This is a genomic window from Brasilonema angustatum, from assembly GCF_059505445.1.
In genome coordinates this window covers 1-50,486 of sequence record NZ_JCACKO010000031.1, presented here as the reverse complement: position 1 = coordinate 50,486, position 50,486 = coordinate 1, and the positions used below count along the sequence as shown (strand labels likewise).

48 protein-coding genes and 3 pseudogenes are annotated in these 50,486 nt (G+C 43.6%); 30 read left to right on the top strand and 21 right to left on the bottom strand.

Features of this window, described 5'->3' with window-relative positions; translation table 11 throughout:
• Positions 1-218: 218 nt before the first annotated feature.
• The 3 genes from AC5JM2_RS07940 to AC5JM2_RS07930 all read left to right on the top strand — a co-directional run bounded on the left by AC5JM2_RS07940 (position 219) and on the right by AC5JM2_RS07930 (position 2,795).
• Positions 219-629 carry an endonuclease domain-containing protein gene (locus AC5JM2_RS07940; RefSeq protein WP_495834351.1) on the top strand — a complete coding sequence of 137 codons (411 nt, stop codon included), beginning with the start codon at positions 219-221 and terminating at the stop codon, positions 627-629.
• A 112-nt stretch (positions 630-741) separates the two neighbouring features.
• Positions 742-1,830, top strand: a complete 1,089-nt coding sequence (gene aroC / locus AC5JM2_RS07935) for a chorismate synthase (protein WP_495834350.1) — start codon at positions 742-744, stop codon at positions 1,828-1,830.
• Between the two features lie 38 nt (positions 1,831-1,868).
• Complete coding sequence (locus tag AC5JM2_RS07930; RefSeq protein WP_495834349.1) at positions 1,869-2,795, top strand: DUF4037 domain-containing protein; 927 nt, start codon at positions 1,869-1,871, stop codon at positions 2,793-2,795.
• A 31-nt stretch (positions 2,796-2,826) separates the two neighbouring features.
• Here AC5JM2_RS07930 and AC5JM2_RS07925 read toward each other — a convergent pair whose 3' ends face one another.
• The gene (locus tag AC5JM2_RS07925; RefSeq protein WP_495834348.1) at positions 2,827-3,231 is read right to left on the bottom strand and encodes a hypothetical protein; all 405 of its coding nucleotides are present in this window, start codon (positions 3,229-3,231) and stop codon (positions 2,827-2,829) included.
• 249 nt (positions 3,232-3,480) lie between these two features.
• Between AC5JM2_RS07925 and AC5JM2_RS07920 the strand changes: the two genes are divergently transcribed.
• The 4 genes from AC5JM2_RS07920 to AC5JM2_RS07905 all read left to right on the top strand — a co-directional run bounded on the left by AC5JM2_RS07920 (position 3,481) and on the right by AC5JM2_RS07905 (position 6,174).
• The gene (locus AC5JM2_RS07920; protein ID WP_495834347.1) at positions 3,481-3,735 is read left to right on the top strand and encodes a SemiSWEET transporter; all 255 of its coding nucleotides are present in this window, start codon (positions 3,481-3,483) and stop codon (positions 3,733-3,735) included.
• A 16-nt stretch (positions 3,736-3,751) separates the two neighbouring features.
• Complete coding sequence (locus AC5JM2_RS07915; protein WP_495834346.1) at positions 3,752-5,398, top strand: B12-binding domain-containing radical SAM protein; 1,647 nt, start codon at positions 3,752-3,754, stop codon at positions 5,396-5,398.
• Positions 5,399-5,587 (top strand): CPXCG motif-containing cysteine-rich protein, encoded by a 189-nt coding sequence (locus tag AC5JM2_RS07910; RefSeq protein WP_495834345.1) that lies wholly within the window; start codon positions 5,399-5,401, stop codon positions 5,585-5,587.
• Positions 5,588-5,715: 128 nt separating this feature from the next.
• Positions 5,716-6,174 carry an SRPBCC family protein gene (locus tag AC5JM2_RS07905; RefSeq protein WP_495834344.1) on the top strand — a complete coding sequence of 153 codons (459 nt, stop codon included), beginning with the start codon at positions 5,716-5,718 and terminating at the stop codon, positions 6,172-6,174.
• A gap of 24 nt (positions 6,175-6,198) precedes the next feature.
• Here the strand turns inward: AC5JM2_RS07905 and AC5JM2_RS07900 are convergent, their stop codons facing one another.
• A complete protein-coding gene (locus AC5JM2_RS07900) occupies positions 6,199-7,017 on the bottom strand; it encodes an SDR family NAD(P)-dependent oxidoreductase (protein ID WP_495834343.1) in 819 nt (272 codons plus the stop codon).
• A 656-nt stretch (positions 7,018-7,673) separates the two neighbouring features.
• On the opposite strand from AC5JM2_RS07900, the gene crtW reads away from it, so the two are divergent.
• Complete coding sequence (gene crtW, locus AC5JM2_RS07895; RefSeq protein ID WP_495834342.1) at positions 7,674-8,450, top strand: beta-carotene ketolase CrtW; 777 nt, start codon at positions 7,674-7,676, stop codon at positions 8,448-8,450.
• A gap of 103 nt (positions 8,451-8,553) precedes the next feature.
• Here crtW and AC5JM2_RS07890 read toward each other — a convergent pair whose 3' ends face one another.
• Both AC5JM2_RS07890 and AC5JM2_RS07885 read right to left on the bottom strand, forming a co-directional pair.
• A complete protein-coding gene (locus AC5JM2_RS07890; protein WP_495834341.1) occupies positions 8,554-9,156 on the bottom strand; it encodes a GNAT family N-acetyltransferase in 603 nt (200 codons plus the stop codon).
• Positions 9,157-9,645: 489 nt separating this feature from the next.
• Positions 9,646-10,281 (bottom strand): hydrolase, encoded by a 636-nt coding sequence (locus AC5JM2_RS07885; protein ID WP_495834340.1) that lies wholly within the window; start codon positions 10,279-10,281, stop codon positions 9,646-9,648.
• Between the two features lie 113 nt (positions 10,282-10,394).
• Here AC5JM2_RS07885 and AC5JM2_RS07880 point away from each other — a divergent pair, with 113 nt between their 5' ends.
• Together AC5JM2_RS07880 and AC5JM2_RS07875 are read left to right on the top strand one after the other, a co-directional pair.
• On the top strand, positions 10,395-10,763 hold the full coding sequence (locus AC5JM2_RS07880; RefSeq protein WP_495834339.1) for a winged helix-turn-helix transcriptional regulator: 369 nt from the start codon (positions 10,395-10,397) through the stop codon (positions 10,761-10,763).
• A 619-nt stretch (positions 10,764-11,382) separates the two neighbouring features.
• Complete coding sequence (locus tag AC5JM2_RS07875) at positions 11,383-12,642, top strand: cytochrome P450 (protein ID WP_495834338.1); 1,260 nt, start codon at positions 11,383-11,385, stop codon at positions 12,640-12,642.
• Positions 12,643-13,096: 454 nt separating this feature from the next.
• Here AC5JM2_RS07875 and AC5JM2_RS07870 read toward each other — a convergent pair whose 3' ends face one another.
• The 5 genes from AC5JM2_RS07870 to AC5JM2_RS07850 all read right to left on the bottom strand — a co-directional run bounded on the left by AC5JM2_RS07870 (position 13,097) and on the right by AC5JM2_RS07850 (position 17,002).
• Positions 13,097-13,414, bottom strand: coding sequence for a hypothetical protein (locus AC5JM2_RS07870; RefSeq protein WP_495834337.1), 318 nt, complete (start codon positions 13,412-13,414; stop codon positions 13,097-13,099).
• A 27-nt stretch (positions 13,415-13,441) separates the two neighbouring features.
• Complete coding sequence (locus tag AC5JM2_RS07865) at positions 13,442-14,125, bottom strand: hypothetical protein (protein ID WP_495834336.1); 684 nt, start codon at positions 14,123-14,125, stop codon at positions 13,442-13,444.
• 4 nt (positions 14,126-14,129) lie between these two features.
• Positions 14,130-14,810 (bottom strand): DUF2834 domain-containing protein, encoded by a 681-nt coding sequence (locus tag AC5JM2_RS07860; RefSeq protein ID WP_495834335.1) that lies wholly within the window; start codon positions 14,808-14,810, stop codon positions 14,130-14,132.
• A 47-nt stretch (positions 14,811-14,857) separates the two neighbouring features.
• Positions 14,858-15,952 carry a heat-inducible transcriptional repressor HrcA gene (hrcA, locus tag AC5JM2_RS07855; RefSeq protein WP_495834334.1) on the bottom strand — a complete coding sequence of 365 codons (1,095 nt, stop codon included), beginning with the start codon at positions 15,950-15,952 and terminating at the stop codon, positions 14,858-14,860.
• A gap of 693 nt (positions 15,953-16,645) precedes the next feature.
• Positions 16,646-17,002 (bottom strand): rhodanese-like domain-containing protein, encoded by a 357-nt coding sequence (locus tag AC5JM2_RS07850; protein WP_495834333.1) that lies wholly within the window; start codon positions 17,000-17,002, stop codon positions 16,646-16,648.
• Between the two features lie 305 nt (positions 17,003-17,307).
• On the opposite strand from AC5JM2_RS07850, the gene AC5JM2_RS07845 reads away from it, so the two are divergent.
• Positions 17,308-18,993: a DUF3352 domain-containing protein gene (locus AC5JM2_RS07845; RefSeq protein WP_495834332.1), complete on the top strand. Its 1,686-nt coding sequence runs from the start codon at positions 17,308-17,310 to the stop codon at positions 18,991-18,993.
• A 376-nt stretch (positions 18,994-19,369) separates the two neighbouring features.
• Positions 19,370-20,161 carry a serine O-acetyltransferase gene (gene cysE / locus AC5JM2_RS07840; protein WP_495834331.1) on the top strand — a complete coding sequence of 264 codons (792 nt, stop codon included), beginning with the start codon at positions 19,370-19,372 and terminating at the stop codon, positions 20,159-20,161.
• A 12-nt stretch (positions 20,162-20,173) separates the two neighbouring features.
• On the opposite strand, the gene AC5JM2_RS07835 is transcribed toward cysE, so the two are convergent.
• The 6 genes from AC5JM2_RS07835 to AC5JM2_RS07810 all read right to left on the bottom strand — a co-directional run bounded on the left by AC5JM2_RS07835 (position 20,174) and on the right by AC5JM2_RS07810 (position 24,747).
• Positions 20,174-20,329 (bottom strand): hypothetical protein, encoded by a 156-nt coding sequence (locus tag AC5JM2_RS07835; protein ID WP_495834330.1) that lies wholly within the window; start codon positions 20,327-20,329, stop codon positions 20,174-20,176.
• Between the two features lie 12 nt (positions 20,330-20,341).
• On the bottom strand, positions 20,342-21,349 hold the full coding sequence (locus AC5JM2_RS07830; RefSeq protein WP_495834329.1) for a PepSY-associated TM helix domain-containing protein: 1,008 nt from the start codon (positions 21,347-21,349) through the stop codon (positions 20,342-20,344).
• Positions 21,350-21,356: 7 nt separating this feature from the next.
• Entirely contained in the window at positions 21,357-21,482 is a 126-nt protein-coding gene (locus AC5JM2_RS07825) for a PepSY domain-containing protein (RefSeq protein ID WP_495834328.1), read from the bottom strand.
• An 89-nt stretch (positions 21,483-21,571) separates the two neighbouring features.
• Positions 21,572-21,808, bottom strand: coding sequence for a hypothetical protein (locus AC5JM2_RS07820; RefSeq protein ID WP_495834327.1), 237 nt, complete (start codon positions 21,806-21,808; stop codon positions 21,572-21,574).
• On the bottom strand, positions 21,768-24,350 hold the full coding sequence (locus AC5JM2_RS07815) for a TonB-dependent siderophore receptor (protein ID WP_495834326.1): 2,583 nt from the start codon (positions 24,348-24,350) through the stop codon (positions 21,768-21,770). Before AC5JM2_RS07815 ends, AC5JM2_RS07820 begins: the two co-directional genes overlap by 41 nt.
• Positions 24,351-24,447: 97 nt before the next feature.
• Positions 24,448-24,747 (bottom strand): hypothetical protein, encoded by a 300-nt coding sequence (locus tag AC5JM2_RS07810; protein WP_495834325.1) that lies wholly within the window; start codon positions 24,745-24,747, stop codon positions 24,448-24,450.
• Here AC5JM2_RS07810 and AC5JM2_RS07805 point away from each other — a divergent pair.
• The 3 genes and pseudogenes from AC5JM2_RS07805 to AC5JM2_RS07795 form a co-directional block, all read left to right on the top strand.
• Positions 24,746-24,853: pseudogene (locus AC5JM2_RS07805) on the top strand (IS630 family transposase); the annotation flags it as partial. The gene AC5JM2_RS07810 and the pseudogene AC5JM2_RS07805 sit on opposite strands and share 2 nt — an antisense overlap.
• On the top strand, positions 24,804-24,929 hold the full coding sequence (locus AC5JM2_RS07800) for a hypothetical protein (RefSeq protein ID WP_495834356.1): 126 nt from the start codon (positions 24,804-24,806) through the stop codon (positions 24,927-24,929). The pseudogene AC5JM2_RS07805 and the gene AC5JM2_RS07800, both read left to right, overlap by 50 nt.
• 43 nt (positions 24,930-24,972) lie before the next feature.
• Positions 24,973-29,637, top strand: coding sequence for an nSTAND1 domain-containing NTPase (locus AC5JM2_RS07795; protein ID WP_495834324.1), 4,665 nt, complete (start codon positions 24,973-24,975; stop codon positions 29,635-29,637).
• A 247-nt stretch (positions 29,638-29,884) separates the two neighbouring features.
• Here the strand turns inward: AC5JM2_RS07795 and AC5JM2_RS07790 are convergent, their stop codons facing one another.
• Entirely contained in the window at positions 29,885-30,478 is a 594-nt protein-coding gene (locus AC5JM2_RS07790; RefSeq protein ID WP_495834323.1) for an Npun_F5749 family FMN-dependent PPOX-type flavoprotein, read from the bottom strand.
• A 220-nt stretch (positions 30,479-30,698) separates the two neighbouring features.
• On the opposite strand from AC5JM2_RS07790, the pseudogene AC5JM2_RS07785 reads away from it, so the two are divergent.
• The 12 genes and pseudogenes from AC5JM2_RS07785 to AC5JM2_RS07730 all read left to right on the top strand — a co-directional run.
• Positions 30,699-31,925, top strand: a pseudogene (locus AC5JM2_RS07785) (glycyl radical enzyme family protein); the annotation flags it as partial.
• Positions 31,926-32,305: 380 nt separating this feature from the next.
• Positions 32,306-33,376 (top strand): annotated as a pseudogene (nrdJ, locus tag AC5JM2_RS07780) (ribonucleoside-triphosphate reductase, adenosylcobalamin-dependent); the annotation flags it as partial.
• A 323-nt stretch (positions 33,377-33,699) separates the two neighbouring features.
• Positions 33,700-33,927, top strand: a complete 228-nt coding sequence (locus tag AC5JM2_RS07775; protein WP_495834322.1) for a ssl0294 family protein — start codon at positions 33,700-33,702, stop codon at positions 33,925-33,927.
• Positions 33,928-34,318: 391 nt separating this feature from the next.
• Positions 34,319-34,594, top strand: coding sequence for an RNA-binding regulator (rbp, locus tag AC5JM2_RS07770; RefSeq protein ID WP_495834321.1), 276 nt, complete (start codon positions 34,319-34,321; stop codon positions 34,592-34,594).
• Positions 34,595-35,172: 578 nt separating this feature from the next.
• Positions 35,173-36,222: a class 1 fructose-bisphosphatase gene (gene fbp / locus AC5JM2_RS07765; RefSeq protein ID WP_495834320.1), complete on the top strand. Its 1,050-nt coding sequence runs from the start codon at positions 35,173-35,175 to the stop codon at positions 36,220-36,222.
• A 157-nt stretch (positions 36,223-36,379) separates the two neighbouring features.
• Complete coding sequence (gene tal / locus AC5JM2_RS07760) at positions 36,380-37,525, top strand: transaldolase (protein ID WP_495834319.1); 1,146 nt, start codon at positions 36,380-36,382, stop codon at positions 37,523-37,525.
• A gap of 454 nt (positions 37,526-37,979) precedes the next feature.
• Positions 37,980-39,509: a glucose-6-phosphate dehydrogenase gene (gene zwf / locus AC5JM2_RS07755; protein WP_495834318.1), complete on the top strand. Its 1,530-nt coding sequence runs from the start codon at positions 37,980-37,982 to the stop codon at positions 39,507-39,509.
• A 93-nt stretch (positions 39,510-39,602) separates the two neighbouring features.
• A complete protein-coding gene (gene opcA, locus AC5JM2_RS07750) occupies positions 39,603-40,982 on the top strand; it encodes a glucose-6-phosphate dehydrogenase assembly protein OpcA (protein ID WP_495834317.1) in 1,380 nt (459 codons plus the stop codon).
• Positions 40,983-41,400: 418 nt separating this feature from the next.
• On the top strand, positions 41,401-42,903 hold the full coding sequence (locus tag AC5JM2_RS07745) for a cobyrinic acid a,c-diamide synthase CobB (RefSeq protein WP_495834316.1): 1,503 nt from the start codon (positions 41,401-41,403) through the stop codon (positions 42,901-42,903).
• Positions 42,904-42,936: 33 nt separating this feature from the next.
• Positions 42,937-43,080 (top strand): hypothetical protein, encoded by a 144-nt coding sequence (locus AC5JM2_RS07740; protein ID WP_495834315.1) that lies wholly within the window; start codon positions 42,937-42,939, stop codon positions 43,078-43,080.
• 60 nt (positions 43,081-43,140) lie between these two features.
• Entirely contained in the window at positions 43,141-44,127 is a 987-nt protein-coding gene (locus AC5JM2_RS07735; RefSeq protein ID WP_495834314.1) for a phosphate ABC transporter substrate-binding protein, read from the top strand.
• Positions 44,128-44,389: 262 nt separating this feature from the next.
• Positions 44,390-44,965, top strand: a complete 576-nt coding sequence (locus AC5JM2_RS07730) for a Uma2 family endonuclease (protein ID WP_495834313.1) — start codon at positions 44,390-44,392, stop codon at positions 44,963-44,965.
• A 46-nt stretch (positions 44,966-45,011) separates the two neighbouring features.
• On the opposite strand, the gene AC5JM2_RS07725 is transcribed toward AC5JM2_RS07730, so the two are convergent.
• From AC5JM2_RS07725 to AC5JM2_RS07710, 4 genes are all read right to left on the bottom strand, one after another.
• The gene (locus AC5JM2_RS07725) at positions 45,012-45,350 is read right to left on the bottom strand and encodes a carbon dioxide-concentrating mechanism protein CcmK (protein ID WP_210616207.1); all 339 of its coding nucleotides are present in this window, start codon (positions 45,348-45,350) and stop codon (positions 45,012-45,014) included.
• A gap of 11 nt (positions 45,351-45,361) precedes the next feature.
• Positions 45,362-46,744 (bottom strand): cytochrome P450, encoded by a 1,383-nt coding sequence (locus AC5JM2_RS07720; RefSeq protein WP_495834312.1) that lies wholly within the window; start codon positions 46,742-46,744, stop codon positions 45,362-45,364.
• Between the two features lie 241 nt (positions 46,745-46,985).
• On the bottom strand, positions 46,986-48,326 hold the full coding sequence (locus AC5JM2_RS07715) for a cytochrome P450 (RefSeq protein WP_495834311.1): 1,341 nt from the start codon (positions 48,324-48,326) through the stop codon (positions 46,986-46,988).
• Positions 48,327-48,359: 33 nt separating this feature from the next.
• Positions 48,360-48,824, bottom strand: a complete 465-nt coding sequence (locus tag AC5JM2_RS07710) for a hypothetical protein (RefSeq protein ID WP_495834310.1) — start codon at positions 48,822-48,824, stop codon at positions 48,360-48,362.
• Positions 48,825-48,908: 84 nt separating this feature from the next.
• Here AC5JM2_RS07710 and petN point away from each other — a divergent pair, with 84 nt between their 5' ends.
• From petN to mazE, 3 genes are all read left to right on the top strand, one after another.
• A complete protein-coding gene (gene petN / locus AC5JM2_RS07705; RefSeq protein WP_048868680.1) occupies positions 48,909-48,998 on the top strand; it encodes a cytochrome b6-f complex subunit PetN in 90 nt (29 codons plus the stop codon).
• A 7-nt stretch (positions 48,999-49,005) separates the two neighbouring features.
• A complete protein-coding gene (locus AC5JM2_RS07700; protein WP_495834309.1) occupies positions 49,006-49,203 on the top strand; it encodes a hypothetical protein in 198 nt (65 codons plus the stop codon).
• Positions 49,204-49,513: 310 nt separating this feature from the next.
• On the top strand, positions 49,514-49,756 hold the full coding sequence (gene mazE / locus AC5JM2_RS07695) for a type II toxin-antitoxin system MazE family antitoxin (protein WP_495834308.1): 243 nt from the start codon (positions 49,514-49,516) through the stop codon (positions 49,754-49,756).
• A 183-nt stretch (positions 49,757-49,939) separates the two neighbouring features.
• Here the strand turns inward: mazE and AC5JM2_RS07690 are convergent.
• The coding region (locus tag AC5JM2_RS07690) for a tetratricopeptide repeat protein (RefSeq protein WP_495834307.1) at positions 49,940-50,486 on the bottom strand (547 nt) is incomplete at its 5' end.

Sequence of the window (50,486 nt, the reverse complement as noted above, 5' to 3'; positions counted from 1 at the left end):
GGGTCGCCGCAGGCGGGGGGATCAAAATAAAGTTGCACCAAAGCGTTATGTACATCATGTGAAGATCCCCCCTAACCCCCCTTAAAAAGGGGGGAATAAAATCAAGTTGTACTGAAGCGTTATTTACAGGTATATAACTGAAAATACTAATCTCCCTCTTTCACCCCCTTTTTAAGGGGGTCGCCGCAGGCGGGGGGATCAAAATCGAGAATGATCTCATGCCACCCTTTAACAACCGAAACCTCAACACCACAGATTTCCATCTGCCTTACAATCCCCAGCTTGTATCGAGAGCAAAAGAATTTCGTCAAAACCCCACTCCGGCTGAGAAAAAGCTTTGGCAAGAGTATCTGCGGACATTCCGATTTCGAGTTTTGCGACAAAGACCTATTGACCGTTTCATCGTTGACTTTTACTGTGCTGCGCTTAAATTGGTGATTGAGATTGATGGGGAGAGTCATTTTACGCCAGAGGGGCGAGTGTGTGACCAGGAAAGAACGGCAGTTCTTGAAGGATATGGGTTGACGGTTTTGAGATTTACTAATGATGTGGTGATGAATGATTTTGAGGGGGTTTGTCAGCGGATTGAGGAGTTGATCCCCCCAACCCCCTTTAAAAAGGGGGGCTAAGTCAGCAAAAAAAGTCAAAGAAATAGGTAAATCACAGTCATCTGGTTTTTCGCTTTGTGATGAGAAAATGCTATACGTAGAATACGGCGCTTGACGATACTTCCTCAATATTATGGGCAACACTTTTGGGCATCTGTTTCGCATCACCACTTTCGGCGAGTCCCACGGCGGCGGTGTGGGAGTTGTGATTGATGGTTGTCCTCCGCAATTAGAAATTTCTGCCGAGGAAATTCAAGTAGAACTAGATAGAAGACGTCCCGGACAAAGTAAGATTACAACGCCTCGCAAGGAAACGGACACTTGCGAAATTCTCTCTGGGGTATTTGAAGGGAAAACCCTGGGAACGCCAATTTCAATTCTGGTACGCAATAAAGACACCCGCTCTCAGGATTATGATGAGATGGCGGTTAAGTATCGCCCCTCTCATGCGGATGCAACATATGACGCCAAATATGGTATCCGCAATTGGCAAGGTGGCGGTAGATCATCGGCGCGGGAGACTATAGGACGAGTTGCGGCGGGTGCGATCGCCAAAAAAATCCTCCGTCAAGTCGCCAATGTCGAAGTTATTGGTTACGTCAAACGTATCAAAGATTTAGAAGGCGCGATCGATTCCAATACTGTCACTTTAGAACAAGTTGAAAGTAACATCGTCCGCTGTCCCGATGCGGAATGCGCAGAACGGATGATTGAATTAATTGAGCAAACTGGCAGACAAGGTAATTCTGTCGGTGGCGTAGTCGAATGCGTCGCGCGAAATGTGCCCAAAGGTTTGGGTGAGCCAGTTTTTGATAAATTGGAAGCGGATATCGCTAAAGGTGTGATGTCTCTGCCAGCCAGCAAAGGCTTTGAAATTGGTTCCGGTTTTGCGGGGACACTACTCACTGGTATTGAGCATAACGACGAGTTTTATGTAGATGAAAATGGAGAAACTCGCACTGTCACCAACCGTTCTGGTGGAATTCAAGGCGGTATTTCCAACGGTGAAAATATCATCTTGCGTGTCGCATTTAAGCCAACGGCAACGATTAGAAAAGAACAGAAGACAGTCAGCAATGAGGGTGAAGAAACGACTCTAGCAGGGAAAGGACGCCATGATCCTTGTGTGTTACCGCGTGCAGTGCCAATGGTTGAAGGGATGGTAGCGTTGGTGCTCTGTGACCATCTATTACGGTATCACGGGCAGTGTAAGGTGTTGTAGGATGATTGATTTATAGGACTGTAGGGTGGACATTGCCTATGTCCAACGCCAGATGCCTCTGTCGGGAAACCGTCATCAAGCACTGGCTCACCTACTTAGTTCGAGGGTACATAGCACCTAAATGCAATTTGCTAGAAATTATGGTCACAAATAATTCTTTAGCTCAAGCGATCGCCTCAGAATTTAGTCAACTACCTCAAGTCATAGCTGTTGCTTTAGCAGGTTCTCAAGCAACTGAAGTTTCCGATGAATTCTCTGATTTCGATTTTTATGTTTACATACAAGAAGACATTCCCATAGACATTCGTTCCGAAATCAGTCAAAAATTTGCTAATCGTAGCGAAATCAATAATCAATTTTGGGAACCAGGGGATGAGTGGATAGAAACCAATTCTGGAAATGGGATTGATATTATGTACCGTTCACCCCAATGGATTGAAGCACAGTTAGATTCTGTACTTGTGAAGCATCAAGGCTCAGTTGGCTATTCCACTTGTTTTTGGTGGAATGTTTTGCATTCAACATGCTTGTATGACCGAAATGATTGGTTTCAACAACTGCAACAGAAAGCTAATCAACCCTATCCCGAACCTTTAAGACGAGCTATCATTGCCAAAAATTATCCGATTTTAAGAAATAATATTTCTTCCTACCTGCATCAGATAGAAGTGGCAATCAATCGTAATGATTTTGTGAGTGTAAACCATCGAATAGCTGCATTAATAGCAAGTTACTTTGATATTATTTTTGCTATCAACTATCTACCATCACCGGGAGAGAAACACTTGATAGAATTTGCCAAACAGCTATGTCAAAAGTTACCTGTAAATATGGAGCAAAATATAAACAGCCTTATTTGCTGTATTGCATATCCATTTAGTGATCAAGGCATTCTTTGCAAAGCTAATAACTTGATTAATCGTCTGGAAGAATTGTTGCGTGCAGAGAATTTAATCGACAATTGAAATTAACAGTTGGAAGAATCAATTTTGATGCTTACCAACCTCTAATTACTGGTTCGCGCAGAATTTCACGAATACCTTTAGCAACGGTCAAGTTTTTGCCTTTGGTCGATTCTGCAAGAATATAAGTATAATCGTTATTAACAGCTTCAAAGTACTTACCTCGGGAATCTCGCCCATTTACACTTAGAGGTAAGCGTACAGTTTGACCAGTCTTTTTATTTACACCGACATAAGTCAGTGGTGAATCACTACCACAGATACTTACCCAATAATTCTTAGTCTCCGCAGCAACAAATACACTATCCTGCTTGCGACAGAAGTTACGCACTTCTTGTGTTGGAGTTGCTTGAACACTTTGCGCAAAAGGAAGTGACAGCGAACATACACCTACTACATATAAAATTAACTGGTTCCAAGAAGGAGGACGAAATAGCATTATTGATGACTATTAATATCTATTGAATTTGTTAGTACTAAGTTCTACAGCACGCGTGAAGCTGATTACGTAAAACTTGATATATTATTCGCTTACCTGCTTTTAGAGCACAGATTGTAAGTTATGCAAAGATAATTGGAGTGTGGGATCATGCTCACCACCACAAGTCGAATATGCGCTTGCACTCGTATCTCCTGCACTTCTTGTGCTGATATCATCTTAAACAAATATTATAAGGGTTGCATCTCCATGAATTGGATTAACATATTAGGATTAGTTGCGGCAACGTTAACTACATTTTCCTTCTTGCCGCAAATGCTGAAAACATGGCGGTCAAAATCAGCAAAAGATGTTTCATTTGTCATGCTTATTTGCTTCAATATGGGGATATTTCTATGGTTAATATATGGAATATTTCTACAAGCTTTACCCATTATTCTTGCTAACGCCGTAACATTGTTTTTTAACCTGATAATTCTATGGTTTAAAATTAAATATAGATAATTTATTGTAAACACCTGTGACATCTTCTTTTTTTACTGCTGAACGCCTCTTATTTACCCCTGCTATTCCTGACACTGACGCTGTTCCCACCATTTTTGCTTTTCCCAACGAGTACACTGTGGGTATTACTAGCCTTGGCTATCAGGTAGTATGGGCAACTTTAGCAATGCGTTCTGATGTACAGGTGAGTCGTTTATTCACCGACACTCATGAACAACTCCCAAGAACGCCGGAATTATTGGGCTTTTCCTTGTCGTGGGAACTCGATTATGTTAATGTTTTGAATCTGATGGAATCTTTAGAAATTCCCATCAGGGCAAATGCCCGAGATAATCATGATCCCATAGTTTTTGGTGGCGGTCCAGTACTCACAGCTAACCCCGAACCTTTCGCAGATTTCTTTGATGTGATTTTGCTGGGAGATGGGGAAACTTTGCTGGGGAATTTTATCGAAGCTTACAAAGAAGTTAGAAAAGCTGATAGACAAACCCAACTCAAAGCATTAGCACAAGTTTCTGGTGTTTATGTTCCTAGTTTGTATGAGGTGGAATATCATGCATTAGATGGCGCAGTAAAATTAATTCAACCAATTTCACCAGAAATTCCTGCAGTGGTGCAAAAGCAAACTTACCGAGGAAATGTCCTTTCAGCATCAACAGTCGTGACAGAAAAAGCGGCTTGGGAAAATATCTTCATGGTGGAAGTGGTGAGAAGTTGTCCAGAAATGTGTCGCTTCTGTTTGGCAAGTTATCTGACATTACCTTTTAGAACAGCGAGTGTTGAGAGTTCACTGATTCCAGCAATTGAAAAAGGGTTATCAGTCACAAATCGGTTAGGATTATTGGGAGCTTCAGTTACTCAACATCCGGAATTTGAAGCTTTACTGGATTATATTAATCAGCCAAAGTACGATGATATACGTCTGAGCATTTCCTCAGTACGAACAAATACAGTTACTGTACAATTGGCGCAGACTTTGGCAAGACGAGATACAAGATCCCTCACCATTGCAGTAGAAAGTGGTTCAGAAAAATTACGACGGATTATCAATAAAAAGTTGCAAAATGATGAAATCATCCAAGCAGCATTGAATGCGAAAGCTGGGGGATTATCTAGTTTGAAACTCTACGGAATGGTGGGAATTCCTGGTGAAGAACCAGAGGATTTGGATGCAACTGTAACGATGATGCGCGATATCAAAAAAGCTGCTCCTGGACTACGGTTAACACTAGGATGCAGTACTTTTGTCCCCAAAGGACATACACCATTTCAGTGGTTTGGGGTGAATCCGCAAGCAGAAAAAAGGTTGCAGTTTTTACAGAAAAAACTCAAGCCTCAAGGAATAGACTTTCGCCCGGAAAGTTATAATTGGTCAATAATTCAGACTTTGTTATCGAGAGGCGATCGCCGACTCTCCTACTTCCTAGAACTAACCCGCAACTTCGGTGATTCTCTAGGTAGTTACAAACGTGCTTTCAAACAACTCAAAGGACAAATCCCCGACTTAGATTTTTACGTTCATACCAATTGGTCAACAGACCAAATCTTACCTTGGAACCACTTGCAAGGTCCGTTACCACAGTCTACACTACTAAAGCACTTGGCTGATGCCACCAGTCATTTCAACTCATCCGAAAGAGAACTACAACCGTTAAACTTATAAATGCAAACAACAGCCGAATACTACTGCGCCTATTGCGGAGAACCCAATACTACCTTTATTGATTTGAGTGCAGGTGGACAGCAATCTTACGTAGAAGATTGTCAAGTTTGTTGTCGTCCCAATCTTCTCTACGTGCGGATTGATGAAGAGACTCTTGATGTAAAAATAGATACTGAATACGAAGAATAAACTTTTCTACTGATTTTAAATTGGAAATTTTTTGGTAAGAAATCGTAAGGGATGCTTAGTCGTTATTAAAAATGTAAGTAACAACTAACAACTACCAATTATTACTTACAGAACTGAAAACCGTTGAAATGCTGCACTTTAAATATTCATCAGTCATTAATGCACCAGTAGAGGTTGTTTGGAAATTCCACGAAAAACCAGATGTTATGCAACTGCTGACTCCACCTTGGCAACCCGTTCAAGTCCTCCGCCGCGAAGGGGGACTTGGAAGGGGTGCTATCACTGAGTTTCGCCTTTATTTGGGACCATTGCCTTTGCGTTGGTTAGCAAGTCACACAGAATACGAAGAATATCACCTGTTTACCGACGAACAAATTTCCGGACCTTTTGATTATTGGAAGCATCGACATTTGTTTGAACCAGAAAATGGTTCAACGAGATTGACTGATGACATTTCCTTTTCTATGCCTGGTGGACAACCGGTGGAATTTGTCAGTGGTTGGCTTGTGCAAGCCCAGTTAGAAGCGATGTTTCGTTACCGACATTTTGTGACGAAGCGTGAATGTGAGTCACTATTAGCACGTTAAGTAAATTCTGTACATTCTCAGCTTTTATTTATCTTTATTTTTCAAAGCAAGGTTTGAAACCCACTGAAGTAAACCTGGAAACAATCGATAAAACGCTTGCGACAAATTTGCCGAACCAACAAATACTTCAGACTTATGGTTTTTAACAGCGTCCCAGATGGCATTTGCCACGTCCTCAGGCTTCTCCACACCTGGAATTTCTAGGACGCTGTTCATCTGATCACGACGGGATTTCGCATCTTGCTCATCTTTACCACGGAAAACAGCCGCTTCCACAAAACGACTCTTGATCACATTGGGGTAAATTCCACAAACGTGAACACCTTTTGGCTTCAATTCTGCGTGCAACGCCTCTGTCAAACCTGTGACGCCAAACTTACTAGTGGAGTACGGCACTGAGTAAGGAATAGGCACTTTACCGCCAATGGAACTTATATTCACAATTGTTCCAGTTCTCCTTTGAAGGAAATGAGGCAAAAGGGCATGAATTGTGTGAATATATCCCCATAAATTAGTATCTATGATTTGGTGCCAATCGCTTAGAGAAAACTTCTCCACTGGTGCTTCTGCGAAAATACCTGCATTGTTAATCAGTACGTCAATGTAGCCGTAATCAGCCAAAGCCTTTTCTACGAGTGTTTCCACCTGCGATGGATCTTTAACATCGCAAGGAACTATAAGTGGTACTGGACGACCAAGGCTTTGCACCTCTTGTGCTACCCTTTCCAATTCGTCAAGTTGACGTGCAGTGAGTACCAGGTCATATCCTTTGCGAGCAAATAGAAGTGCTGTTGCTTTCCCAATACCTTGGGAAGCACCTGTAATGAGTACTGTAGGAGCCATCTTTTCAGTTAAAAACTTTATTTCCTATCTATTAGTTTGAGCAACAAAATTTAATAAACCTTCTGACTAGCGTTAGATTTTCAATTTTGAAATTCTCTTGGTATACCTGACTACTACCTGATGACAAAAAAAATCCTCTATTTGGCAGGCGCATCATACTCTTATTAACCTGATGATTGGTTTTATCGCCTAGCTACTTTGGGATCTTAGCGGTTACAGCGTTGGGCGCGACGTACTCAACCTCATTTACTAGATTTGAAAGAACCTAAAACTCAGCTAAAGATATAAGCCGACACTACAGACACAAGAGCTAACCTCTTGTGCACTCTGGGTTCTGGGTTGTGAATCTTTCTCTAAAATTTTGCTGTATGACACCCATACAGTCAACCTTCAGACGGAAAAAGTTTTCGGTCTGGCAATTGTATGTAATTATTAAAGTAAATTAACATTTCTACATAATGTGAAATGTAAAGCGAATGTTGTTCTTTGGGCAACATCTACTTACGACTGGATAAAATACAGTCCGGGAATTATGGAAACAGTTCCCCACCTTATCTCACCTAGTTGACAAGTAACTGCCTAGGCTTGTGTGAACTGTTAATGTATCTCGTCATGAGCTTATTTTTTTGAATTTTCCTCCAAAACGAAGTACAACCATGATTCAACAATTAGAAAAACCAATCAGTCATCAACAAAAACTTCCCAGTCCATCTACTGCAGGACTTGTCATTGCTATTGTAATAATTGCAACTTGGGTGACCAGCTTGATTTTATTACTTTCTGTTGATATCTCTAACTTTAATATTTTGACTTTATCGCTTGCTATGCTTTGGCAGGCATTTTTATACACAGGATTATTTATTACGACTCATGATGCTATGCATGGGGCAGTTTTTCCTGCAAACAATAAGATTAATCACTTTATTGGCTCACTATGTTTAACACTTTATGGTTTTTTACCTTATCAAAAACTATTAAGAAAACATTGGATGCATCATCATCATCCTGCGAGTGATAAAGACCCCGATTTTCACGATGGCGAACATAAAAATTTATTTGTTTGGTATTTTTATTTCATGAAAAATTACTCAAGTTGGGGGCAAATGCTTATCATAACAATTATCTATAACTTAGCCTATTTCATACTCCATATACCCCGAACAAATCTCACTTTGTTTTGGGCAATACCTGCACTTATCAGTTCAATACAGCTATTTTATTTCGGCACATTTTTGCCCCATCGTGAGCCAAAAGACGGGTATAGTGAACCTCACCGCGCCAAAACTATCTCATATCCTGTTTGGTGGTCATTTCTTACCTGCTATCATTTTGGTTATCACGAAGAACATCACGAGTCTCCTCATGTTCCTTGGTGGCAATTGCCAGATGCTCATATGTTGAAGCGATCGACAACTAATGCACCAAATATGTAAATGATCCTGGGTTACAAACTTTGCATTCTAATACACAATAGACCTTGATCGAACTCCACTTGATCAGCCAAATTTGTCGCACGTTAGCAGTGAGGTTAAAAATCTACTGCAGGTGCGGCAGCGAAATATGCAAAATTTCGCCAATTGTCGAGAATCCAGCGCGAGTGTAGATCCGCCCTTCTTCCTCATGCGCCGCCATCAGAAAAGCCATTGTAACGCCTGCGTCAAAAGCCTCTCGCACTAGCCGAGTCGTCAAGGCTCCTGCTACACCTCGTCGGCGGAAAGGGACACGCACACCAATGCCAGCGATCTCTGTCGTCTGGTTTGCGGGCACAGAACATACTCCAGCCCCCACAGGTTCGCCTGTTGCTGCTACACGAGCGAGTACCGCGATTCCACCTGCAGCTATGCTAGTTTGTAGACGTTTAACGTCTTCGGAACTTGGTGTAGAATCTCCATAGACCTCGTTTTGCACCGTCACAGTAGCGAGCATATCAGCATCCGAAACCGGCACGATTAGTTCTATGCCTAAGGGAACCCGAAGGAATTGCTCTAAACCAGGAGTGCAGATCATAAGCGGCAGGCGTCCTTCAACGGTGAAACCACCTGATGTCAGCGCTTCCTCGACAGCAGGTGCTAGTTTCGCAACATACTCCAAACGTGGCTTTCGTTTACGCCCAAGGTAGGCAGTGATAAGTGCGTTCACGTCGCTGAGGGACGGCGTGGCATCGTTGTCGGGGATGGCATAGTTAAGAAAGGGGTTGGCGTTGTAGCGGTTGAAGGTTCCGAGGAACGGACCTATCTGCTCCGTGTCACGTTGCTGGCTCGCCGCGACGCGCAGGTACGATTGAATGCGAGATTCCATGAATGGATAGCTTGATCTTGCTCAAGAGTGATAGAAATACGCAAGGAACAACAGCCATTTGGCTGTCCAACAAGAGATCACTCCTATGCTACATGATCAATAGAGCGATCGCGTAAGCGCAAGCGCACACCAAGGGCTAACACGTAGCGTGCGCTTTGCGCTTAGGCAGCAGTGCTTTATTACAGCAGTTTTCATATGAATAGACCACAAATCGTAGGGTGGGCATTGCTTAGAAAAGCCGATGTGATAGACATTTGAGATATTAATGAGCAATGCCCACCTTACAGAAAACCGCTGTAATGGTATTACAAGGACTTGTCAGACAATAGCTTATTTTACCGCAGCAATATCGCCTAGGAAGTCGTAGAGTCCCATATGTTCGCCATATGCTTTGTTCATTGCAGGTGTCGTGGGCCGATCTTCGTCGTGCTTTAGTTCCGCTGCAACAGCAACCCAGTTCGTCATAATTGCACCGGCTTGCGTGAGCCTCAGTATAGTCGCCATCTCTGCTTGTGGACTCCAGGTTCCAGATGCATCAATGACAGCGTAAACATCATATCCTGCTTTAAGTGCTGACAGTGCCGGAAACGCTAGACAGACATCGGTTGTGATCGCAGCCATAATCAGCTTTTTGCGTCCGGTTGCTTCTACAGCCGCACGAGATTTAGGATCATTCCAAAGGTTAATCGGTGAGCGATTAAAAATTTCATGATCGGGAAATAGTTCAATGAGATCTGGAATCGTAGGACCATTAGGACCTTTAGCAGAACTGGTGAATAACACAGTCGGCAAATTGAAAACTTTTGCTGTTTTTGCCAAACCAATCACGTTATTCTTTAGAATTTGCTGATCAATACTATGAACACCTAGAAAAAGTCCAGCCTGATGGTCAATCAGCAACATGGCGGTATTATCAGGTGTCAGTGGATCGTAAAATGCGTCGCTGTTACCTGTTATGTTAGTCATTGACAGTTCCTTAAGCGGTTCAAGGCTTAATTATTCAATGAAGTCAACGGTTCCGCAAGTAGGTACACAAAAGTGCCATAGTTACACGCTTGTACGTAAGGTTCATATTGAAAGTGGATCAATATCCTAGCCTTCTCAATTCGCATCCCTACTTGCGACAAACGCTCGACTTAGTAGGTGACAAATGGGTGACCGTGGTGATCTATGTGCTATCTCACGGTACTAAACGCCACAGTGAGCTTCAAAGAGAAATTGGAGACGTTTCGCAGAGGATGCTAACACGTACACTGCGCGATTTGGAGCGAAATGGTCTTGTGCAGCGCAATGTATATCCTGCTGTACCACCAATGGTGGAGTATTCCTTAACGCCTTTGGGAGAAACGCTCATTGAACCACTCAGAGCTTTGTGTCAATGGTCAATGGAGCATTACCATGAAGTAGAAGCAGCTAGAGAAAGTGGAAATAGTGAAATAAGTGAATGATGCTGGTGTTAATTGACTCCTAAGAAACACAGGGAACAGGGAACAGGGAACAGGGAACAGGGAACTCTTAACAGCCAAGAAGGGAGATGGTGTTTCTTTCATATGTTGCTAGCGGTTTCTTGCGCTAGTTAAAGGCTTACATCTTGCACCAGGGAAAATAGATGTCTAAGTTATTACATATTATTTGACTCTGTTCTCGTCACGGGACTGTAAGTCCCAGGCTCATAGCCAAAGTTCATTAAAATGGACTGAAACGGAATATACTTTGGAAGTATATTTAAACACTATTTTTTATAAAGATTAGTGGTTGACTCGTAACGTTGCAAGATATCAGTTAATCAACGGTGGCATATAGTTATGTACCGAGGTCATCAACCTTGGTTCTACCCTTTTTATTGATTATCATTCCTATATAAATTAATTTTTATATTTAGGTCTATTGACAAAATTAACTTGTTTTTAACTTGTTACCAATGGGTAAAGCAGTTAAAATACCTTAAAACTTTCTTTCCCCCTGCCCCCTGCCCCTTAATGATAAGTTTTTAACCGGACATGATATGAGGCTAAAGCGTGACTACCTAAATTTTTTTTAGTTCACTCCGCTATTGAGGTTAAGCAAATGAATTCACAACACTTGAATATGCCAGCAAAAGCAAACCAGCAAACCTATGATCTGTTTGCACCATCAGCTTTGGTCAATTCCTATCCACTCTTCAAACGGATGCGTTCAGAAGACCCCGTTCACTATTGTGAGTCTTTTGGCTACTGGATTTTGACACGCTATAGAGATGTTAAGGCGGCTTTACAGGATGAGCGTTTGAGTTCAGACCGCACAGCGTTGTTTATCAATCAGTTAGAAAATTTGGATGTCAACCTAATCCAGAATTTCCTTCATCTGGTAACAAAAATAATGGTTGAGCAAGATCCACCGGATCACACCAGACTGCGGAAGTTAGCCAATCAGGGATTTACAACTCGTGCTTTGGAAAGCTGGCGTGCCATTATCCACAACACCACCGATCAATTGTTGGATAACGTTCAAAATCACGGCTGCATGAATGTTGTATCCGATTTGTCGGTACCACTACCATTGTTCATTCTTCCTGAGATATTTGGTGTGCCAGAAACCGACAGAGCGAACCTGCTCGAATGGGCATCGGATATAAGCACCTTTTGGGGTGCACCGGGCGGCTCAAATATTGAAATTGAAGAATTTGCACTTCATGCAGACCTCGCTGCCGTACAGTTTTCTGCACTAATCAGGCAACTGGTTGAACAACGGCGTCGGCAACCCGGAACTGACATGATTAGCCTGCTGAGTGTGGCCTACCTTGAGCAGGGATTTAATCTTGAGGAAATCTCATCTCTATGCATTCAGATCTTAGGTGCAGGTCTGTTGACCATCACAGACCAGATTTCCAATGGGGTGAATGCACTGCTGCGTCATCCGGATCAACTGCAAAAACTGAAAAAAAATCCGACTCTGATCAATTCCGCTGTTGAAGAAATGATCCGTTTCGATACCTCCGTTCCTTTTTTCTTTCGGATTGCCAAACAAGACCTGACGATTGGCGGTAAGGACATCACGGCGGGTAGCGTCATCGCACTGGGGCTTGGGGCGGCGAATCATGACCCCGAGAAGTTTGACTCACCGGAGGTTTTCGATATTACGCGATCGCCCAACGAACACCTTGGGTTTGGTTCAGGCATTCACTTTTGTCTGGGATCCGTTTTAGCTCGCATGGAGTTAACTATTTGCTTCACCACATTACTTAGAAGACTACCGAATCTCAGCTTCGATCCGGATAAGCAAGCTATTCCAACAAAACATAAAAGTCTGCTCTTCAAGGGGTTCGATTCGCTACCCGTAAAGTTCTAGCAGAGGCTTAAGTGATACCATTTTGCATTTTGGATCAGTGACTGCGTCTGGTCGTGGCCATGCTGTATGGTCTCCAGCAAGTACGATCCGACCAGCTTTTGGCATTTGTTCTATGTAAAGTTTCATTAATTTATGACGCAGAGGTCTACAATCTTGTAAGGCTGAGTCCCAAGGGGACACGCGCAAGGGACGCGAACATAGAAGCTTGACCATTTTCTACGGAAGACTGGGATAGGGAAAAATCAGCCAAACTGTAAGCATTACGAGTTATTAAAACCGCGTCCAGCAATTCAAATGTTGCGTCCTTAGCTTTACGAAAAGTCTTTAATTTAGCTACAAGTTCCCAGCGCGAAAGGTGAGCGTTGGTGGTTCTTCTCTCATCTTCCGTTGGAGGGTGCCTGCTTCAACCGCAGATAACCCTCTATTTTTTACACCAGTGCATTCTGGCTTGGTTTTAGTACAAAATAACTATTTTTTGGCGATTGCGCGGAGCGCAGACGCCTGCATGCCTATCGCTTGTTTTTAGTCTAAACACCAGTATCTCAGGACAGTACATGAGAAAACCAACAACATTTTCGTTGTTGTAAATTGCCCTTGGCACATAGTGAAGCTCAAATTTTGATTCTGCAATTGAGTCTACATTTGATGCTACTAAACCTTCTTGCTCAGGTGCAAGTTTAAGCCTGATACATTGAATCCAGTTTTCCTTCGTTACTTCTATTAAACTCACACTCATAACTTTATATTTTACTGGCTTTGGAGTGTAGCTCATACCCTAGTATCAGCTACACTCCAAAGCCTATCGCACTCTACTGCTGCCAAAAGATGCTGGTCTTTGTTGCGCAACATTTTCCGGTATCGGTGGACGCAGGCAAAGATACACAAGTGGACCGAACAGAGGAACAAGTGATACTGCCCAAAACACTTGAGGATTATTCCAATGCCGTCTCGCCATATCATCGCCTAAGACGGTTGGGAAGAGTAGGCAAAATAAACAAAATGCCAAACTCATACCATTGATAAAGCGATCGCCCAAAAACTGCTGCCAAAATCCTACCCAATCCCCAAGAATTGCATAAGCAAACAAACCAACAGTGCTTAAACTCAGAGCAATACCAAAAAAGCGAGAATCCAACAGCTTTAAAAAAGCATCCTTGTGTCCAGAAAATTGTTGATTGTCTTCCCTCAAAGCCAAATAAGGTATAAGACCAAGCGTACCTGAAGCAATGGACGCTATTGCAAAAGGATAGAAAGGAATCCACTGCATCCTACCATCAAAGAACAGAACACCACTGTAAATGAACAAGCAGATCCCAACAAGGGAGAACAAACAGAGGAGAACTGGATTTACATCTGCCCAATTTAGAGTAAAGATATTTTTGAGTAACGTCAGAGTTTCCTCTAAATGCAGTGGAGGAGCGAACAACAAAAGGTAGGCGATAAATCCAACCCACAGTAACCAAAGAGCAATTTTTCGACTCATAATCTTAATTTATGGCGCTTTGTTGCTGACTCTGTATTATGTTGTCAGCTGCTTCTTGCAATGGTGGACGTATACATAAATAAATCAACGGACCAAACAGCGGAATTAATCCAATCAACCAGAACAACTGAGGATTCTTGATATCTCGCCGCGCCATATCATCTCCCAACAAGGCTGGAAACAATAAGCAAAGCAGGCAAAAATCTAAACTCATCACATGAATAAAGCGGCTTGTCTGCCACTGCTGAACAAAATTTCCCCAATCTCCTTGTCCTACACCATAAGCAATTAAGATAACTGTGGCGATCGCCAGAGCAATACCTGTTAGGCGAGAATCTAATATCTTGAGAAAAGCATTTTTGCTGCCAGGAAACTCTTGATTTGGTTCCCGTAAGGTTAAGTAAGGTAGTAATGCAAAAGCCCCTACTCCAAACGAAACACTAGCAAAAGGCCAAGCAGGAATATTTTGTGCTCTACCATCAATAAATACCAAGCAGCTGTAAATCATAGGCCAGATGCCCATGATGTTAAAAAGTGCTATAATCAGGGGGTTTATTCCTTGCCACTGACCAGTAGAAAGATCTTTAATCAAATCGAATGTATCAGGTTGATCGGGAGGGGCAAATAAAAAGACATAGACAATAAATCCCAGCCATAGCGCTCCAAAAGTAATTTTTCTAACCATTATTCAAGCTAGTTTTGATTAATTCAGCGATTGTCCTGCTACAAGTCCTACTGGGGATTGAAATAACTGAAAGCTTCTGAAAGGTAATCAGAAGCAGCAGTTACTACTGCGATCGCACCTTCGTAATCTAGACGCGTTGGTCCGAGAACTCCCACGCTACCTAATGATACAGAACCCCGGCGATAGGTCGAAGAAATCAACGAACAAGTGCGTATAGGTTCTAGAGGATTTTCTGCACCAATACGAATCATGACTCGTGGCTTACCAACCACCTCCGCTTCCGGCTGTTCTTCAAATATTAACCGCCACAGTTGGTCTTGTTCTTCTTCCAACAGATGGATGAGCATTTGCACTTGCTGTAATTCCGAAAACTCTGGCTGACGCAAAACTTCCGCAACACCGCGAACCATAATTTGTGTTGCAGATGGTGTGATAGTGCGACGGGCGAATTCTGCAAGAGATTTTTTTAAGAATTCTCCATAGATTTGGAACTCGTGGGCTAATTCACTCCATTTCAGGTTGGCTAATTCAGCTATGCTGCGTCCCCGTAAGTGAGTATTCAAAAAATTAGAGACAATCTGTAACTCGCGGTCGATGACTTCTGCATCTGGTTGTGAATCTTCCGAGGCTTGCGGTAAATCCATCAATGCAGAATGTGTCTCATATCCATCCGTCACCACAATCAACATCACCCGTCCCGTTTCTACTTGCACTAGTTGTAAATGTCTCAACACTGCTGTCGCAGTTTGCGGCATCGTGATTAAGGTGATGCAACCACTCAAAGTTGCTAAAATGTGAGCTGCTCCTTGCAAAAGAGCTTCCAAGCTCCAATCTTCCCATTTAAGGCGTTTTTGCAGTGATAGTTCTACATCTCGTGCTAGAGTTTCAGAAGGTGTTATCAACTGGTCAACATAAATACGGTAGCCAGAGTCAGAAGGGACGCGTCCTGCAGAAGTGTGAGGTTGGTACAGTAAGCCAACTTTTTCCAACACACCCATTACATTGCGAATTGTTGCTGAGCTAACACCAAGGTTGTACTCTTCAACAAGAGCTTTAGAACCAACAGGTTCTGCTGTGGCTATATAATGACGTATTGTTGCCCCAAGTATCTGCTGTTGACGATTTGTAAGCTGGACTTGCATAAGGAGTTTTTTACCGAAGCCGAATTGTAAGCTAAGTTTGAAAAAATTTTTAGAGATAACTCTAAATTAAATAAGGATTAATAATAGTAAAGCAAGATCACAAGCACTTTGCTTGTACAACAATAAGCAAAAAGAAGTAAAGAAAAGTAAAGACACTGTACTGCCTTGAGTAAAGTTACTATTAATACAGGTAACTTGCTGGAAAAAAGCTTTTGGATTGAAGTAAATTAGCCCCTACTTATGCATACTTGCATAAGTTTATTGAAATCTCTGTATTTCAAGTTACGAATTTCCTGAACAGCCAAAAAAGGCACATAGGTAGAATACAAATATTTACCACTTAACACTTAAAGCTATCCTAGCTTGTACAGAGGATAGCATAGGCAAATTAAAATCGTCAGTCTTAGCAGACTACATATAGAAATCCAGTTTGATTTATGAACTTACTCGTGAAGACAGGGGGGACGCTTAACAGGTGAGACCAGCCCCCGTCTTGGCGGTCTCCGTCACGGAGCGCGTTTGCGCAGCGCCCCCTTAGGGGCTAGCGTCTCCGCAGGAGATTGGGGGACTGGCGTTAGCGCAGCGAGACCGGAGGTCTTCCCCGAAGGGGAATGGGGAACGCTTAAGATCAAATGTACCTAATTTCACAAAAATCAAATATGAGTCCTATATCCGCTTAATGCAAAACAGCAGCTAGTATTGGGGAATGGAAGAGTCAACCAGAGTTGAGTAAGCATCAATTCCACCCATAATATTTTTTACATTTGAAAAGCCTTGAACAGTTAACCACTGACACATCTGAGCAGAACGAATGCCATGATGACACAGCACAAGAGTTTCAGCGTGGGGATCTAAGCGGGTGTTGACTTGATCTGCCCAGTCAGGAAACTGACTCAAAGGTAAATTGACAAAGCCATTGATGTGAGCGATCGCCACCTCTTGTGGTTCACGCACGTCCACAAGCTGAATTGGCTCTCCTGAAGATAAGCGTTGTGCCAGTTCTTCAACGTTAATTTGGATAATCGATGGTTCGGAAGGTTTGCCTACCATGAAGTTTTAATAAAAATCCTATACTATATTATATTGACAAAAAATCTTCGTTCTTTGGGTTTGGTAGGTACATGAGTGCCGTTTCATTAAAGGACTGAAAAATCCGGTTTTCATGCAGAATTTCTCTAAAGTTCGGCTTAATGCTGTAAAGTGAGCATCTAACAATTAAGAGATAACCTGATTTCTGATAGACTTGTGCGTAAGTTTCAGTAATAAACTAATTTCTAGTAACAGAACTACCTTCGATAATTTAATTTGGTAGTTGATTATTTGTATTTGCACCCCTAGCGGTCTGTATAAAAATTATGACACAACGCTCATTTTTCAGAGTTGTAGCAGTGGGTATTATGATGCTGCTATTGATTGGTATGACTGGTTGTAACGGGTTATCCGCCAAAAATTCCCTAACCGGTATCGCTCCTACAGGACAGTCAGATGCTGCCATATTTGTGTCTAAACAAGCACCAGTTATGGTATCGATGCTCGTGAATCCAGAACGCTTGCAGGCGTTTGAGCGTGATGGAGAACTGTCAAAATTGAAAACAAGATTACTGGCGAATACGGGTATAGATTATCAACAGGAAATTAAACCTTGGTTAGGGAACGAAATAACATTAGCTGTCACAAGCTTAGATATTGATCACGACTCTGAGAACGGACAACAGCCAGGGTATCTAATGGCACTTGCAACCACTCAACCCGATAAAAGCCGTGAATTTGTTCAGTTATTGTTTTCCAAGCGGGCTTTGGCTGGGGCAAATTTAGCAACTGAAGAATACAAGGGCGTGAAACTGATTTCTGACAATCAGATTCCTTCAACGTCTGGTGAAAAGGAAGGAGTCAAAAACCAAAATACTCTTGCTGGTGCAGTTGTAGGTAATAGCTTTGTCTTGTTTGCCAATGATCCAAAAGTGCTGCGAGAGGCAATTAATAATGTACAGGTATCCGATCTGAATTTAACCAGTTCCGGCAAATACCAAAAAGCAACCAAACAACTGTCCAAAGAAGCACAGGCTGTTGCTTTTCTGAATCTCCCCGTAGTAGCAAAATGGCAGAATCTCAAACCTAATGCTCAAACTTATGACAACCAAATTATTTCCTTAGTATCAAACTCCAAAGGATTGCTAGCTGAAACTGCTTTTTTGGCTAAAGATAAAACCTCACCCCCAGCGGCACAACTCTCTGAACCTGTGGGTGCGTTGGAGTATATCCCAGCTTCAGCAAGTTTGGCAGTAGCAGGATCAAATTTAAGCGGTTTGGGTGATAGTGATTTAGCACAACTTTGGCAACAAGTGACAGCTAGCCTCTCTGCTTCCACAGAAGATGTGATTTCTAAGTTCCTCCCGGTAGCAGATGTTCAAAAACGTTCGCTTATCAACTGGAGAGAAGATATTTTTAACTCGGTGGAAGGAGAATACGCGATCGCATTGTTACCCCGCGCAGAGCAAACAAATTCCGATTGGATTTTTGTCGCCCAAAAATCCGAAAAGACACCCGCAGCAATTTCCCGTTTGGATGAACTCGCCTCATCAGAAGGGCTTTCGCTGAATTCCTTCACCTTAAATGACCAAAAAATCTCTGCTTGGACACAGCTAAAAACTGCTATCAATAAATCTAGTGAAGCAAAAGAGCGAGAATTGTTCACAATTCAAGCAAACGTTGTAGCCGCACGTGCTGACATCGGAAATTATCAGATTTTTGCATCCTCTGTTGAGACAATCAATGCAGCTTTGACGGCTAAGGAGAACCCCCTAGTTAAAAATCGTGATTTCCAAGACAGTATCGCTGCGATTGGTGAACCGAACCAAGGCTACGTTTATATCGACTGGACAAAGAGTCACGATATTTTAGAGCGTCAACTACCAATTCTGAAGTTTGTGGAAGTGCTGGGCAAGCCATTTTTCCAAAATTTGCGATCGCTCACCCTCAGTAGTTATGGTAGTGACACAGAATTGCTCAAAGGTGGCGTATTTTTTCAATTTTTACGTTAGCTAAATCCCGAAATCTGTATAAACCAAGCTGTAGCTATTCTTGGTTCATGGAGTACAGAGGGTGCAGGGAAAGACTTAGTACTATTTCTAGTCTTTCCCTGCTTTTTTATCATTAGATCTCTTGTAGATCTCTTACTAAAGTGAGATTTTACGAAGTTCTGTTTCCTGTTCCCTGTTAAGCGTTCCCTATTCCCTGCGATGCACTGAGCTTGCGTTGCCCTGAGCTTTGTCGTTTGCGTAGCGCCCCCTCCGGGGCTAGGGTCGAAGCGTTCCCTGTTCCCTATTTCACCAACTTAACAACCAACGGTTTAATTCATGGCACCTGGAACGCTAAAATAGATTTTGAGTTGATTGGCGAAACTAGGGTACAAGAAGCGTGCTATCTACATTTGTTGCTGACTTCCGCATCATCTTTGAACGCGATCCAGCTGCTCGTAACTGGTTGGAAGTATTATTTTGCTACCCCGGTTTGCAAGCTTTAATGTTACATCGGCTGGCTCATTGGCTGCATATCATTCACATTCCCCTTATCCCTCGGCTGATTTCACAGATAGCTCGATTTTTCACCGGAGTTGAAATTCACCCTGGTGCAACGATTGGTCAAGGTGTTTTTATTGACCACGGTATGGGTGTGGTGATTGGGGAAACGGCAATTGTGGGAAACTATAGCTTAATTTATCAAGGTGTCACCCTTGGTGGTACAGGTAAGGAATGCGGTAAGCGCCATCCGACTGTAGGAGAAAATGTTGTCGTAGGAGCCGGAGCCAAGGTGCTTGGTAACATCGAAATAGGCAACAATGTCCGCATTGGTGCTGGGTCAGTTGTCTTACGCAATGTGCCAGCAGATTGTACCGTAGTTGGTGTTCCAGGCAGAATACTATATCGTTCTGGCGTTCGAGTCAACCCCCTAGAACACGGAAGTTTACCAGATGCTGAAGCCCAAGTGATACGTGCTTTAGTGGATCGGATTGAACAACTGGAACAAAAAATTGAACGGTTGCAACAACCACAGCAAAAAGTTTTAGTTCCTTTCGTTAACTCATCATTGTCAACACCTCACACCTCAAATTCCCACATATTAAAAGATGAGGTATATTCAGAAACTCGCAATTGTTGTCTTTTGGAAAATAAGGTGATTGAAGAGTTCCTGGATGGTTCTGGGATTTAACGAGCAAGCAAGTCAATCTTTGAGAAGTAAAAAGGCGTTAAGCGTAGCTGCGCCTCCGGCGATCGCTTCTTGTGGGAAGTCAGCGCGAATACGTTCCTGAGTGAATACAATTGCCTGATTTGTCGTATCTAGTATATGACGCAGACGTATTTCATCCATTTTTGACATACTGCACTTAGGCTAAAGCTTGTGTGATAGTTCCTTTGCGCGATCGCCTCTTTTAGGTTTTGCCCAGTATCGATACCACGACATCATAAAGCCAGTAAGAAATAGAACTAACGGTGCAAGTCCAACAAACACGTAGAGAATGCGAGTAGGTAAGCCACCAAATGTACCGTAGTGTAAGGGAACAAAAGAGTTCAAGACGCGATCCCCCAACGGCATCTTCAAACCATTATCAACTCGCAAAACCTCACCACTGTACTGGTCAAGATAAACATTACTATTACCATAATCTGAACTTTCCTGCGGCAGCTTCATGCGAATTTGTAGGGCATTTTCTGGTTTACCAGGGAAGTAAATGCTTTTGGTAATAGCACCTGGCAAAGCAGCATTAGCAATTTTTAGTTGTTGTGTTAGATTTAAAGTCGATTTACCAGAAATTGGCTTAGATACAGGTTCGGATGGTTGTGGGGTGAATGTCACGGCGTAGATAATCGGCGAAGTGAAGCTGAAGTTCCAGCAAAAACCCGTAAAGCTAGTAAAGAATATAAACACCACAGCGATAATGCCAGCAACTTTGTGAATATCAAAGTTCGCTCTTTGCGGATGAGCATCAAGCTTGATTTTGAAGCCTGCAATTAGCTTACGCCAACCAGGCCAAAGAATTAAACCTGTGATGCTCAGCATACACATTAAAAAGGCAGCAATGCCAACAATTATTGTTCCAGTTTCACCTGCCATCAGGCTGTAGTGCAGACTAAGAATCATACCTATTAAGGTATTATCCGATATACGCTCACCCATAATTTTGCCTGTATAAGGATTGAGAAAAACCTCTGTCCGGTGATCGTCAGTCGTTGACAACTGTCCCAGGTAGGGAGAAGAAGGAGTATCTGGCAAATAAATACGAAAAAGATGCAGATCACTTCGCGCGGCATATTTCGCCTGTATTGTATTCATCACATCTTCTGGGGATACTACCTGCACCTGTTGCGGAGTAATATGTCCATACTGTTGGGCAATCATATAATGGTCAATAATCTTGCTCGAACACCAACAAGCTACCTGTCAAGCCAATGAGAATTAGCAACAGTCCAACAAAAAAACCGATATATTGGTGCAGGTAAAAAACGATATCGCGTAGTTTTTTCCGGTTCATAATTGCCACAAAGCAAGTTGAATTTTTTACCCCCCGAAATCCCCCGATGTATCTGGGGAAGTCCCAATGCATTTTCGAGTTTACAATAATCAAAACTCCACAGAAATTGTTCCCAGGACTGTAAAAGGCGCACCAGGACGCAGATAGTAATAGTAGCCCTGAGAATCGTAATAGCGAGTATCAAAAAGATTCTTAAAGTTCAGCCCAACCCTCCAGTTATCGCGTTTGTAGAAAATGGTGGCATCAGCACGCACATAGGAGGGGATTTTAAACGTATTGGGGAGTTCAGCTTCGCGATCGCCCGTATACAAAGAATCCTCCACCAAAACCCAATCCTTTCCAATTACCGTTTTGAATTTCATAAGTTGTCCACAGACTAGCCCCACTACCGGCAGCATTTACCAGGGAGTCGCCCACTGGTAAAGTATTATCTTTACTCACAAAAGCATCGTTGATAAAGGCAGAAGCAATCACATTCCAGCCTGGTAGAATCTGCCCAGAAATGTCAAATTCCAAACCGCGACTTTTGACTTCTCCAGCCGCAATGGAAAAGTCAGAGTTATTTGAATTGGTTGTCGCGACGTTTTCTTTGGTGATATCATAGGCAGCAAACGTAGCAGATAGCCTATCTTTAATCAGTTCGGCTTTGACTCCCACTTCATACTGAGTACCACGTTCTGGTGGTAGTTGAGTTCTATCTACTGTCCGCGAGTAACTGGGATTAAACGAACGGCTGTAGCTGGCATAAATTGAAATCGGTTCAATCGGCTGATAAACAATGCCAACGCGAGGTGAAAAAGCCTCATCATAGAACCGATCAACGCTCTCATCACCAATCAGATTGTTGCCCCTAGGATCTAGTGGTCGTTCAGTATTTTTACGATTAATAAAGTCATATCTGCCACCCGCTAATAGCTTCAGGTTTGACAGCAGCGTGACTTGATCTTGCAGATAAAAGGCGATCGTGTCACGACCGAAGTGAGCGCGCTCTGAGGCTTGATCAAACTCTGGTGGTCGGGAAACACCATACACAGGATTAAACAAATCAATACTAGGAGTCACAGAAGCGCTACTGCGGAGATAATCGAAGCCCTGGAGGTTTTTATTCCACTCCAACCCCAGCAAAACTTGATGTTGCACAGACCCCGTATTGAAGTTACCAATTAGATCCGTTTGCAGGGAGTAGTTGCGGTAAAGGTTTCTATCTACCGCATACCGTCGTAACACAGTACGACCGTCTGGATCAAGAGAGTTCGGTCGAAACGCTAAGTCATCACCATCGGTCAGCTTAACGGCAAAGGCACTGCGAACCCGCAGGTTTTTGTTAAAACTGTGATTAATAGTTAAATTAATGATGTGCGATTGAGAGGAGTAATAATCTCCTGGCTCTCCCAAGAAGCGACTAATCGGCACCTTGAAAACGTTGGGATCGGGTAGTAAACCATGGTAGAAAGTGCGATCAGCATTGAGGTATTCATATTGAAACGTTAACGTGGTTGCGTCCCCAAGTTTGAACGTGAGTGCGGGGGCGATGCTAAAGACTTTTTCATTCGCAAAGTCAATGAAGCTTCCAGAGTTTTCATAGGCAACGTTCAAGCGATACAGAATACTTTTGTCTGAGTTCAGGGGTCCAGAAAAATCGAGCGAAGGACGATAGGTGCTAAAGCTTCCGGCTGTAAACTCAGCGGAGTTATAGGGATAATCAAGTGGTTTTTTGGTGACATAATTCACCACCCCTCCTGGCTCAAACTGCCCATACAGCACGGAAGCTGGACCCTTAAGCACTTCAATCCGCTCAATGTTTGTCGGATTTGTCAGGGTAGGAAGACCCTGAGAGAAAAAACCATCCCTCAAATTGTTGTAAGTTAAAAATCCCCGGATGTTGTAATTATCTTCCAGTCCCGCAAACCCTCCTTGCAGTGTTACACCACTGACATTGCGTGCAGCATCGCTAATCCGGGTAATTTGCTGATCTTTGATGATTGTTTGCGGAATGGCTTGAATTGATTGAGGAATATCACGCAATGGGGTGTCGGTTCTGGTTGCAGTTGTTGCATCTGGTACACTATATCCGTCTTGCTGCCCTGTTACTACCAACTCAATCGGTTCGTCACCATTCGAGGAAGGTTTCGTTGGCTGGGTTTGATTCGGTGGCTGAGTTTGTGGCTGAGTTTGTGGCCCAGTTGGTTGTGTTTCCCCTTGTTGTTGGGCAATGGAAGCAGCAGTTGACACGCTGAATATCAGACCTTCTTTTGGACTGTCAAACAACTCAACAATTGGCGGAGTTGCTTCACCTATCACCGTGACTCGGATAGTATTGGCATCAAAGTTTGTGACTGTTATTTCAGTAATTCCCGCAATTGGCTTTTGTGATCGGAATGTGAACGGTCTGTCACCTGGTAACCGCAGTTGAGCATTTGGAATGTCAACGATGAAGGTATTACTATTTACCTGAGTGCGATTCTGCAGTTGCAAGGTAGCAGCAAAGGATGTTTGCAAAACTAGTTCCAAACCCTTAGAGGTGGGATTTGCCTTACAGAAGCTGACTTGTACGATTCGTGAAGTAGGCGTTGCTTGTGGGGTTGGCGATTGCACCAGCATTCTGGCACTTCTAGCTGGACGTTCTATCTCACTGACTCGCGGAATCTCTGTTATCGGTTTAACGAACCCAGAATTGGTTGCAGATGGTGGTTGTTGATTCTTTGCATCGCCAAGAGCGGGTTCGTTATGTGCATCGCTTTTTTCTCCAGATGCTGTGCTCTTGTCAACTGCAATTGATGATATTTCCTGGCTTCTTGTAGGAGTTGTGAACAACGCTACTAGAGCGCTACTCAGCAATAGACTGGGAACAAGCTGCTTAAATTGCATCGTTTTGCTCTAACTCCGTCACGCCACTTCTATTTGTTCTTAATCATTCTCGTATAAGTAGGTCGGTACAAATAAAGTTAACGAGTTTTGGCAGTCATTAGGAGGCAGCGCCTTGCGGAGCCAGTCCTTGATGAGGGTTTCCCGACCTAGGGATCTGGCGTTGGGGTTCCCCCCGTTGTGGCGACTGCCATTCATTAGTAAGGATTTGAGGCGTTTTTACATTTTTTAATATAGTTCTGTGTCCACAGACTAGCGCTATGATAGGTACATTTTCTAAACGCCTACCTATGAGTGTGCGATTGCCCAAAGGGCAGACGCAATCATGCGTATCGCTAAGGCGATTAAGACATAAACTAGAAGTAGTTTGTATTCCGACACCGTGATCGTTCTTTCCCATGCCTAAACCTTACAATTACGATCTTCGTCAAAAGGTGATCCAAGCCATTGAACTTGATGGACTTAAGAAAAGCGAAGCGAGTCTTCTATTCAACATCAGTCGCAGTGCGTGCAGAAGAATCTATTGCGGAAATTACCAAAATCCTGCGTCAAGAACAAGCAGGTAACAACTTGCGTCTTTAGAGAGAAATCTATGAGCAATGGTGATGGAAGAATACATTATTAAATGAGCAAGACAGTTATTATAAATATGGGAAGCGGTGATTTATATCAGGGATTTCCCAGAGTAACAGCTCAGTTATGGAAAGAAGGTAATCTATTGCCAGAGCAGTTTCTTGGCAGCTTACCTCCAGCACCACATTTGGTTGAACTGTGTAGAAATTGGCAGTCAAATTATCAGAGTCTGTGCGATCGCCAACAGTTACTTTCAATAACCGAGGACGATGATGAACTCGAAATTGATGCAGATAGTGTCACCAACGTCTCTGTTAGTAACTTTAATAATTTATGCCACAAGCTACAACTAGACATCAACCAGTGGCTAAGCTCCGATGAGTATCTCAATATTAGTCGCCAACTGCGATCGCATCTACACCAAAGAGAAGAAATTCGGGTGATGATGGAAACCAATGATGACTTGCTACGGCGATTACCCTGGCATCGCTACGACTTTTATCGGGATTATCCTCGGGCAGAAATGGCTCTTTGTCAATCCGAGTATAAACAAGCTAAATTATCACAACGACGCAACAGCCACAAAGTTAGAATTCTAGCTGTTTTGGGCAATAGCAAGGGCATCGACTTGGAAGCAGAAACTAGATTTCTCCTCAGTTTACCAGATGCAGAAGTTGTGTTGATTGTCAATCCCACACGTCAGGAATTAAACACACAACTTTGGGACGTGCTAGGCTGGGATATCCTCTTTTTTGCAGGACACAGTCGAACTGAGGGTAAAACAGGCAGAATTTATATCAATGAGAATAAGACAAATAACAGCTTAACAATTGAACAATTAGAGGAAGCTCTCAAAGCAGCCATTGAAAAAGGTTTGCAATTAGCTATATTTAATTCTTGTGATGGGCTGGGATTGGCGTTGGCTTTGGAGAACTTACATATTCCTAGCGTAATTGTCATGCGCGAGCCGGTGCCAAATCTTGTCGCACAGGAATTTTTTAAATATTTTCTACAGGCTTTTGCACTTGAGCGGCTGTCATTTTATTTAGCAGTGCAACAAGCACGTAGAAAGCTACAAGGTTTGGAAGATGATTTTCCTGGTGCTTCTTGGTTGCCTGTAATTTGCATTAATCCTGCAGTAGAACCACCGACTTGGCTCAAGTTAGGTGGGATTCCCCCTTGTCCCTACCGAGGTTTATTTGCCTTCCGGGAGGAAGATGCACACCTATTCAAAGGGCGGGAACAGTTTACTCAACGATTGCTCCGTGCAGTCAAAACAAAGCCGTTAGTAGCTGTGGTAGGTTCAAGTGGAAGTGGTAAATCTAGTGTAGTGTTTGCTGGATTAATTCCCCAGTTGCGGCTTGAAAACAATGTTCGGTGGCAAATTGTCTGGTTTCGTCCGGGTAACAATCCCATTGAAGCATTAGCAGTGGCGCTCGTACCAGAGTGGCATTCATTAATAACCGAGGCTTCGGATCACAGTGCTGGTTTTGTGGCTGAACCACAGAACCAGCACAGGACGGGCAACATGCCCATCCCACAAGATAATGACGATAACCAGCGCTTATTAGAAATGGAACTAGAAATTGCGCTGCGGCAAGACAAAAAAGCGTTATCTAAAGTAATAGAAAAAATTGTACAGCGTGGCGATAGCTTACTACTAATAGCTGACCAGTTTGAAGAACTTTACACCCTTAGCTCAGAGTCAGAACGTCAGTTTTTGTTGGATGCATTGCTAACTGCAAGCGATCGCGCTCCCAATTTTACCCTAGTTTTAACCTTGCGAGCCGACTTTTTCGGACATTCCTTATCTTATCGCCCATTGAGCGATGCCTTGCAGGGAGCAGTCCAGAACTTAGGACCAATGAGCCGTCAGGAATTGCGTAAAGTAATTGAAGAACCAGCAGCACAAATGCAAGTGGGTCTGGAAAAAGAGTTGACAAATAAACTTATTTATGACTTTGAAGAACAATCCGGAAGCTTACCGTTGTTAGAGTTTGCCTTAACTGAGCTATGGTCAAAACAGAAATATGGGTTGCTGACTCATCAGGCTTACGAAGAAATTGGCGGCGTAGAGGAGGCTTTGGCTAATCACGCCGAGGAAGTTTATAAACGACTGGATGAAACACAGCGGCATATTGTACCACGAATTTTTGTGCAATTAGTGCGCCCAGGAGAAGGAACAGAAGACACTCGGCGTATTGCCACTCGTGCAGAAGTTGGAGATGAAAACTGGGAATTAGTCAGTTATTTAGCAGGATACCCAGCCCGTTTGGTTGTCACCGGACACGATGAAAAATCCGGAGAAGATACAGTAGAAGTTGTCCATGAAGCCCTGATCCGCGAATGGCTAACTCTGCGAGAGTGGATGAACGCTAATCGTCAGTTTCGCGTTTGGCAAGAACGATTGAAAGTGGCAGTGGTGGAGTGGAAGAATAGTAACTATGACACTGGGGCATTGTTGCGGGGTGTGCCATTGGGTGTCGCTCAAGAGTGGTTGCACAAACGAGTTGAGGAAATGACACCCTCTGAGCAAAATTTTATTAATGCTAGTTTACAGCAGCGTTTTAAAGAGCAGCAAGAACTCGAGCGCAGGCGGCGACGTAACACAAATGCGTTGATTAGTGTTTTAGTTACTGTTTTGATTTTATTAGGATTTGCTTTATCGCAATGGCACCTAGCAGAAAAACAGCGATTAAATGCAGCAAATGAAGAGATTCTAGCTCAAAGTGTGAGCACAGAAAATCTTTTTGCCTCAGGTTCTGAACTAGATGCTTTATTATCCGGGTTGAAAGCTGGGAAAAATGTGAAAAAATATGGTGATGCTGTAGATTCAGGTAAGCGCACAAAAGCAATTGCTTCACTGCAACAGGTTGTTTACGGAGTAAAAGAACACAACCGATTGGAAGGGCATAGCGGTACAGTCAATAGTGTGGTGTTCAGCCCGGATGGTAAGACGATTGCTTCTGCTAGTGCTGACAACACCGTGAAGCTATGGAATCTCTCTGGGCAGGTACAGCATACCCTTAGAGGGCATAGCGGTTCAGTCTATACTGTGGTGTTCAGCCCGGATGGTAAGACGATTGCTTCTGCTAGTGCTGACAACACCGTGAAGCTATGGAATCTCTCTGGGCAGGTACAGCATACCCTTAGAGGGCATAGCGGTTCAGTCTATACTGTGGTGTTCAGCCCGGATGGTCAGACGATTGCTTCTGCTAGTGCTGACAAGACAATAAAACTATGGAATCTCTCTGGGCAGGAACTCCATACCCTGAAGGGGCATAGCGATTGGGTCACAAGTGTGGTGTTCAGCCCGGATGGTAAGACGATTGCCAGTGCTAGTTGGGACAAGACAATAAAACTATGGAATCTCTCTGGACAGGTACTGCATACCCTTAAGGGGCATAGCAGGCAAGTCAATAGTGTGGTGTTCAGCCCGGATGGTCAGACGATTGCTTCTGGGAGTTCTGACAAGACAGTAAGACTGTGGAATCTCTCTGGGCAGGAACTGCTATCCCTCAAGGGGCATAGCGATGTAGTCATAAGTGCGGTGTTCAGCCCGGATGGTCAGACGATTGCCAGTGCTAGTTGGGACAAGACAGTAAAACTATGGAATCTCTCTGGACAGGTACTGCATACCCTCAAGGGGCATAGCAGTGCAGTCCAAACTGTGGTGTTCAGCCCGGATGGTCAGACGATTGCTTCTGGGAGTTCTGACAACACAGTAAGACTGTGGAATCTCTCACAGCAAGAACAGCATACCCTCAAGAGGCATAGCGCTACAGTCACAAGTGTGGTGTTCAGCCCGGATGGTCAGACGATTGCCACTGGTAGTTATGACAAGACAGTAAAACTATGGAATCTCTCTGGACTGGTACTGCATACCCTTAAGGGGCATAGCGCTACAGTCACAAGTGTGGTGTTCAGCCCGGATGGTCAGACGATTGCCACTGGTAGTGTTGACAAGACAGTCAAACTATGGAGTCTCTCTGGACAGGTACTGCATACCCTTAAGGGGCATAGCGGTTATGTCTATAGTGTGGTGTTCAGCCCGGATGGTCAGACGATTGCCACTGGTAGTTATGACAAGACAGTAAAACTATGGAATCTCTCTGGACTGGTACTGCATACCCTTAAGGGGCATAGCGCTACAGTCACAAGTGTGGTGTTCAGCCCGGATGGTCAGACGATTGCCACTGGTAGTGTTGACAAGACAGTCAAACTATGGAGTCTCTCTGGACAGTTACTGCATACCTTTAAGGGGCATAGCAGTGCAGTCAATAGTGTGGTGTTCAGCCCGGATGGTCAGACGATTGCCACTGGTAGTGTTGACAAGACAGTCAAACTATGGAGTCTCTCTGGACAGTTACTGCATACCTTTAAGGGGCATAGCAGTGCAGTCAATAGTGTGGTGTTCAGCCCGGATGGTAAGACGATTGCTTCTGGGAGTGAGGACAACACAGTAAAACTATGGAATCTCTCTGGGCAGGAACAGCATATCTTCAAGGGGCATAGCGATATAGTCTTAAGTGTGGTATTCAGCCCGGATGGTAAGACGATTGCTTCTGGGAGTGAGGACAACACAGTAAGACTATGGAATATGGATTTTGATGATTTAGTTAGACATGGTTGTAATTGGGCTTATGATTATCTAAACAACAATCCTAATGTAAAAGATGACCGTCACCTTTGTGATGATGTTCTTAATACAAAGTGATGCCGGATTCAAATCTCCAGCAATTTGATGGAATAAAAGAATATAATTTTAATTGATTTATTTTTTTATAAACGAAATACCGAAATTAAGCCGAGAATGACAAGTGATCATCCGGACTTGATATGAGACATAAGCAATATCTGACGTAGTTAACACGCAAGTATCTGCCTTGTACTTAGTTAGCTTGACTGTGCTAGAAGTAGAAGCGATTCGACAGCAATTAAACTTCAATAAAAGCAAGAATTATTTACGGATTAATCGCAGTTGTAGACCAATTGTGAGAATTATCTCTCAGATAACACCAACGATTTTGGGGATCGCCACGCAATTCTAAATGATCCACCTTCACTGGATCGAGCAATAACAAGCAAAAGCTTTGTGGAGGATGAGCGGGATCAGCAACAGAAGATGAGAAAGCTTGTTGATCAGCTCTAGGTTTTCCAGGATGGGGCCAAGCAAATTGTACACGAGCATTGTCTGAAAGGTCTTGCCACGTTTGCTGACGAGCTTTTTGCAGTTCTGAGTCAGAATGATTGGCATCGATGAGAGACAATTCTCCAGCAATGCGAAACTGTTCGCGAGTAATAGTAAAGTACCAGCATACTTCTGCCCAAGGTTGATGGAGTATTTGGTCGGATTTTTGGCTGCGTGTGTCAACGATAATTTTCAGCAAATTAGTATCGCCTAGAAATCCCCGAAACACAACAGTACGATTAGCTGGGCGTCCGTCAGTTTGGACTGTTGCAAGTTGAAAGTAGCGCGAGTATGGCTGGCTACGGTTACGATGAAGGGCACGGGCAAGAGGAGAACGCCAAGGGGCGAGAAGTAATTCAAAATTCAAAATTTAAAGTTCAAAAAGAGTAAAAAAGGGTGCTGGCAAAGATCTTAGCTGTGAACTGTGTGCAAATTAAAGGTGTGACGGCTTAGACATAGGAAAATTATAGTGCAATCAGTCTAGCCACGCACACAGCGCAAATCTTACAATTTTTCAATCTTTCTTCTCTCATTTACTTGGCGTATAGTCATAATCTATGTCGGTGAGCAACAAGGCTTGATTATCTATGGTTCGTGAACTTGAAAAGAAACGCCAAGGTGCAAAATTTCCAGAAACTGCTCCAGCTGCCAATCCAGTGTTTTTTAGAACCTATAGCCGTCGTCAAGAGGCTGGAGTGAGAGAGACTTGGGATCAGGTGTGCGATCGCACTATCGATAGCGTCATCACTCTTGGGAAGTTACTTCCACACGAAGCTGATATCATACAACGGATGCAGCGAAATTTGAAAGCATTACCCAGCGGACGTTGGTTATGGGTTGGCGGTACAAATTGGATCAAAGAGCAAAAAAACTTTTCTGGGGCTTATAACTGTACATCTACCAACCTGCAAGACTGGAGTGCTTTCGGGTTGATGATGGATTTAGCAATGATGGGCTGCGGGACTGGAGCCGTTTTAGAACCACAATATATCAACAAGTTGCCCCCTATCCGTAATCACCTTCATGTACAAGTGCAAGGTGAAATTGGTATGACGCCACCAAGTCAGCGCCGCGAGCAGACAGAAGTCATTATAGAAAATAATCTTGTCACTATCTACGTTGGAGATAGCCGTCAAGGTTGGGTGCAATCTTATCAAAGTTTGTTGGAACTTTCAACCGATGAACGATTTTCAAAAGACATTCAAGTTATTGTTGATCTTAGCGACGTACGTCAAGCAGGAGAACCTCTCAACGGTTTTGGAGGAGTTGCGAATCCCGTAAAATTACCAGAACTGTATGAGCATTGTGCATCCATTCTAAATAAAGCTGTAGGACGACAGTTAAATTCTGTTGAATGCTGTTTATTAATTGATCGAGCAGCTGTCACAATTGTTGCCGGTAATATTAGGCGCTCAGCTGGAATGCGCCAAGGTTATAATGAGGATAATTTGTTTGCAGATGCTAAGGCAAATCTTTGGCAGCAAGATGAGAATGGCAACTGGCGCATCGATCCAGAACGTGATGCTTTAAGGATGGCAAACCATACAAGAGTTTTTCATCAAAAGCCCACATTAGAAGAATGTATTGATGCTGTCCGCAAACAGTATTACAGCGGCGAAGGCGCGATTCAATGGGCTGGTGAAGCTGTCGCTAGAGCTAATTGTGATCTTTTGAAAAATAATGAACAAAAAGTAGATTTTCTCAAGGCTTATGCTCTGGGACAAGCTAAAGATTGGTTGCAAGAGCATTATCCTCAAATTAGTGAAAGTGAACAAGAGCATCGTTTGGCTCGTTACGGTTTAAACCCGTGTGGTAGTTAGTTTTGCCTCACGTTAACAACCGGGGAAATTCAAGGAAGGCTAAGCAGAAAAGGTGAGTTTTTAGTTGTTATTGAAAATTGTTTAAACTATGATTAACTAACTATGAAATAACTCATTCATAACTGTATGTTAATCTTGAGCTAACCTGAAAATGTAAAAGTCTAAGGTAGTGCAACGCATAGGGGTTGAACCTTTTGAGTCAACAGTGGAAGCTGATAATTCAAAAGAATATAATACCCCCACGAGTCCCCGGCTACTAAATGGTAGAAAAGTTATGCTGAACTGAACTGGAATTGACCAGTTGTATCCCAGCAATGGGTATGAGGGAAACCTCCAGAACTAAAGGATAAAAAGCCTTTAGGATAACAAAATTGGAAATTATTGGCTCGAATTTTCATTGCAATCTCTCAGAAATTCACCTCAACCAAATTGATCCAAATAACTCCAAAGAACAGGAGGAAGCTTTCACCGCTGGTGCTTTGTCTGTAGCAGCGCTTCTACATCACAAATTTATTGAACCCCGTTACCAGTACAGCCGCGAATTAGACCCAATTGTCGGTGTTTCTTTTACTGGGTTATTTGATTTCTTTGTTCATGCTTTTGGGGTTGATTGGTTACGCTGGTGGGAAAAAGGAAGACCTGCAACCGTCGAAGGATTGGCGTTTAAGCGTCAAGAGGAGGAATACTTAAGTTTTTGGAAAGAAACTGTACATCGTGTTGTTTGGGATTATTGCGATCGCCACGGTTTAAAACGTCCAAATCGTTGCACCACAGTTCAACCAAGCGGTACCAAGTCTCTCTTAACAGGTGCTAGCCCCGGATGGCATCCTCCCAAAGCACAAAGATTTATACGTCGGATCACCTGTCGCAAAAATGATCCCGTAGCATTGGCTTGTCTTGAGTATGGGTACAACGTTATACCCTCCCAATCAGATAAAGATGACGACGGTACATTGTTGAATGACCCCTTTGATCCGCGAGTCAGTGAATGGTTGGTGGAAATCCCGGTTGCCGTATCTTGGGCTGATTTACCAGGTGCTGATAAAATAGATATCAGTCAATTTAGTGCGATCGCCCAAACAGATTTCTACATGCAGGTACAGAGATTTTATGTCACACATAATACCTCTGCTACCATTGAGTTACGGGAAAATGAAGTTGAAACCTTAGGAACTCGGATATACGAAGCCATCAAAAATGATGAAGGCTACATCAGTGCTGCACTTCTGGCACGGTTTGACGACCTTCAAACTTTTCCTCGCTTACCTTTTGAGCCGATAACAAAACAACGGTACGAACAGCTGATGAAAGAAGTGGAAATGCACCGCAAAACAGAAGATTTTCATGCTGTTTTAAGCCGTTACGATTTCGGCGACTTAATCGAAGCAGGACCAGCAGGTTGCGACTCTGATAAGTGCATGATGCCTGAACAAACCTTGATGTAAATAGTCAAGGAGTCTGCTCTTGGAAGTTCCCCTTGGTTTTGCAACCAGCCGTTCTGTTATGGGAACTACCGCTCTTTGTAGCCTAGGCGTGGAGATACTTCTAAGGGCATCGACAACAAAAGCGGTGGTTGTGGGGCGAATCTTCCATCACCACCCAATATATTCTCATCAGCCTACAGCCTAAAGCCTCGGTTACAAAAACAAAGCCCACCTAAGTGGGCTAATACAAATTGAGGCTAACGACCAACTAGAAGTTAGGAGAGTTCTTAGGTTACGATCGCCTTAATAAAGGTCATTTTTAAGTGAGTCATAGGAGAACCTTCATGTTCGTTGATGAATTGAAACCAATATTTCAACAATTCACCCACCATCCACTTTCTTTTCTAGGCGGTTTCGTTTCTGGCTTGCTACGACTCAACCTCGCTGACGATCCTGTTAAAAGCTGGCTCCGTGAGCAACTCGACTCAAGTAGCTATACGACTTTTACGACTCAATCTGCTCAAGCACACAATGGCAAAGCTGGTGGTCCTCAGTCGATTAGCATTGAATAAAGTTCAAATATATGAATATTTCTGGATAGATCACCTAAATCAGTAAAGATACTAAGCTTTCCTTAGTATCTTTGCAATAAACGGGTAAAAAAACTAAACAAAACTTGATTGACTATAGATTGCACTGGAACCTATAAGTTAAGCTAATTATAATTGCTCTGCGATTGTAAAATCTCATACTGAGAAAATTGACAAAATCAGTTATCATATGTAGCGTATGCGAAAATTCACTCCAACCGCTGGCGAAGTCGTAATAATGTTCAACTTCGTTGGATCTTTACTTACGCTCTTTGCTATTGGTGAACGCAGCGAGGCATAAGCAGTTTCTGCTAATTGTTTACCTGCGTTTACACTGAATTATTCGCTATTCGTTGCGACTTACGTGATTCACATGACTATTTACGTTGGAAATCTCTCCTACCGCGCCACAGAAGCAGATTTAAGAGTAGTATTTGCAGAATATGGCGAGGTCAAAAGAGTTGTCTTACCTACTGACCGCGAAACTGGCCGCTTGCGCGGTTTTGCCTTTGTAGACATGAGTGAAGACTCCCAAGAGGATGCTGCTATTACACAATTAGATGGCGCTGAATGGATGGGTCGTCAACTCAGGGTTAATAAGTCTAAACCGCGCGAGGAGGAGCGACGAGGTAGTTGGGTGAAAGGATAATAGTCTCAATAGCGATGAATAATCATGATAACAGATTTTTTTCTAGTTATGCAAGCTATTGATTGCTGAAATATCTAGAAATACAAATCAAACAATTTGATGAAGTGAAAAGTTATGCCCGACGAGTTGTGACTCTAAAAGAGTAGTCATGATGAGTCGGTTTTTCCAACACTAAAGTGTACTTAGCAACGTTCAAGACACTAGGAGTGGAAAATGTGCAAGTTTTTTGTTTTTTTGATGACTCTATTAAGTTTACCCTGGGAGTGGCATCAAAACAAAACTCTCGTAGCACAAGATGTTTGCTTTATTCTACAGGTAGGTAAGTACATCTTGTGATGATTCTGGGGTAAAAACACTATTGTATCTAAACTCTCTGGAAGACTGAGTAGAGTTACTCAAGTATAGAATTCGAGACTAGTGACTTAGCTTTGCATAGACCCATCGGTGATTCATTTCTTTAGTTTATCTAAAATCACATTTCAGTTATCAAATTACCTTTCTAAGATAGAGGCAGCAACCACAAGTTGCAACACACGGGATGAACCACAAAAACACCTAGTCTCTAGGGAGGTTAAAAAATGGCCAGAGCGCCGGAATCTTTGGAGTTAAATACGAACGAAGTCGCAGACAAGGCGTTAGATCGGGATTGTACAACATTATCCCGCCATGTTCTGCAGCAACTTCAGAGCTTCTCACCTCAAGCACAGGATTTGAGTGCGCTCATGAATCGGATCGCCCTAGCTGGCAAACTGATTGCTCGTCGCCTCAGCCATGCAGGTTTAATGGAAGGAGTTCTCGGATTTACAGGGGATGTCAATGTGCAGGGAGAATCCGTCAAAAAGATGGATGTCTATGCCAATGATGTCTTTATCTCAGTTTTCAAGCAAAGCGGTTTAGTTTGTCGCCTAGCTTCCGAGGAAATGGAAAAACCCTACTACATTCCGGAAAACTGCCCCATAGGTCGTTACACTCTTTTGTATGACCCCATAGATGGATCATCCAACACCGATACAAATCTCAGTTTGGGGTCGATTTTCTCAATTCGGCAACAGGAAGGAAGTGACCTCAATGGTGAAGCGGCTGATCTGCTATCCTCTGGACGCCAGCAACTTGCAGCAGGGTACATATTATATGGCCCCAGCACAATGCTAGTCTATACTATTGGTAGGGGAGTTCATTCGTTTACCCTTGACCCTAGTTTAGGGGAATTTATCCTCACTGAAGAAAACATCCGGATTCCTGAACACGGTCCTGTATACAGCGTCAACGAAGGCAATTTCTGGCAGTGGGATGAGTCGATTCGGGAATATGTTCGCTATGTCCACAGAACAGAAGGCTATACCGCTCGCTATAGTGGGGCAATGGTAAGTGACATCCACAGAATTTTGCTTCAAGGCGGTGTGTTTCTCTACCCAGGGACACTTCCGAAACCAGAAGGTAAACTGCGCTTACTTTATGAATCTGCTCCCTTGGCTTTTGTTATTGAGCAAGCAGGTGGTCGCGCAACTACCGGACACATGGATATCTTAGAGGTAGTAGCGAAAAAACTACACCAGCGCACACCTTTAATTATTGGAAGCCCAAAAAATGTTGCAAAGGTAGAGTCTTTCATTCAAAACGGTCACTAGAAGAGCGTAGAAAGCGCAGTTGAAGGTGTAGTAGGCACCTCAGGCATAAGCAAGTGATTAGTCGTTAGTCGTGATCAGTCAGTAAAACGACTAACAACTAACAACTTGACAAACGTCACTTAGATACATTAGAAGCAGGAGTCAAACAAATACAGCTATGGCAACTAATCAATTACTGGAAATTAAAAACTACGGTCAAAGTATCTGGATGGATAATTTGACCCGTGATATTATTCAATCTGGCGAACTCAAAGACCAGGTTGAAAATAAAGGCATCTGTGGGATTACCTCCAATCCAGCCATCTTTGAAAAAGCGATCGCCGGAAACGCGATTTATGACGCTGATATAGAAGCAGGAATCAAGGCTGGATTACCAACAGAGAAAATTTACGAATCGCTAGTTTTTGCAGATATCCGCAACGCCTGTGATATTCTACGCCCGGTTTATGATGCAACCGATGGATTGGATGGTTACGTCAGCATCGAAGTTCCACCAAGCATTTCTGATGATACACAGGCAACAATCAAAGAAGCCCGTCGCTATTACCAAGAAATTGGTCGGGAAAATGTCATGATTAAAATTCCCGGTACAAAAGCGGGTTTACCTGCAGTTGAACAGGTGATAGCTGATGGCATTAATGTCAACATTACGCTGTTGTTCTCTGTTGACAGCTACATCAAAACAGCTTGGGCTTACATTAGTGGTTTAGAAAAACGGGCAGCCGAAGGTAAGGATATTAGCAAAATTGCCTCTGTCGCCAGTTTCTTCCTCAGCCGAATTGACAGCAATATTGATGGTAAGATTGACGCGAAATTGAAAAAAGGCGTTGATGACATTGCCCTAGAAGCTAAGCTTAGAGATGTCAAAGGAAAAGTAGCGATCGCCAACGCGAAAATTGCTTACCAAGAATACAAAAAGATTATTCAGACAGACAGCTGGAAAGCTTTGGCAGCTAAGGGAGCAAAAGTACAGCGCCTCCTGTGGGCAAGCACCAGCACCAAAGACCCCAGCTACAGCGACGTGATGTATGTTGATGAACTGGTTGGTCCCGATACTGTCAACACCTTGCCACCTGCGACAATTGATGCTTGTGCTGACCACTGCGACGTCGCCAGCCGCATTGAAACAGGTACTGAAGAAGCTTACCAACTGATAGAAAGTCTCAAAGACCCAGACATCAACATCGATATCAACAAAGTGATGGACGAACTACTTGTTGAAGGTATCGATAAGTTTGTCAAGCCCTTTGAATCACTGATGAACTCCCTGGAAAGCAAGGTTAAACAGTTGTCTCCTGTGTAAGAACTTAACAGTTATCAGTGAGCCAGCGCTGCAGGAGGGGAGCCAGTGCGTTGCGGTGAGACCAGTGCGAATGACGGCTTTCCCTCCGTAGGCATCTGGCGAACCCGGAGGGGGGTTCCCCCCGTTGTAGCACCTGGCATTCTCCCGACCTACTAGGCGACTGGTGAGACAGCGCTGCAGGAGGGTTTCCCTCCGTAGGCGACTGCGTATGCGCAAAGCGCACGCCCAGAGGTCTAAAGCGCAGCGGAACCGGAGGTTCTCCCCGATAGCCGTAAGGCGTGGCGTTAGCCATAGGGCGAACCTGAAGGGTTATCAGTTATCAGTTATCAAATAATTGATAACTGATAACTAGTTGACAACTAACGACTAACAATTCCTATTGTCCCTAATCCCCAAAAGGGACAATTTCCCCAATTTCTAATCGCAAATCTTACATCCAAACCCCAAAATTGTTATGGTCAGTCTGCTAGAAAATCCCCTGCGGGTTGGTCTGCAACAGCAACGGATGCCGGAACCTCAGATTATAACTATCTTTGGTGCTTCCGGTGACCTGACTTGGCGCAAACTCGTACCAGCACTGTACAAACTGCGACAAGAACGACGCATTCCACCAGAAATCACTATTGTTGGCGTAGCACGTCGCGACTGGAGCCATGAATACTTCCGCGAACAAATGCGCAAGGGCATGGAAGAAGCTCATGGCGGTGTCGGTGCGGAGGAACTCTGGCAAGACTTCTCCCAAGGTCTGTTCTACAGTTCTGGTGATATGGATAAGCCAGAAACTTATCAGAAACTCAATAAATTATTGAGTGAGTTAGACGAGAAAAGGGGAACACGAGGAAACCGGATGTTCTACCTGTCTGTGGCACCAAATTTCTTCCCAGAAGCAATCAAGCAACTTGGCTCACAGGGGATGCTGGAAGACCCCGACAAACATCGTCTAGTCATTGAAAAACCTTTTGGCCGCGACTTGGCATCAGCCCAAAGTCTGAACCGAGTGGTGCAGAAATATTGCAAAGAACAGCAAGTCTACCGGATTGACCACTACCTCGGGAAAGAAACAGTTCAGAATCTATTGGTGTTTCGCTTTGCCAATGCGATTTTTGAACCCTTATGGAATCGCCAATTTGTTGATCACGTTCAGATCACTGTGGCAGAAACCGTAGGAGTTGAAGACAGAGCTGGATACTATGAAAGCTCCGGCGCACTGCGGGATATGTTGCAAAACCACCTAATGCAACTTTTTTGCATGAGTGCGATCGAACCTCCCAATTCCCTAGATGCTGAGAGCATCCGTACGGAAAAAGTGAAGGTGCTCCAAGCCACCCGATTAGCTGATGTCCAAAATCTCCACCGTTCAGCAGTACGGGGTCAGTATAATGCTGGGTGGATGAAGGGTAAACCCGTGCCTGGTTATCATGAAGAACCAGGAGTTGCTCCAAACTCCACAACACCCACCTACGTGGCGGTGAAGTTTCTGGTTGATAACTGGCGCTGGCAAGGAGTTCCGTTCTACTTGCGTACTGGTAAGCGGATGCCAAAAAAAGTCAGTGAGATTTCCATACACTTCCGTGAAGTTCCTTCGCGGATGTTTCCATCTGCTGCCCAACAAATGGCTGGTAACATTTTGGCAATGCGGATTCAGCCTAACGAAGGAATTTCTCTACGCTTTGAGGTCAAGATGCCAGGAGGGGCATTCCGTACGCGCTCCGTTGACATGGACTTTACTTATGGTTCTTTTGGTATCGAAGCAACTTCCGATGCCTATGATCGCCTGTTTTTAGATTGTATGATGGGCGACCAGACATTATTCACACGGGCAGACGAAGTGGAAGCTGCTTGGCGAGTGGTGACACCGATCCTTTCCGTTTGGGATACGCCAAGTGACCCCGCGTCCGTTCCCCGATATGAAGCTGGCACTTGGGAACCAGCCGAAGCGGAGTTGTTAATTAACCAAGATGGTCGCCGTTGGCGCAGATTATAGAAAAATGAAGGGTAAGGGATAGAAATAGAATTTTTCTCCTTTATCCTTCTGCAACTCATACTTCATAACTTCATACTTCATACTTCAATTGTTATGACTTCCCAAGCTTCTACAATTTTCTCACTTCAAGCTCCCAAGGATGTTTCGCTGACAGATATTGAAGCGGAACTAAGTCAGATTTGGCAAAGTTACGGTATTGCAGGTGAAGACGGTGCACTTCCTGCTGCCACTCGCGCCACAACATTTACTTTGGTTGTTTACGAACCCGAGGAAACCCAGTATCTATTGGCTGGTTTGGGACTTTACAAAGGTCCTATTGATGGTATTCTCGGTCCCCAAACACAAGCAGCGTTGCGAGAAGTACAAAAAACTTATAACCTGACACAGACGGGAATAGCAACAGAAGAAACGCTTGCTGTCTTGCGGCAAGAATTCTCCAAACGTCAAAGTAATGGGGCAACTGTCCAAAACGGTTCTAATGGTGGATCTTATGCTCCAGATGCCAGTAGCCCTCGAATTGCTGATGAAATTGCCATCCGTAACCCCTGTCGGATTATTGCCCTGTCTCCAATAGGTGGCGAAGATGTAGGGGTAACGGCTCAAGTCTCTGCCTACTGCCCAATTCAAAAGCAGTCTGCAAGTGCACTCGTTTGTTGTGAATACATTACTTTCACAGGAACGGCTGCTGCTTTAGAACGGGTTGGTGGCATGATTCAAGCATTGTTAATTGGTGGCTTGCCGAAGTTTCTGTGGTGGAAAGCAACACCAGACCTTAACAACGGTTTGTTCAAGAGACTATCGGCAGTTTGCAACAACGTGATTGTAGACTCCTGCAACTTTAACAAAGCAGAAACTGATTTGCTGAACTTGCAACAGTTGGTAGAATCTGATATACCACTCGCTGATTTGAACTGGCGTCGTCTTTCAGGATGGCAGGAATTAACAGCCGAAGCTTACGATCCACCCCAACGTCGTGCTGCCTTAGTAGAAATCGACAGAGTTAACATAGATTACGAAAAAGGTAACTCCGTACAAGCACTGATGTTTTTGGGTTGGCTGGCAAGTCGCTTACAATGGCATCCGGTTTCCTATCAAAAAGAAAGCGGAGATTACGACATCACCAAAATTAACTTCAGTGCACAGGGTCAACGGCAAATAGAAGCAGAGTTGGCAGGGGTTCCAGTTGGTGATGCGGGTGAAATTCCTGGTGATTTGATTGCCCTGCGTTTAAGTTCCACAAATCCACAGGCAAACTGCGGGACTCTCATCTGTTCAGAAACAGGTGGTTGTATGCGGATGGAAACACAAGGTGGTGCCCAAGCTAGTGGTGTGTTTCAACAAGTGACTTCACTTTCCGAGCAAAAAGCAGAAGTTTTACTTAGCCAACAGGTGCAACGCTGGGGTCATGAGGCACTTTTTGAAGAAGGTCTCGCACTTACAGCTCAAATACTCAAGTTGGGAGCAAAAAGTTAGTCGTTAAGACCTCACCCTGCCCTTACGGGCACCCCTCTCCTTATCAAGGAGAGGGGATAATTATGAGAATAAATTACAAATTTGTATAAAAGTCAATAGCTTTAAGAAGAACGCAAAACGCAGAATATCCCCACGGATGAAATCCTCTTGATTTAACTGTTCAAAAACCCTTCGGCTCCCTATGCCCTGCGGGCACGCTACGCGAAGGGCAAGTCAGGGCAAGCCGCTCAGGGTCAGCCTGTGCTTATAATTAATAGGACTTACGCACCATCTGCTAGAAACCCGGTTTCTTCGTTCGTCTTTGGTTGCGAAACAGACGATTTTTGGTAGAAACCGGGTTTCTTTGCGTAAGTCCTGATTAATTCTGAGTTCTGACAACTGTGTTCTGAGTTCTTTTTTGGTAACTTTTAACTTTTTTATGGCTTTAGTTATTGCAGGAGAACGCAGTGGGGTGGGTAAGACGACAGTCACGCTCACCCTTTTGGCGTCTTTGTGTCAACGAAGTAAACAAGTACAATCTTTCAAGGTTGGTCCGGATTACATCGACCCGATGTTTCATCAGCACGTCACAGGTCGCGCTTGTCGCAATTTAGACCCTGTGCTGACATCTGAAAATTACGTAAACAAATGTTTTTATCATCACCTTAAAGTATGTGAATATGCTGTAGTAGAAGGAGTGATGGGGCTGTTTGATGGAGTCACCTCACCCCAACCCCTCTTTTTAGAAAGGAGAGGGGCAAATGACTTTGCTAGTACGGCTCATATAGCGCGGTTACTAAATTTACCTGTAGTATTGGTGATAGATTGCAGTCGGTTGTCTGGTTCTGTGGCTGCGATCGCACACGGTTATTGCTCATTTGACCAAAAAGTCAAAATTGCTGGGCTTGTACTTAATCGAGTGGGAAGCGATCGCCATCTCTCCCTTCTCAAAGATGCCCTAGAACCTCTCCAATTACCGATTCTTGGGGTGTTGCGGCGTGAGGAAAATATTACAATTCCAGACCGACACCTGGGTTTAGTACCAACTGCAGAACTTCCTCAACTACAGGCTTTAATTGATCGACTCGCCCATTTGGGAAATACTTGCTTTGACTGGGAACGCTTGTTACCACTTTTGAGGAGTGAGGGAACCAGAGAGGGAAACACTGAAAGAGGAAGAGAAGTTATTCCCTCACTCCCTCACTGGGCCACTCCCTCACTCCCTCACTCCTTCACTCCCTCACTCCTTCACTCCCTCACTCCTTCACTCCCTCACTCCCCACTTTCCGTAAGAATAGCCGTAGCACGCGATCGCGCTTTCAATTTCTACTACCAAGACAATCTCGACTTGCTACGGCACTTAGGTGCAGAACTGGTTTTTTGGAGTCCTTTAGAAGACGCTGGATTACCAAAAGACGTGCAAGGAATGTATTTTGGCGGTGGTTTTCCAGAAGTCTTTGCCCAACAGCTAGCCCAAAACAACAGCGTCCGCGATGCAGTCAAAACAGCAATTCTCTCTGGAATGCCTACCATTGCTGAATGTGGCGGATTAATGTATCTATGCGAGCAAATCGTCGATTTTGAGGAGAAATCTTGGTCAATGGTAGGAGTATTGCCTACAACAGCCGTGATGGGTGGGCGTCTTACCTTAGGGTATCGTCGAGCAGTTGCTTTACAGGATAGTCTGTTGGTAGGTGCAGGTACAACCGTTTACGGACATGAGTTTCATCGTTCCCGCTTAATCTCAACTCCCAATTCACCATTGTTTAAAACTTATCGCTACGACTCCGAAGAATCCACAGGAGATGAAGGATGGAATTTGCTTCCATCTCTACATGCTTCTTACATTCATCAACATTGGGGAGATAGTCTAGATATTCCAAAGCGATTTTTAGAGGAGTGTTGTGTATTTAAATTGACTAAAATCTCGTGTACGTCTTAACTTAGTAGGAATATCGCAAAAAGCTTGAATCTGATGAATTTGCAGACATTGAGATTGAAGAAGCGATCGCAAGGGAGCGCAGCAACGAAGCGATCGCACCACATACTGACGGACTTCTGTAGCATAGAGATAGCGGTTTATTCGGCGCATCAATTGATAGCTGAAGCGGCGTTCTAGGGAATACTAACCACCACCTAGACCATACTAATTTACAAAGTCCAATAGCTGAAATCACTCATGGCTAATAAAAGCAACAGTAAAGAAACATTCACTTTGGTGCTATCTCTGCTCGTCACTCTAGGGCTTTTAGGGTTTGGTGTGTGGTTCTTCCGAAATAGCTTGCCTTTTGCATCCAACCAACAGACTCAGCCCTCTGTTAATTCTTCTGGACAGCAAACTGCGACACCCAGTACAGTTCAAGCTTTTGACACATCAAGCTTGGATACCAGTCTGCCCAACTCAAGCGTGCTCACAATTGATGGTAGCGTCACAATAGTCGCTTTGATCAAGCAGCTGCAAATTGCGTTTAATCCGGTAAATCCTTCCTTGCCCACAACTTATGGTTTACCAAATGGTAGTCCCAATGGCACTAATAAAGGGATTCAAAACTTGAGAGACGGCAAAGTGTTGATGGCTGCTAGTTCACGTCCCCTAAAGGCTGATGAAGCACAGGCTGGACTCGTGCAAGTTCCAATTGCCCGCGATGCTTTGGCTGTCGCAGTAGGCGTCAACAACCCGTATAAGGGGGAATTGACTATAGAACAGTTGAAGGGAATTTTTCAAGGAAAAATCACTAACTGGTCACAAGTAGGAGGTCCTAACCTACCAATAAAAGTTATTAACCGCTCTCCAGATAGTGGTACATATACATTCTTTCAGGAAGTTGTGCTGTTGGAGGAATCTTTTGCACCTGATAGTACAAATTTCACCACAATCAAGAAAGATGAAACGACTGCGCTATTACGTGAGTTAGGTGATAATGGCATCACTTACAGCACAGTTTCCCAGTTAGAAAATCAAAAAACGGTTCGTATTGTTTCTGTAAATGGAATTTCTCCTACTGATCAAGCTGCAATTAAAAATAGTACTTATCCTATTAGTCGAGTCGTTTATTTAGTCGTACCGCGTAAAACCAGTCCCGGTGCAAAACAATTTATTGATTTTGCTATCTCCCCTGGTGGACAACAGATTGTCCAACGAGTAGGTTTTATTCCATTGAAGTAGGTTGACTGAAATCTTGCACCATTACAAGTAAACTACTAATGCTTAGATAAAATAGTGTTGAAATATACTCAATAAACGTTCTGCTTTTAGTCCATTTTAATGGACTTTGGCTATGAGCCTGGGACTTACAGTCCTAGGCGGACGAGAACGGAGACAAATAATATGTTTAGATTATTGAAATTTGTTTTCTCAGGTGCAAGATATAAGTTTAAGTCGCAGCTAATTGTTGAGCACTATTGCATTTTTTAACTCCTCACTTCTTATGAACACTATTACCATCGACCTCAAACCTGTTATTGAATTAACCGACGAGCAATTTTATCAACTTTGTCAAAAAAACCCTGATATCAAATTTGAAAGAAGCGCCAAGGGAGAACTTATTATCATGCCCCCAACAGGAGGACAAACAGGAAGCCATAACTCAGAAATTAATGCTGATTTTGTGATTTGGAATCGTCAAACAAAGCTTGGAAAAGTTTTTGATTCTTCAACTGGCTTTAAACTTCCTAATGGTGCTAATCGTTCTCCTGATGTGACTTGGATAAGACAAGAAAGATGGGATTTGCTTACCTCTGAACAAAAAGAGAAATTCCCTCCCATCGTCCCAGATTTTGTTTTAGAGTTAATGTCACCGTCTGATAATTTACAAAAAACTCAAGAAAAAATGCAAGAATACATGGAAAATGAAGTTAAACTCGGCTGGTTAATTGATAGGAAAACACGCCGAGTAGAAATATACCGTTTGGGGCAAGCAGTAGAAGTTTTAGAATCACCAACCGAACTATCAGGTGAAGATATTTTACCTGGTTTTATTCTCGATTTGCGGACTGTCTTTTAAACTTAGGAACAATACAAACTCAACACCCCCACATACTCAATAGTTTTTACGCCGACAATGGTGGTGGAAATCGGATATCAGAATTGAATTGCTCAATATTTACTGATTGATAAATCGGCAAAACATATTCTAAATTTTCATGGGGACGAGGAATTATATGATGAGAAAGCACCTCACCACCATTCACTCGCGGAATCGCCTCAAGTCCTGCTGCGATCGCAACATTAACCTCACCTACTGCTCCCCGGATAAGCACAGTAATTCGCCCTAAATCAGTATTTTCATACCCAACAAGAGTGATACGGGCAGCTTTACACATCGCGTCCCCCGCTTCTACTGCTGTAGGAACGCCATAAACTTCAATCATGCCAAGTGCTAAAGTCATGCTTACTTACTCTAAACACTTGCTGCTACTTTTGGAGACTCTTGATACTTCCGTTCTCCTGTAATAATCACCTTGACTTTACCACTAGGAGCAAGGGTGACTCCTCGTCGTTGAGGTTGTTCTGCTTGATTGGTAGTGAGTGCAAGCTGATAGCGTGACACGATAGTTGCTAAAACAAGCTTCATTTCAAACACAGCCAAAGCCTCACCAATACAGCGACGGGCACCACCCCCAAAAGGCATAAATTCATAGGGCGAAAATTGGCGTTGCAAAAAGCGCTCTGGCTTAAACTGGTTAGGCTGTGGGTATAAATCTTCACGATGATGCAAAAGATAAGTGCAGCCGTACACTGCCATGTCAGGCTCTAAGTGATGTCCCAGTAGCTCAACGGGTTCTTGCACGACTCTACCAAAGGTCAAGAATCCAACAGGGTAAATACGCAAGCTTTCATTGCAAACAGCACTTAGATAAGGGAGTCGTGCAATGTCTATGAGATTTGGGGTGTCGCCGAGGGTACTCAGTTCTTGGAGGAGTTTTTCACCAACTTGCGGCAAATGGTGAATCCAATACAATGCCCAAGCCATTGCTGTTGCTGTGGTTTCATGTCCAGCAAACAACAAAGTCATTAACTCATCACGTAACTCTTTATCCGTCAGCGGTTTACCTTCTTGATCACGTGCTGACATTAACAATGAGAGGATATCGATGCGATTTGGATCATGTTGTGCACGCCGTTCAGCAATTTCAGCGTAAAGCAATTCATCAATTTGCTGACGTTTGTGCAAAAACCTTCCCCAAGGACTCCAAGCCCCTAAATCTTTTTGCAGAAACGGAAAAAGTAAGAAGCTAAAACTGAGTGGTGACTGAAAAACCTCCAACATTTCACTGAATAAGTGCTTGAGTTGTTGGCAACGTTCTCCCTCATATAAGCCAAAGACAGCCTGTAAAATGACTTGCAAGGAAATTTCCTGCATTGGTGTCCGAATCGACAAAGGTTTATTGTGTGGTAGCTGACTAAAGACTTTTTCAGTTATATTGCGAATTATTTCACCGTAGGCTCGCATCCGTTCCCCATGAAAGGGGGGCATTAGGAGTTGGCGTTGTCGTTTGTGGCGATCGCCGTCCAACATAATGACTGAACTATCCCCTATTAAGGGTTGCAAAATTTTGTTCTCCCGACTCAGGGCTGCAAACTTCTTTCTATCGCTGGTGAAAATTTCTTGAATTGCTTGGGGATGGTTCACAAATACTAAAGCATCCCTAGAAGGAGCTACCGCAGTACTAAAAATGTCAGGATATTGTTGAGCCGCGCTTTCCATATATCCTATAGGTTGAACAATCCATTGGATTTGTTGTAAAAAAGACGGGGTTTTGACAGGATTGGGTAGATTCATATGCTTATATTGACAATATATATATTTTATGCATCAATTTTATTGAAAAGGCTTAATCCAGGGGTGTAAGGGTGTAAGGGGAGCCAGTGCCGTGGGCGGGTTTCCCGACTTGAGGCATCTGGCGTTGTAAAGCTGTGGGGGAGCACCGGGGTGAGGCACTGGCTCCCCTACACCCCTATTCCCCTACACCCCTTTGAATTTAAACACTTGCTGCTACTTTTGGAGACTCTTGAAACTTCCGTTATCCTGTTATCATCATCTTGACTTTACCGCTAGGAGCAAGGGTTACTCCTCGTCTTTGAGGTTGTTCTGGTTGATTGGTAGTGAGTGCAAGCTGATAGTGTGACACGATAGTTGCCAAAACAAGCTTCATTTCAAACACAGCCAAAGCTTCACCAATACAGCGACGGACACCACCCCCAAAAGGCATAAATTCATAAGGAGAAAATTGGCATTCCAAAAAGCGCTCTGGTTTAAACTGCTTGGGCTGTGGGTATAAATCCTCGCGTTGATGTGTGAGGTACATGCAGCCAAGGACGATAGTATCAGGTTCTAACTGATGTCCCAGTAGTACGCAGGGTTCTTGCACGACTCTGGGTAAAGTCAAAATTACAATAGGAGAAATACGCAAAGTCTCATTACAGACTGCGCTTAGATAAGGTAGTCGGACAACGCTCATCGGATCTGGTGAAGGACCTAGAGTATCCAGTTCTTGGAGCAGTTTTTCACGAACTTGTGGCAATCGATGAATCCAATATAATCCCCAAGCCATTGCTGATGCTGTGGTTTCCATTCCAGATAACAGTAGAGTTATCATCTCATCACGCAACTCTTGATCCGTCATTGGCTGATCCTCTTCATCCCGTGCGGACATCAGCAATGAGAGGATATCAATACGATTTGGATTGCTTTGTGCACGGCGTTCAGCAATTTCAGCGTAAAGTAATTCATCAATTTGCCGACGTTGGCGCACAAACCTTCCCCAAGGACTCCAAGCACCTAAATCTTTTTGCAGGAAGGGGAAGAATTGGAAGCTAGACTTGAGTGGTGATTCTAATATTGTTGTCAGTAATCCTAATAGATGCTTGAGTTTTTGGTAACGTTCTCCTTCATATAAACCAAAGACAACTTGTAACATAACTTGCAGCGATATCTCCTGCATGACAGTACGAGCTACAAAGGGTTGTTGCTGTGGTAATTGGCTCCAGACTTTCTCTGTAAGATGACGAATTAATTCTCCATAGGCTCGCATTCTTTCTCCATGAAAGGGGGGCATCAATAGTTGTCGTTGTCGTCTATGACGTTCTTTCTCAAGCAACACGATAGAATTATTACCTACGAAGGGTAGCATAATAGTGTTGTTTCTACCTAAGGCAGCAAACTTCTTTGTATCATTAGTTAAAATTTCCTGAATTGTCTGAGGATGCTGTACGAATACGACGGTATCTCCAAAACCAACTACCTTAGCAGTAAAAATGTCAGGATATTCCTGAACTGCACTTTCCATATATCCTACAGGATCAGCAACCCATTGGATTTTTTGTAAAAAAGACGGGGTTTTGACAGGATTGGGTAAATTCATATGCTTTTCTTGACAAAAAATATATCTTATGCATCAATTTGATTGAAAAGGCTTAATCCAGCCGAGTTGCATCGCAGTATCAAGAAAAAATGCTGCCAACACAAACCACAAAATACTTTCGACTCCCAGAACCACTAAAGGCAATATATCTTTAGAATATGACAGCCCAATATCGACTTGGGTTAAACCGCGTACTAATCCAAACGCTAACACTCCCCCAGCTTTCAATTGAGGATTTTTATCTGAGCGTATGATATAGCGGTAGGTGACGCCAAAAAGCAAACCACAAAAAACTGCAATTCCAAGCTTGACCAACAATTGTAAATCTAGCGAATCGATCGCCAGACTGGCGAGTCGCTCAAAATATTTTGCTAGCACCAGATGATTCACCAAGGTAGTGAGAAAAAAAGCTATCATCAGGCTCAAACCCGCGAGTATCCCAGCTTTGAGGGATTCAATGCGTTCTTGCCTAAGTAGAGGATCTAAAATCTTGTTCACAGAAGAATCCAAACTTTAGTTCTGAACGGGCTTCTAGTATTATTAATGTTAGAGGCGTTTTCGATTGAGTTTAAAAGTAGCACTATGGAAATTTTGACACTCGGCTGGGTTGCTTTACTTGTTGTTTTCACTTGGTCAATTTCAATGGTAGTTTGGGGCCGCAACGGACTCTAAGAGAATCGTGGAAATTCCATTCTTGACTATTTTGGCTTCAGTTGCTGCGGTGCTGCTTGTAGCAGTTACGGGAGGCGTTGGTTATTTGACGCTGGCAGGTTGGCGCGATCGCCGTCTGCGAGAAGATGAAAAACGCGAAATGCGACGCGCTAGTTCTAGCACCACTTCTAAGAGCACTGCTCCCAAGCCTAAGAAGAAAAAATAATTCTGCTTGAAATCTCGCGTCAAAATGTAGAGACGTAGCGTGTGAGGCAGTGCGTTGGGCGGGTTCCCCGACTTGAAGCAACTGCCGAACCCGAAGGGCTACGTCTCTACAGCGTGTTTGTGTATTTATGAAAACTTAGGTAAAACTTACGCAAAAGAGATCCCCCAACCCCCTTAAAAAGGGGGCTTTTAAGATTCCCCTAGGTACGAATAACCTAACTATAGTCATTGCGACCGTTAGCGCAGCGTGCCCGGAGGGCATAGGGAAGCAATCGCAACCCCCTTTTTTTTATAGCGCCTGCGTAATACTGATGATCAAAGTCACAATAACCTTAGAAGAAGACATTCTCCAGTTTATAGATCAGCAGGCACAGGGCAACCGCAGTGGTTATATTAATGCGCTGGTGACAGAACACCGCCGTCAGATTTTGTCAGCAGAAATGATTGCAGCCCTCAAGCAGGATGCACAAGATTCAGAGTATCAAGCTGAAATTGCCGCTTGGGATAATGTTGTTGGGGATGGGATTAATGCTAGGGAGTATAGGAAAAATTAGAATTAGGCGATCGCCGTCTGCGAGAAGAAGAAAAACGCGAAATCAAACGCACCACCTCTACTCGCTTCCCGCCTAAAGAATATCTATTTAAAAAACCGCGAAGACGCGTTCGGCGGAAGCCGTCTCGAAGAGAAGAACGCGAAGGAAGAAAAAAGAAGATATACAGCGTTCTTGGGCGAAATATCATTTTGCCATTTCATCGCGTAGGCGACTGAGGTTGCTTTCCGTTTCCTTAGTGTGGGGGTGTTCTTCCCCCAGCATCTTGAGCCGGATTTGCAGCGCTTGGTTGAACAGGGGTTCCGCCTCATCGTACCGTCCTTGGGATTTGTACAATCCTGCCAAGCTGTTGAGACTGATGGCTGTGTCGGGGTGTTCAGCTCCGAGTACCTTCAAACGGATTTGCAGGGCTTGGTTGTACAACGGTTCGGCTTCATCGTACCGTCCTTGGGATTCATACAATCCTGCCAAGTTGTTGAGATTCCTGCCTGTGTGGGGATGTTCAGCTCCGAGCGCCTTCAAAAAAATTTGCAGTCCTTGGTTGTACAACGGTTCCGCCTCATCGTACCGTCCTTGGGATTTGTACAATCCTGCCAAGCTGTTGAGACTTTTGGCTGTTTCGGGATGTTCTTCTCCGAGCACCTTCAGATAGATTTGCAGTCCTTGGTTGTACAACGGTTCCGCCTCATCGTACCGTCCTTGGGAATCGTACAACAATGCCAAGTTGTTGAGA

Excerpts from the sequence above, each read along its gene's own strand:
- AC5JM2_RS07905 (WP_495834344.1), top strand. The coding sequence starts at position 5,716 with ATGCTGCACTTTAAATATTCATCAGTCATTAATGCACCAGTAGAGGTT.
- AC5JM2_RS07825 (WP_495834328.1), bottom strand. The coding sequence starts at position 21,482 with ATGAACCGGAAAAAACTACGCGATATCGTTTTTTACCTGCACCAATAT.
- hrcA (WP_495834334.1), bottom strand. The coding sequence starts at position 15,952 with ATGCAAGTCCAGCTTACAAATCGTCAACAGCAGATACTTGGGGCAACA.
- AC5JM2_RS07900 (WP_495834343.1), bottom strand. The coding sequence starts at position 7,017 with ATGGCTCCTACAGTACTCATTACAGGTGCTTCCCAAGGTATTGGGAAA.
- AC5JM2_RS07740 (WP_495834315.1), top strand. The coding sequence starts at position 42,937 with ATGAATTTGCAGACATTGAGATTGAAGAAGCGATCGCAAGGGAGCGCA.
- AC5JM2_RS07725 (WP_210616207.1), bottom strand. The coding sequence starts at position 45,350 with ATGACTTTAGCACTTGGCATGATTGAAGTTTATGGCGTTCCTACAGCA.
- rbp (WP_495834321.1), top strand. The coding sequence starts at position 34,319 with ATGACTATTTACGTTGGAAATCTCTCCTACCGCGCCACAGAAGCAGAT.
- AC5JM2_RS07850 (WP_495834333.1), bottom strand. The coding sequence starts at position 17,002 with ATGGTAGGCAAACCTTCCGAACCATCGATTATCCAAATTAACGTTGAA.
- opcA (WP_495834317.1), top strand. The coding sequence starts at position 39,603 with ATGACTTCCCAAGCTTCTACAATTTTCTCACTTCAAGCTCCCAAGGAT.
- AC5JM2_RS07865 (WP_495834336.1), bottom strand. The coding sequence starts at position 14,125 with ATGAGTCGAAAAATTGCTCTTTGGTTACTGTGGGTTGGATTTATCGCC.
- petN (WP_048868680.1), top strand. The coding sequence starts at position 48,909 with ATGGAAATTTTGACACTCGGCTGGGTTGCTTTACTTGTTGTTTTCACT.
- AC5JM2_RS07745 (WP_495834316.1), top strand. The coding sequence starts at position 41,401 with ATGGCTTTAGTTATTGCAGGAGAACGCAGTGGGGTGGGTAAGACGACA.
- AC5JM2_RS07835 (WP_495834330.1), bottom strand. The coding sequence starts at position 20,329 with ATGTCAAAAATGGATGAAATACGTCTGCGTCATATACTAGATACGACA.
- AC5JM2_RS07800 (WP_495834356.1), top strand. The coding sequence starts at position 24,804 with ATGGACTTAAGAAAAGCGAAGCGAGTCTTCTATTCAACATCAGTCGCA.
- aroC (WP_495834350.1), top strand. The coding sequence starts at position 742 with ATGGGCAACACTTTTGGGCATCTGTTTCGCATCACCACTTTCGGCGAG.
- AC5JM2_RS07775 (WP_495834322.1), top strand. The coding sequence starts at position 33,700 with ATGTTCGTTGATGAATTGAAACCAATATTTCAACAATTCACCCACCAT.
- AC5JM2_RS07860 (WP_495834335.1), bottom strand. The coding sequence starts at position 14,810 with ATGGTTAGAAAAATTACTTTTGGAGCGCTATGGCTGGGATTTATTGTC.
- mazE (WP_495834308.1), top strand. The coding sequence starts at position 49,514 with ATGATCAAAGTCACAATAACCTTAGAAGAAGACATTCTCCAGTTTATA.
- AC5JM2_RS07910 (WP_495834345.1), top strand. The coding sequence starts at position 5,399 with ATGCAAACAACAGCCGAATACTACTGCGCCTATTGCGGAGAACCCAAT.
- AC5JM2_RS07730 (WP_495834313.1), top strand. The coding sequence starts at position 44,390 with ATGAACACTATTACCATCGACCTCAAACCTGTTATTGAATTAACCGAC.
- fbp (WP_495834320.1), top strand. The coding sequence starts at position 35,173 with ATGGCCAGAGCGCCGGAATCTTTGGAGTTAAATACGAACGAAGTCGCA.
- AC5JM2_RS07810 (WP_495834325.1), bottom strand. The coding sequence starts at position 24,747 with ATGGGAAAGAACGATCACGGTGTCGGAATACAAACTACTTCTAGTTTA.
- AC5JM2_RS07920 (WP_495834347.1), top strand. The coding sequence starts at position 3,481 with ATGAATTGGATTAACATATTAGGATTAGTTGCGGCAACGTTAACTACA.
- AC5JM2_RS07925 (WP_495834348.1), bottom strand. The coding sequence starts at position 3,231 with ATGCTATTTCGTCCTCCTTCTTGGAACCAGTTAATTTTATATGTAGTA.
- tal (WP_495834319.1), top strand. The coding sequence starts at position 36,380 with ATGGCAACTAATCAATTACTGGAAATTAAAAACTACGGTCAAAGTATC.
- AC5JM2_RS07845 (WP_495834332.1), top strand. The coding sequence starts at position 17,308 with ATGACACAACGCTCATTTTTCAGAGTTGTAGCAGTGGGTATTATGATG.
- AC5JM2_RS07815 (WP_495834326.1), bottom strand. The coding sequence starts at position 24,350 with ATGCAATTTAAGCAGCTTGTTCCCAGTCTATTGCTGAGTAGCGCTCTA.
- AC5JM2_RS07870 (WP_495834337.1), bottom strand. The coding sequence starts at position 13,414 with ATGAGCTACACTCCAAAGCCAGTAAAATATAAAGTTATGAGTGTGAGT.
- AC5JM2_RS07720 (WP_495834312.1), bottom strand. The coding sequence starts at position 46,744 with ATGAATCTACCCAATCCTGTCAAAACCCCGTCTTTTTTACAACAAATC.
- AC5JM2_RS07885 (WP_495834340.1), bottom strand. The coding sequence starts at position 10,281 with ATGACTAACATAACAGGTAACAGCGACGCATTTTACGATCCACTGACA.
- AC5JM2_RS07875 (WP_495834338.1), top strand. The coding sequence starts at position 11,383 with ATGAATTCACAACACTTGAATATGCCAGCAAAAGCAAACCAGCAAACC.
- AC5JM2_RS07735 (WP_495834314.1), top strand. The coding sequence starts at position 43,141 with ATGGCTAATAAAAGCAACAGTAAAGAAACATTCACTTTGGTGCTATCT.
- AC5JM2_RS07715 (WP_495834311.1), bottom strand. The coding sequence starts at position 48,326 with ATGAATTTACCCAATCCTGTCAAAACCCCGTCTTTTTTACAAAAAATC.
- AC5JM2_RS07930 (WP_495834349.1), top strand. The coding sequence starts at position 1,869 with ATGTCCAACGCCAGATGCCTCTGTCGGGAAACCGTCATCAAGCACTGG.
- crtW (WP_495834342.1), top strand. The coding sequence starts at position 7,674 with ATGATTCAACAATTAGAAAAACCAATCAGTCATCAACAAAAACTTCCC.
- zwf (WP_495834318.1), top strand. The coding sequence starts at position 37,980 with ATGGTCAGTCTGCTAGAAAATCCCCTGCGGGTTGGTCTGCAACAGCAA.
- AC5JM2_RS07940 (WP_495834351.1), top strand. The coding sequence starts at position 219 with ATGCCACCCTTTAACAACCGAAACCTCAACACCACAGATTTCCATCTG.
- AC5JM2_RS07830 (WP_495834329.1), bottom strand. The coding sequence starts at position 21,349 with ATGATTGCCCAACAGTATGGACATATTACTCCGCAACAGGTGCAGGTA.
- AC5JM2_RS07795 (WP_495834324.1), top strand. The coding sequence starts at position 24,973 with ATGAGCAAGACAGTTATTATAAATATGGGAAGCGGTGATTTATATCAG.